The organism is Janthinobacterium foliorum (assembly GCF_978021625.1).
In genome coordinates, this window is the sequence record NZ_CDXDQE010000012.1 from 167,014 (window position 1) to 220,707 (window position 53,694).

Consider the following 53,694-nt stretch of genomic DNA (forward strand, 5'->3'; position numbering starts at 1 on the left):
AGCGCCAGAAACTCGACATGTACGAAGAGGTGGCCGAGCGCTGCGAGCGCCAGCAGATCGAGCAGCCCGATAATCCGGCCGGCTATTACTGGCATGCCTACAGCCTGGGCCGGTATGCGCTGGGTACTTCCGTCGTCAAGGCCCTGGCGCAGGGCATGGGCGCGCGCGTGCGTAACAGCCTGGACCGCACGATGACGGTGGCGCCCATGCATGCGGAAGCGCATATCGCGTTTGGGATTTATCATACGGAAATTATCGACAAGGTCGGCGCCATGATCGGCAGCCTGACATACGGCGCCAACAAGGAAGACGGCTATCAGCACTTCAAGACGGCCTTGGCCCTGACGCCGTATTCGGCGCTGGCGCATAGCGAGTATGCGCGGGCCTTGAATATGCTCGATGGAAAGAAAAAACTGGCGGAAGCGCTGGCCCTGTATGAACTGGCGGCCGAATGCGTGGCGCTGGACGCGAAGGAGCGCCTTGAAGTCGAGGCAGCGATTGATGAACTGAAAGAATAGGGAATATTGTGATCAAGGCTTTATGTGTGTACTGTGGCGCCAACGCGGGCGTGTCGCCCGACTATGCGGTGGCGGCGCGTGAACTGGCGCGGGTGCTGGTGTCGGAAAATATTTCGCTGGTGTATGGCGGTGGCAAGGTAGGCTTGATGGGCGTGATCGCCGATGAAGTGCTGCGCCTGGGCGGCGAGGTAACGGGCGTGATCCCGACCCAGCTGGTCGAGCGCGAAGTGGGACACACGGGCTTGACGCGCCAGTTCATCGTCAAGGACATGCATGAGCGCAAGGCGATGATGGCCAGCCTGTCCGACGCCTTCATCGCCATGCCCGGCGGTTATGGCACCCTGGAAGAGTTGTTCGAGATGCTGACCTGGGCCCAGCTGGGTCTGCACGCCAAGCCGATCGGCCTGCTCAACGTCGACCGCTTCTATGATGGCTTGATTGCCTTCGTGCAAAACGGCAAGGAACAGGGCTTCATCCGTCCGCAGCATGCGGCCTTCCTGAATGCGGATGCCGATCCGGCGGCACTGGTGCAGCGCCTGAAGGACTGCGCGCCGTAGGTCTGCTTTACAAAAGTTATCTGGAGCCATGCACTGCGAAGTGCATGGCTTTTTTATTTCCGCACGGGAAAATTGATCAAGCTCAATGAATTAATTAATAAAAATATGATCATAATGTTTCTCTGTTTGCATGTTTTTTTGAAAATGAAGATGCTTTTTATGCATGAGTGTGGTCTACTGGTGCTGTTCAAAGTCAGGACTGCCGGACACCTGTGAGCGCCACATGACTCCCAAAAAATGGTGCCGACAAGTTTCAAGTTGCCACAGCCACGCTACTTCATCATCTCGAAAGGATGCTATTTTGAAACCTATGACACTCTTGCGCGCGACCGCCGTCGCCGCCATTCTCGCTGCCGCCGGCGGCGCCCAGGCGCAAACCACCGTGATCGGCTTCGACTCGCTGGAACAGCCTGGCCTCTTCGGTTCCGTGTTCAACTCCTACTCGGAAGGCGGCTACAATTTCGACAGCAGCTTCCTGGGCCTGTTGAGTTCGCCACATCAGAGCAATTTCGCCTATGCCGGCTCGGCCGGCCTGGGCGCGACGGCCCTGTCGACGACGACCCTGAGCCGTGCCGATGGCGCCGCTTTCTCGCTGAACTCGATCAGCCTGGCCGATTTCGTCAGCCTGCCCGGTTCCTTCGACGTGACCTTCGTCGGCCACCAGGTGGGCGGCGGCACGGTAACGCAGACGTTCACCCTGGGTGGCGGCCACACTTTCGCCGATTACACGTTTACGGGCTTCAGCAACCTGCTGTCGGCATCGTGGCGCGAAGGCGCTTTCCATACTTTCCAGGTTGACAATATTGCCGCCACTGTCAGCGCCGTGCCGGAACCGGCTACGTATGGCATGTTGCTGGGTGGACTGGGCCTGCTGGCCTTCCTGGGCCGCCGCAAGAAAGCCGCCTGAGTGTGACTGCCGCGCCGGCCGCGCCGGCGCGCAAGAAAAAAGCCGCCCCGTGCATCTGCATGCACGGGGCGGCTTTCTTGATGCGTGCTATGCGCCTCTCGCACTTCTTGCCCCCTATCTCTTGCGCCTCCTGCGCTTCCTGCGCATCGGGCGCGTCAAGGGTATCAGGTACATCGCGCGTGTCAGGCGCATCATCCCCAATACCAATGCCGCACATACAGCACCATGCAGCGTATGCTGCACTGCACTGCACTGCGCATGTCGCACCTCATTCCCGCTGCCAGTCGCGCGCCAGGCGTGGCGTGCGCCCGCTAGATCCTGCTGCCCTGCAAAACCTTACAACCTTACAACCTTACAACCTTACAACCTTACAACCTTGAAGTCTTGTGACTTTACGACCAGAGGCGCTGGCCGGACAGGTCAAGCTGGGTCAGGTATAGCCGCACGTCGAATTCGTACTGGTGGTATTGCGGTTCCATATACGTGCACAGCTTGTAGAACGCCTTGTCATGCTGCTTTTCCTTCACGTGCGCCAACTCGTGCACGGCGATCATGCGCAGGAATTCCAGCGGTACTTCCTTGAACATGGTGGCCACGCGGATTTCATGCTTGGCCTTAAGCTTGCCGCCCTGTACGCGCGAGATGGACGTGTGCAAACCCAGCGCATGCTGGATCACATGGATCTTGCTGTCGAACGCCACTTTGTTGATGGGTTCGGCATTGCGCAGGAATTCATTCTTCAAATCCTGCACATACTGGTACAGCGCCTTGTCGTTGCGCACGTCATGCGCGTTCGGATAGCGTTTCAGCAGGACGTCACCCAGCTTGTCTTGCGCGATCAGTTGCTGTACTTGCGCTTGCGTCTGCTCGGAATAGGCGCTCAGGTATTTCAGGGATGGCTGCATGGGGGAAGGGCGGGGCGGATCGCGGGCGTGTCGGAGAGGCGAGAATGTACCATATCGCCCAAGCCGGCACCCAGACGGCGCGCAAACCGGCATATTGCGCGGCGCCGTCCGCCCGCTTTCCCTCCTGGTCCGCCCCGTCATCCTTCCGCGCAGACGGGGCCGGCGCGTTCAGCCCTTGTCCTCCTCGTCTTTCTCACCTTGCCGGCTGGTTTTCGACTGTTGCTCGGTGCTGCCGCCGCGCGCCGCCGCGCTGCTGCGGCTTTCATTGGCGCGCTGGGCCGATTGCCGGCTTTCGCCGCCCTTGCGGCCGATTTCCGCCATGTGTTCGCGGTTGCGGCTCACGGCTTCGCCGCCTTTCTGCCCGGCCCGGCGCGCTTCTTCCGAGTCGAATTCGTGCGCCGTGCCTTTCTGGTGGGCGGCCTGCCCGCCCTTGCTGGCGATTTCGCGCTGCTGTTCCTCGTTCATGGCGGCGAAGCCGCGTTTGCTCGTGCCCTTGGTGCTGCCGGGATCGCCGGCTTTCTGGCTGCTGCCAGCGCCTTTGCCTTGTTCGTTACCTTGATTGCTAGCCATGGTGTTCTCCTTGCGGTCGAGTGGGGGATCTGGTTGTCAATGCGCCTGATCGGCTTGCGTACCCGTATCGCGGCTGCGGCCGGCGCCGTCGCGGTGGGCACCGGCGTGCATTTTTTCGATCAGTTCGCGCTGGCGCTGCGTGGCTTTTTCCGTTTCTTCGGCGGTCTTGCGCACCACTTCGTCGGCGAAGGCGGCAGCCGTGCGGCTCGCTTCGGGAATATGTGTTTCCGCTGTGCGGTTCATTTCGACGTTGGCATTGGCGACGAGATTGCCCAGCTGCTGCTGGTACTGGCGCAGCTTGTCGCTGCCCGGCTGCAGCTGGCCCGCTGCCAGCGACATGAATTCCCCCGTGTCGCGCGCGCACAGCAGCTGCTGGCCGGCGCTGCTCCATTCCTGGAACAGGTCTTGCGCCAGCTGCAGGTGAAGCGCGCTCATTTGCTGTGCCGTATCGAACATCTTGCGCGACAGTTCGGTGGCGAAGTTGAGCTGAGCTTCCAGATGGGACTTCAGGGCGGGGCTGAGACTGGAATTGAAACTGTTTGTGAACATGTTCTACCTCGATGAAAATCTGGTCCGAGAAACACCCGGTGCACCGGGTGCGACGTGTGTTGAAACAAGCAAAGGGATAGACGCCGGACAGCGCGCCAGGTTCCGCGCCACAGGGCTGTTTAGGGGGGGATTGGCCCTTCGCCGTTTGAAAAATGCGAGGGCTTTGCGCCAGATCAAAAGATGCTTGAATCGCATGCGGAAGGGGCCTGGTCGTTGCTGCGGCATGGAAAATGCGGTTTTACGGCCCCAGCCGTGCGACAATAGCCGGCTCGCGGCAGCGCAGCCGATAGCCGGCGCGCGTGGCTGAGCCGAGCGTAGACTTACTTTTTGACCTTATTCCGCGACCATGACGCATCCCGAATACATCCTGACCCTGTCCTGCCTGGACCAGCGCGGCATCGTGCACCGCGTGTCCGGCTTCCTGGCCGAACGCGGCTGCAATATCCTCGATTCCGCCCAGTTTGGCGACCAGGAGTCCCAGCTGTTCTTCATGCGCGTGCATTTCGCGCTGGAAGACGGCGCCGTCAGCGACACCCAGCTGCGCAGCGACTTCGCCGCCCTGTCGCAAGCCATGCAATTGAATGGCCCGTTCCACGGCCAGCTGCACGATGCGCGCGTCAAGCCGCGCGTGATGCTGATGGTGTCGAAGATCGGCCACTGCCTGAACGACTTGCTGTTCCGCTACAAGAGTGGTTTGCTGAACGTGGAAATTCCCGCCATCGTTTCGAACCACATGGAGTTTTACCAGCTGGCGGCCAGCTACAATATTCCGTTCCACCACCTGCCATTGGCGGCCGGCGCGCCGGAAGCGGCCAAGCTGGCGCAGGAAGCGAAGATCCTCGACCTGATGGACACGCACAAGATCGACCTGGTGGTGCTGGCGCGCTACATGCAGATCCTGTCGCCCGGCCTGTGCCAGGCGCTCGACGGCCGCGCCATCAATATCCACCACTCCTTCCTGCCCAGCTTCAAGGGCGCCAAGCCGTATGCGCAGGCGCACCACCGCGGCGTCAAGCTGATCGGCGCGACGGCGCATTTCGTCACGGGCGACCTGGACGAAGGCCCGATCATCGAGCAGGACGTCGAGCGCGTCGACCATGCGATGGATGCGGACACCCTGACGGCCATCGGCCGCGACGTCGAGTGCGTGGTGCTGGCGCGCGCCGTGAAATGGTTCGTCGAGCACCGCATCCTGAAAAACGGCGACAAGACGGTGGTTTTCCGCTGATACCGACTTCACTATCACTTTACCGAGACAGAAACACGATGGCCCTCAAAGCAACAATTTTCAAAGCCGATCTGCAGATCGCCGACATGGACCGCAATTACTACCAGGATCACGCGCTGACCCTGGCGCGCCACCCGTCCGAAACGGACGAGCGCATGATGGTGCGCCTGCTGGCGTTCGCCATTCACGCCAACGAGGCGCTGACCTTCACCAAGGGCCTGTTCGATACGGAAGAGCCGGACCTGTGGCAGAAAGACCTGACCGGCGCGATCCAGCTGTGGATCGAAGTGGGCCAGCCGGACGAAAAACGCATCCTGAAGGCCTGCGGCCGTTCGGAGCAGGTGATCGTCTACAGCTATGGCGCTACCAGCCACATCTGGTGGAAGCAGATCGCCAACAAGCTGGAACGGGCGAAGAACCTGACCGTCATCAACTTGCCGTCGGAAGCGGCGCAAGACATGAGCAAGCTGGCGCAGCGCACCATGCAGCTGCAATGCACCATCCAGGATGGCCAGATCTGGCTGACCGACAGCGTCAACACGGTCCTGATCGACCGCGAACCGGTGAAGCCGGCCCGCTGAGTTGGATTGTCTGAAATGCCAAAAGCCCGGATCATTCCGGGCTTTGTTTTTTTTAACTACGGCGCCACCTGGCAACACCGTAGCGCGCGGATGTCAGTTGCGCTTGCAAAGCGCAGCTGTGCGACTGTACGGGGCCGCCGAGGCAGTGAGCATCGCAGGCCGCAATCGCCACGCGCAGTCGGTGTGGACCGACGTCCTCAGTTAGGTGCCGCGCCCAGTCGCTTGATGCTGCTCGAGCGCTGCATGCTGCGGCTGATGCGCGGGTCGCCGTAGTAATTCACCTCGCCCGAGCCGCCGATGCTGATGGTCAGCTCATCCTTGGCCCAGACGGTGGCCTCGCCAGAACCGCCGATGCTGACCTGCACGTCGTTGGCGGCCAGCTTGCCCGCCTGGATGTTGCCCGAGCCGCCTATCGAGGCCGTCAATTGCTCCGTCTTGCCGCTGGCCTTGAAGTTGCCGCTGCCGCCGATGGCGACCGACACCATGCGGCTGTCGAGGTCGCGCGCGCTGATGGAGCCGGAGCCGCCCACGTCAAAGCGCAGCTTTTCCGCGCGCAGGCCGGTGGCGACTATGCTGCCCGAGCCGCCCACGCTGATGCGTTCCACCTGGCGCGCCTGGATGACGATGGTCAGACTGGTCTGGCGGAAACTGGCGTTGCGCTTGGCGGGGCGGATGCGCAAGGTGCCGTTTTCCACGGCCGTGTCGATCAGGGGCAGGATGTTGTCATCCGTTTCGATGGTGATGCTGTCCGTGTTGCCGATGCGCAGTTCGACATTGCCGGGCACGTTCAGCGCCACGCCATGGAAACTGCCCACTTCGCGCGTCTGTTTTTGCAGCTTGCCGCTGCCCTGGATGCCGCTGCCGGAAATCCAGTCCAGCGGCGAGGCCAGCGCCGGCGCGGCGGGGACGGCCAGGACGCAGGCGGCCAGCAGCAGGGCGCGCGCGGCGCGGATGTGGCGGGGGTGGAAAATTGCATGTGTCATTCTTGCTCCCTGATTGGATTTGGTCTGACTGCATGGTATGCCAGCCGGCCCCCGCCGCGCAGGGCGCTGCGACAGACTGCAATGCCGGCGGCACAGAATGCAGCAAGATGCGACAGGATGGCATGAGGTATCATGCCGGTATTGGACATACGACGACCGGCACGCGCCGGTCCCACTACTGGAATTACATGCTGATCATCACCATCAAACAGGGCAAGGAAAAGAGCTTGCTGGGCCAATCGTGGATTTACGCCTCCGCGATTGAAAAAGTCGACGGCAAGCCGCAGGAGAAAATGAAGCCCGGCTCGACGGCCATCGTGCAAAGCTCGTCGAAGCAGTTCATTGCCCGCGCCGCCTACAATTCGAAGTCGCAGATCCGCGCGCGCATCTGGAGCTTCAAGGAAGACGAGCCCGTCGACCACGCGCTGATCAAGCGCCGGGTCAAGGCCGCCATCGAGAAAAAGCTGCCAGCCATCAGGAAGGCGGGCGAGAACCAGCTGCTGACCCTGATCAAGGGCGAGGACGAGGGCTTGCCGGGCCTGGTGGTGCAGCTGTTCGGCGGCGTGCCAGGCTATCTGATCTGCGAATTCAATGCGGGCGGCGTCGATGCGTGGAAAGTGGCCATCGTGCAATCGCTGATGGCGTCGACGGGCTGCGCCAATGTGTACGAACGCTGTAACGACCTGATGCGCAAAGGCGAAGGCTTGCCGCTGATCGACGGCGCCCTGGCCGGCGAGGAACCGCCCGATGAAGTCATGCTGACGGACAACGGCGTGCGGTTTGCGCTGGACCTGAAGACGGGTCATAAAAGCAAGTTCCGCTGAAAACGGCGGCTTGACGTGAAAAAACCGGCGCTGGCCGGTTTTTTTATTTTCATATGCGCCTATTCCAGCGGCACGCTGCGGTATTTGTTCACTTCCAGCGCGCTCACGGCCGGCGCATCATTGCCCCACGACGCCCGCAGATACGTCACCACGGCCGCCACTTCCGTATCGTCCATGACGGGACCGAAAGGCGGCATGCCGTACGGGCGCGGGTTGCCCCTGGTGCCGGGGGCGAAGCCGCCGTTGAGCACCAGGCGGATGGCATTCACGGCGGACGCGGTGGTCAGCGCGCGGTTGCCGGCCAGCGGCGGGTAGCCGGGCGGCACGCCCTTGCCATCGTCCTGGTGGCAGCTGGCGCATTGCGCCGCATACAGTTTCGCCCCCAGCGCCAGTTGCCGCTTGGCCGGCTCCGACGCGCCGCGCGGCACGCGCGGTGCGGGCTGTGCCGGGCCGGGCAGGCTCTTCAGGTAGACGGCCATGGCTTGCACGTCGGCCGTGCTCATATGCTGCAGGCTTTGCCGCACCACCTCGGCCATGGGGCCGAAGACGGTGGCGCGCGGCGAGACGCCCGTTTGCAGCAGTTCCACGATATGCGCCGTGTCCCAGTCGCCCAGGCCCGCTTCCGCATCCGACGTCAGCGACGGGGCATACCAGCCCAGCACGGGGATCAGGCCGCCCGACAGGCCGCCGTCGCTGCCGCCCAGGGTGCTGCGGCTGCTATGACAGGCGCTGCAGTGGCCCAGGCCCTGCACCAGGTAGGCGCCGCGGTTCCATTCCATGCCTTGCGCCGTGACGGGCTGATACACGCCCGGCTTGAAATACAGGGCGCGCCAGGCGGCCAGCGCGAGCTGCTGGTTGTAGGGGAAGCGCAACTCGTGCGGCCGGTTCGCCTGCCGGTGCGGCGGCACGCTCTGGAAGTAGGCGTACAGGGCGTCGCTGTCTTCGCGCCGCACCTTGGTGTAGTTGGTGTACGGGAAGGCAGGGTACAGCAGCCGGCCATCCTTCGATTTGCCGTTGTGGATGGCGCGCCAGAAATCGTCGGCCGTCCAGCTGCCGATGCCCGTTTCCCTGTCGGCCGTGATGTTGGGCGAGAGCACCTTGCCGAACGGCGTCTGCAAGGCGCGTCCGCCCGCGTAGGCCACGCCGCCGCGCACCGTGTGGCAAGCCATGCAGTCGCCCGCCCTGGCCAGGTAGGCGCCGCGTTCGATCAACTGCTGCGGGTTCAAGGTGCTGGCGGCCGCCGGCGGCCCCAGATCGTCTTTCGGGTACAGCAGGAAGGCGGCGCTGGCGCCCGCGATCAGTGCCAGGCCCGCCGCGATGATCCCTTTTTTCATGGCGCCACCTGCGCGCTGGAACCGGGGACGCCGCCGCAGTGCAGCGGCAGCGGCAAGGTGACGCTGCTGGCCGGACGCGCGTCGGCGCTGGCCACCTGCGTGCCCAGCCAGGCCGAGACGGCGCCCACGTCCGCATCCGACAGGCGCTGCGCCACCTGCGCCATGCAGTCGGGCGCGTGGGCGCGGCGGATGCCATTCTTCCAGGCGCCCAGCTGGGCGTTGATATAGTCGCGCGGCAAGCCCAGCAGGCCGGGAATGGCGGGCGCCACGCCGGCCAGCTGCTGGCCATGGCAGGCGATGCAGGCGGGAATCTTCCTGCCGCCATCGCCTTGCAGCACCAGCTGCTTGCCGCGCGCCAGGGCCGCCGCGCCGGCGCCGCTGGGCTGGGCCGGCGGCGGGGCCGGGTGCTGCGCCGCAAAGTACTCGGCGATCTCGCGCAGGTAGGCGTCCGGCAGGTGCTCCACCATGTAGTTCATCAGCGGATACTGGCGCCGGCCTTCGCGGAAGTTCAGCAGCTGGTTGTACAGGTAGCCAGCCGGCTTGCCGGCGATGCGGGGAAAGAAGGCGTCATGCTTTTCCTGCTGTGCATGGCATGCCGTGCACGCCTTGATGCGCTGTTCCAGGCTGTCCGGCACGGTGGCCGGGGCCGCCATGGCCAAGCCGGGCAGCAGGGCTGCCATGCCGGCAAGCAAGAAAGGAAGCCTGGAAATGGAAAATCGCATGTAAGTGTCACCTGTCTGGGCTGGCCGGGGCTGCTGGCATCATTGCCAAGGATATACTGTGGGTGGATATTGGAACAGGATCAGTTGTGCGGAAAAACTACGGATCAGTTTTAGGGGATGCTGGGGTGAGCTTGAAGCGATATGAAGTGCTGGCGGACGAGATGGCCGCGATGATAGCCACGCAGCTGCTGCTGCCCGGCGACAAGCTGCCGTCCGTGCGCCAGCAGCATGCGCGGCGCGGCGTCAGTCCGTCCACGGTGTTCCAGGCGTATTACCTGCTCGAAGCGCGCGGCATGATCGTCTCGCGTCCCCGCTCCGGCTATTACGTGGCGCCGCAGCGCGCCGCGCTGGCGCCCGAGCCGGACAGTTCCCGCCCCGTCGACGCCAGCACCACCGTCGATGTCAGCGACCTGGTGTTCGAGGTACTGGGCGCCGTGGGCGCGCGCGACATCGTGCCCTTCGGCTCGGCCTTTCCCAGCCCGGATTTATTTCCAATGGCAAAGCTGGCGCGGGCCGTCTCGGCCAGCATGCGCCGCCTCGACCCGTGGAGCACGGTCACGGACCTGTCGCTGGGCAATGCGGAGCTGCGCCGCCAGATCGCCCTGCGCTACCAGCAGGGCGGCGTGCTGGTATCCAGCGACGATATCGTCATCACGAATGGGGCGCTGGAAGCGCTGAACCTGTGCCTGCAAGCCGTCACGCGGCCCGGCGACACGGTGCTGATCGAGTCGCCCAGCTTCTATGCCTGCCTGCAGGCACTGGAGCGGCTGGAACTCAAGGCCGTCGAGATCGCCACCAGCCCGCGCGACGGCGTCGACCTGGCGGCGCTGGAAGAGTCGCTGCTGCGCCACCGGCCCAAGGCGTGCTGGCTGATGACGACCTTCCAGAATCCCCTGGGCAGCCTGATGCCGCCGGAAAAGAAGCGCGCACTGGTCGCATTGCTGGCGCGGCATGGCGTGCCGCTGATCGAGGATGACGTGTATGGCGAGCTGTACTTTGGCAAGCAGCGCCCCGGGCTGACGAAAAGCCATGACAGCGCGGGCCTCGTCATGCACTGCAGCTCGTTTTCCAAGACATTGGCGCCCGGCTTCCGGCTGGGCTGGGCCGTGGCGGGGCGCTACGCGCGCCAGGTCGAGCGCCTGAAGCTGACCACCAGCCTGTCCGCGCCCATCCCGCTGCAGATGGCGCTGGCCGATTACCTGGCGCAGGGCGGCTATGAGCGCCACTTGCGCCAGCTGCGCCTGACCCTGGCGGCGCAGCAACACAGCATGCTGCAAGCCATCGCCGTGCACTTTCCGCCCGGCACGCGGGTCACGCGCCCGCAGGGCGGCTATTTCGTCTGGGTCGAGATGCCGGCAGGCATCGACGCGCTGGCCTTGCACCGCAGCGCGCTGGCGGCCGGCATCAGCATCGCGCCCGGCCCCATCTTTTCCGCCACGCGGGCGTTTCGCCACTGCATCCGCCTCAATTACGGCCACCCGTGGAACGGGCAGATGGAAGCGGCCATCGCCACCCTGGGGCGGCTGGCGCTGGCGGCGGCGTCTTAGGCGAGAAAAAAGTCCCTGCTGCAAACAAGTGTTTCATTCCAAAAAGAAATATTACTGTTATATTGGTGTATCTATAACTAATGATGGGAATGATAATGGAAAACTCGCAGCCGGAAGTGGGTCGTACGCAGGACACGACGATCGCCATTCTGTCCCATATTGGCGGGCTGTTCACCAGCTGGGTAGCGCCGCTGATCATTTATTTGATCAAGAAGGATGATGCGGATACATTCTCGGCCGAGAATGCCCGTGAAGCGCTCAATTTCCAGATCACCCTGATCCTCTGGTACATCGCGTGCTTCATCCTGACCTTCGTCATCATCGGCATTTTCCTGTTCTGGGTCGTGGCGCTGGCCAATCTGGTGTGCTCGATCGTCGCGGCGGTGAAAGCCAGCAATGGCGTCACGTACCGCTACCCGCTGACCTGGCGCATCGTCAAATAAGGCGGCGCCGGCCGTCCCGCTTCAGCCGGGACGGCCGGGCATGGCGAGGAATGCCGTGAAGTCGGGCGCCACCGTGCTGGTGGCGCCCGTTTCGTGCGACCACAGCACGACCACCGGTTCGCCGGACAGTCCCGTTTGCGCATAGTCAAAGCAATAGTAGTCGCCCGTGCCGAACTGGGCGAAGGGCAGCAGGGCGCTGCCATCATGCTCCGCATCACCTGCATTTTCCAGCCATGCCTGCCAGTCTTGCCGGTAGTGGCGGACTATCGATTCCCACGTCTTGCGCGCATGGTCCGCGTCGTAGACGGGAAATATGACCAGGGCGCCCAGGGCGCGGCCATTGTTGGCCAGCAGCCAATGCGCGTAGGACGCAGGCAGCGGCCGTCCCAGCGCCTGTTCGGCGGCGGCGATCGCCGCGGGGCTGGTGCCGACGGATGTGTTTTTAGCCATGAAAAAACTGGGCGGTGCCTGGCTGGTGTGGCTGGCTCAGGCCGCTACTGGCGGCGCCGGCGGCGTGCTGGCGCGGGGCGCTTTTTGCGGCGCCACCTTGCCGCCGTCGGCGATCCAGCGGCGGTACACGCGCAAGGCGACTTGCGCATCGTCGGCCGCGTACAGGATCTGCTTTTCCGTCAGGCGCGACGTGGCCCAGTTGGTGGTGGAGATCTTTTTCGATTTTTGCAGGTGCAGGCCGAAGAACTTGGCCACGGCCGTTTTCGCGCCCAGGTCGTTGCGCTGGCCGCCGCGCAGGGCGACGGACAGGTCGAGCACCTGGGCCGGGGCGATGCCCAGCTTGGCGCGCAGGCGCTTGACGTCGTCGGACAGGCCAAAGCCCACCTTCAGGGTGGTAGTCGATTCGAGGATGGCCTTGAGTTCGGCCAGGGCAGGTGCCGGCGTGGCGCCCACCTGGAACAGGTAGGCGATGTCGTCGGTGGCCAGCTGGATCAGGTGCGGCCCCGTGGAGGACTCGCCCTTGACGAAAGTCGGCTTCGATTCCGTATCGAAGCCGATGGCGTCCGCTGCCAGCAAGGCAGCCATGGCGGCCTTGGCATCGTCACTGGTGCGTACCAGCTTGACATGGTCGAGTGCTATGCCCTGGTAGGGCGGCAGGGGCGGCGCGGCGGCTGTCTCCATGAAACCGGATCAGCCTTTGCGCGAGAATTTCGCGGTCAGCTGATTCAGTTTTTCCAGGCGCAAGCGGTTCGCTTCCTCGGCCGCTGCGGCATCGCGTTCGGCTTTCTTGCGCTCGGCTTCTTTCTTGAAACGCTGCTGCAGCACTTGCGTGGCGTGGTCGCGGTGGGTTTGCGTCACTTCCGCGCCGGCTGTGCCGTCGAGGTCGTAGCGTACCTTGGCTTTTTCCATCACGCGCAGGTAGCGCAGCGAACCCGTGTGGATGCCCAGCGCCGTGCGCATCAGCTTGCGGTCCAGCTCTGGCAGACGCGCCAGGATCTGCTTGTCGATACCGATCGACAAGGGCAGGCAATCGCGGAAAGGCGTGAATTGCTCCTGGAACTGCTTCAACAGGGCGCGCGCGGTCAATCCGGCGGGTGCCGGTGTGGCCGTCGCGGCCGGTGCCGCCGCTGGGGCTGCATCTGCTGGCGTGACAGGAGTGGTGGCTTGCTGGTCTGGCGTGGAGCTGGTCATCGACATCATTGGTTGGGCTATAAAAGGGGAGCATAGCACGCGCCACAGGCAAGTGCATTGTCTTTTTTGGCAACTTGACCTGCGATAAGTGGCTTCGCGCTACAGCGGACACAGCGCGAAATACGGGAAATGTGTATAATGTCGGCTTGCGCTGATGACCGGGCCCGGTTTTTGATGGTCTGGCTCAGGTGTGCAGGGGATAGGAGCAGTGCGGTGCAGGGCGACAATTATTGGTATTTTTGATATCGGACATTCCGTTTATCAATTATCCAGATAACTGGCCTTCGTGCATACTCTTGCTCTCCGCTGTGTCTTCAATGAACAACAATAGATTCAAGCCCGTTCTGGTACGGGCTTTTTTTCATTCCGCAATGTACATCGCTTATTTATCTGACCCGGCTTCGGCCCCGCCGCTCCGCATGCCGGAGGCGCGGGCTTTGAACGTTCCGATAAACAGGCGCCGCTGCCGTTGACGGCAGCCGCAACAACACGCTCCATCGAGTCCGGTTTCGCAGGCTTAGGTGGAATCATTCACTTCGCGCCGACACCATCTGGTCTCGCATTAAGAGATATCTCATGAAGAATACGCCAAAAACTTTAACGTTGTCCGCCAAGGCGCCACGCCCAGCCGCGGCGCCGCTTGCCGTACCAAAAACGACTTTATCTTACTTCATCGATAATGCGCAAGCGAATCCGGAAGCCACCGTCACGACGGCGCCGACTGTCGTCACCGTGGTGAAGAAAAGCCGCTCGCGCCTGGCCGCCGTGCCGCCAGCCGAAACGGCAGTGGAAGCGCCTGTTGCCGCCGTGGCAGCCGAGCCGGTTGCCGAGCCTGTCGAAGCGGCGCCGGCCAAGGTGCCAAGCGTGAAAATCGCCCCGGCCGCCAAGGTGGCCGTGGCGCCGCGCAAGGTCAGCGAAAGCGCCGCCACGAATAAAGTGGTGACGGCGGCCCGCTCGAAAGTCGTGCGCGCCAAGCCGGAAGCGGCACCCGTGACCATCATCACGGGCGCGCAAGTGGTCAGCAAGACCACGGACGCCGACGCCCTGGCCGCCATCGATACGTCGAACTACTTCCTGCCGACCGTCAAGGTGCCAGGCCGCCGTGGCCGCAAGCCAAGCGAATTCACGCCGGAAAACGATGAAGTGGCCGCACTGAACGCCGTCGAACGCGCCGAACTGAAGGCCGTGTCGAAAGCGCGCGACCGCAAGGCCAAGGGCGGCCTGGCCGACGCGCTCGGTGATCCGGAGGCATCGGCAGCGGACCTGGAACGCCGCCGCAAGCAGATCACGGGCCTGATCAACATGGGCAAGGAACGCGGCTTCCTGACCTATGCCGAGATCAATGACCAATTGCCGGAAAACATCATCGATCCGGAAGCGATCGAAGGCATCATCGCCACCTTCAACGACATGGGCATCGCCGTCTACGAGCGCGCCCCTGACGCGGAAAGCCTGTTGTTGACAGACAACGTCGCCACCGTTACCAGCGACGATGAAGTGGAAGCGGCTGCCGCGACCGCGTTGTCGACGGTCGACTCCGACTTCGGCCGCACCACCGATCCCGTGCGCATGTACATGCGTGAAATGGGCGCCGTGGCGCTGCTGACGCGCGAAGGCGAGATCGAGATCGCCAAGCGCATCGAAGGCGGCCTGAAAGACATGATCCAGGCCATTTCCGCCTGCCCGACCACCATCGGCGAAATTGTCGCGCTGTCGCAAAAAATCGCGCGCGATGAAATCAAGGTCGATGAAGTGGTCGACGGCTTCGTCGACCTGAACGAAAGCAATGCCCCGGCGCCCGCCGTTGCCGCCGCGCCCGCCGCTGCCGGCGACGAGGATGAAGAGGAAGAGGAAGCCGAGGAAGAAGACGGCGACGCCAATGGCGGCGCGGCCGGTTTCTCCAGCGAACAGCTGGCGCAGCTGAAAAAGAATGCGTTGGAGAAATTCAACGTCATTTCGACGCAGTATGACAAGATGCGCAAGGCGCCCGAGGGCTATAACTCGAAAGCCTACATCAAGGCGCAGGAAGCCATTTCGCAGGAATTGCTGGGCATCCGCTTCACGGCCAAGGTCGTGGAAAAGCTGTGCGACACCCTGCGCGGCCAGATGGAAGAAGTGCGCCACATCGAACGCGCCGTGCTGGAACTGTGCGTGAACAAATGCGGCATGCCGCGCGCCCACTTCATCAAGGTCTTCCCGGGCAATGAATGCGACCTGGAATGGGTCGACCGCGAAGTCGATTGCAAGTATCCGTACAGCGCCATCCTCAGCCGCAATGTGCCTGCCGTCAAGGAACTGCAAAAGAAGATGATCGACCTGCAAGCCCGCGTGGCCCTGCCGCTGGCTGACTTGCGCAAGATCAACAAGCAGATGGCTGCCGGCGAAAAGCGCGCCCGTCACGCGAAACGCGAAATGACGGTGGCCAACTTGCGCCTGGTCATTTCGATCGCCAAGAAATACATCAACCGCGGCCTGCAATTCCTTGACCTGATCCAGGAAGGCAACATCGGTCTGCTGAAGGCCGTGGACAAGTTCGAATACCGCCGCGGCTACAAGTTCTCGACCTACGCCACCTGGTGGATCCGCCAGGCCATCACGCGTTCCATCGCCGACATGGCCCGCACCATCCGCGTGCCGGTGCACATGATCGAAACGATCAACAAGATGAACCGCATCTCGCGCCAGATCATGCAGGAAACGGGCAGCGAGCCGGACCTGGCAACGTTGGCCGTCAAGATGGAAATGCCGGAAAACAAGGTGCGCGAGATCATGAAGATCGCGAAAGAGCCGATTTCCATGGAAACGCCGATGGGCGAAGATGGCGATTCGCAGCTGGGCGACTTCATCGAAGACAACACGACCCTGGCGCCGCTGGACGCCGCGCTGCACGCGTCGATGCGCAACGTGATCAAGGAAGTGCTCGATTCCTTGACCCCGCGCGAAGCGAAAGTGCTGCGTATGCGTTACGGCGTGGAAATGTCGAACGACCACACGCTGGAAGAAGTGGGCAAGCAGTTCGACGTGACGCGCGAGCGCATCCGCCAGATCGAAGCGAAAGCCATGAGCAAGCTGCGCCAGCCTTCGCGTTCGGACAAGCTGAAGACCTTCCTGACGCAGAACTAGAGACACCTGTCAGAACCTGCTGCGCGTCGTGACTTGCGGCCTGCGATGCTCACTGTACTAAAGTACAGTTCCGCGTCTCGGCCACAATTCACTTCCGCTCGCGACGGTCCTGTCAGGCGTCGTGGTCGTTGTTGAGTATATTTAGAAGGAGGCGCGAGCCTCCTTTTTTTTACGCCCGTGCCGCGCGCGTCCTTACAGGAAATGCATGCGCTGGCCCGCCAGGCCGGCGCGGTGGCGGCGCTGCAGCTTGTACAGCAGCACGCCGCTGGCGGAGATTAGGAAGGTGATGACCAGCCAGTCCAGCGGGTTGCTGCGGCGCGGCGCCGGCGATGCCTGCGACGGCACGGCGAAGGCCTGGAATTTATGTCCCGTGTAGACGGCGCCCACCACCAGGCCCGCATCCGTGATCTTGTTGGTCAGGTACAGGCCGTCGTCGCGGCGGCGTACCGTCATCACGCCGTCCTTGTAGACAAAGGTCATCGGTTCATAGCCGTTGATGCTGACGCTGCCGACGACGTGACCGGCCGCATTGACGGCCGTGGCGTAGCTGTCGCCCTGGCCGATCATGGCGCCCAGGTCGAGCATGCGCTTGCCATCCCACGCGAACGCATGCCAGCGGCGTTTTTCCGTTTCCGACGCGCCCACGACCAGGCCCGCATCATTGACGGCGGTGGCTGAACTGATGCGTCCGCCTGGCAGGGTGCCGATTTCCTGCATGCCCTCGCCGGGGCGGTAGACGAAGGCGCGGCGGTAGCCGTCGCTTCGCTGGGCCGTGCCCACCACCACGCCATGCGCATTCAGGCCGCTGGCATAGCTGCTGGCGCCGCCCAGGGTGCCCAGGTCTTGCAGGCTGTGGTCGGCCTGCGTGACAAATGCATGGAAATCGCCGCCGCTCGTATCGGCATAGCCGGCGACGCGGCCGTCGCGCGTGATGGCGGTGGCATAGCTGCTGTTGCCGCCCAGGGTGCCCAGGTCGCGCATGCCGGCCGCTTCCTCGTAGCGGAAGGCGTGCCAGGCACCGCTGGCCGTCTGCGCGGAACCGACCACCACGCCGTGGGCATTGATGGCCTTGGTGAAACCTTCATTGCCGCCGAGGGTGCCCAGTTCGCGGATGCGGCCGTGCTGGTAGACCACGGCGCGGCGCCGGCCTTCCTCTTCCGTGATGATGCCGGCCACCAGGCCCGCCGGGTTCAGGTCGGACGCGATGCTGCCATCGCCGCCTTTTTCGCCGAAGCCATGTTCGGCATAGATGCTGGCGCCGGCAAGGGGCGTTATGGACAGCAACAGCAGCAGGGCCAGGCGTGGCAGCGGCGTGGCGGGAAAGCAGGAGGACCGTGGCGGCATGGTAGTTTCCTCAAAGAAAAAACTCACTATACGTTTTTATGCTGTCGACGCATACCTAATTTGCTACTATTTTTGGTAACTTTTCGGCTTTCATGCCCTGGCTGTGGCCGCAGTGCGCCTGTGGCAGGCGGATCGCCAGCGCCGTGCCCTGGCCCGCCTGGCTGTCGATGCGCAATTCGCCGCCCAGCGCGTGCACGCGCTCGCGGATGCTTTTCAGGCCGAAGGCGGCTTGCTTGCCATCGTCGCCCGGCTGCATGCCGATGCCGTTGTCGCTGATGCGCAGCACGATGGCGTCTTCATCCTGTGCCAGCGCCACGTCCACCTCGCTGGCCTGGGCGTGGCGCACGATGTTCGACAGCGATTCCTGCAGGACGCGGAAGATGGCCGATGTCTGGCGCTGGTCGAGGCCCAGATGCGGCGCGTCGCTGGCGATGCGCAGGCGGTAGCGGATGGCGCCGCGGCTCTCCATCTGGCGTATCAGCCATTCGGCGGCCGGCCCCAGCCCCAGTTCCAGGGTACTGGGATGCAAGTCGTTGATGATGGTGCGCACGGAACGGATGGTGGCGTCGATGGTGTCGAGCACGCGCTGCGCATGGCGGTGCAGGCGCGGATGCGTGATGGCGGTGCGCGCGTGCAGCAGCGAGACATCGATGCGCAGCACCATCAGGTTTTGTCCCAGGTCATCGTGGATGTCGAGGGCGATGCGCCGCCGCTCCTCTTCCTTGATGGTCTGCTGGTGGTCGGTCAGCTCGCGCAGCTGGGCCAGCGTGCGCTGCAGGTTTTCCTCGTTGCGCTTGCTTTCCGTGATGTCGATGCCCATGGCGATGATCATCTGCGGCTTGCCGTCCGCATCGAAGACGGGTTTTTTATGCGTCTGCACCAGGCGGTTTTCCTGCAGCTGGGCGTTCCATACCAGCTCTTCGCGGATGACGACCTTGCGGCTGGCAAACGCCTGCTGGTCGGCCGAGTGGAAGCCCACGTTTTGCTCGGCGGGAAAGTGCCGCAAGTCGCGGCCCTCGGCGATGTCCTGGAACTGCACGCCCCATTGCTGTTCGCAGGCCTGGTTCATCAGCAGCAGGCGCGAATCGGCATCCTTGAGGAACAGCGACAGGGGCATCATCGAGATGATGTCCTGCAGCCGCTCTTCGCTGCGGGCCAGTGCCGCTTCCGTCTGCGCGCGCATGGCGATTTCGGCGGACAGCTGGGTATTGACATCGAGCAGCTGCGCCGTGCGCAGGGCCACGCGGTTTTCCAGTTCCGCATGGGCCAGGCTCAATGCCTGTTCCGCGCGCTTGTGTTCCGTGATGTCGTTGATCAGCACGAGCGCGCCCGTCAGGCGGCCCTGGCGGTCGTACAGGCGCCGGCCGCTGAGCATGGCCCAGCGCTGCGTGCCGTCGCCGTGCAGGTACTGCAGTTCTCCCATGCAGCTTTGCTCGGCGGCGCGGCGCAGCGGGCACAGGCGCTGCAGGGTGGCTTCGTCGTGGTACTCGCTCATCTTGTGGCCCAGCAGGCTGTCCGCGCCGACGCCCAGCATGTCGCACAGGCGCTGGTTGATATGCACGATGGTGCCTTGCGCATCCGTTTGCCACATGCCGTCCTGCGCCGTCTCGGCCAGGTCGCGGTAGCGCATGGCACTGGCGTCAAGCTGCTGGCGCGTGCTGGCCAGGTGGGCGCGCAGCCTGCGCATCAGCCACATGGCCATGCCCGTGGCCGCCAGCAACAGCAAGGCCAGGCCGACATGTTCCCAGAACTCGAGTTCCTGCCAGGCGATGCCGGCCAGCCAGCCCAGCAAGATCAGGACGAGGGCGGCACATGCCGTACTCAGCGTTTCGATCGACCATTTGCTCATGCGCGCCCCTGGCGTCTTGGTTGGCCGCTGCCGGACGCCAGGCGCCGGAGTGGGAAAGTATCCGACGCTAGTGTAATGCTTTTGTTGTTTTATTGAGAATATTTTTCCAACGGGAAATCAAAAAAAGCCGGCGTTGCGGGCGCCGGCCTGGTTTTCACCCGTGCGCCTGCCTTAGCCCGTATTGCGCAGGCCGGCCGCCACGCCGTTGATCGACAGCTGGATGCCACGGTGGACCCTTTCGTCGATCTTGCTTTCGCTGGACAGGGCGCGGTTGCGCTTGATCAATTCCACCTGCAAGTGGTTCAGCGGATCGAGATAGGCGAAGCGGTTCTGGATCGAGCGGGCCAGCAGCGGATTGCCGGCCAGCCGTTCCGTATTGCCGGTGATCAGCTCCAGGCATTGCAGGGTATTGCCATGCTCGTCCGTGATGCGCTTGTAGATACGCTCGCGCAAGCCCTGGTCGGCCACCAGTTCCGCGTAGCGCGAGGCGATGGCCAGGTCCGTCTTGGCCAGCACCATGTCCATGTTCGACAGCAGGGTGGCGAAAAATGGCCAATCGGCATGCATGGCGCGCAGGGTGGCGATCTTGTCATCCTTCGATGCGCCGTCCGGCCCGTTGATCCAGGCGTGGATGGCGCTGCCGAAGCCGAACCAGCCCGGCAGCAGCAAGCGGCACTGGCCCCAGGAAAAGCCCCAGGGAATGGCGCGCAAGTCTTCGATGCGCTGGTTGGCCTTGCGCGAGGCGGGGCGCGAACCGAGGTTCAGTTCGGCAATCTCGGCGATCGGCGTGGCGGAGAAGAAATACTCCGTGAAGCCCGGGGTTTCATACACGAGGTCACGGTAGGCATGGTAGGCCAGGTCCGACAGCTGCGCCATGACGGCTTCGAACTGCGCCAGCTGGCTGGTGCGGGCCGGATTGGCTTCCTGCGGCGCCAGGCTCGCTTCCAGCGTGGCCGCCACCAGCAATTCCAGGTTGCGGCGGCCGATTTCCGCATTGGAAAACTTCGAGGCGATGATCTCGCCCTGTTCCGTCAGGCGGATCTGGCCGTTGACGGTGCCCGGCGGCTGGGCCAGGATGGCTTCGTAGCTGGGTCCGCCGCCCCGGCCCACCGTGCCGCCACGGCCATGGAACAGGCGCAGCTTGACGCCGGCCTTCTGGAAGTCGGCGACCAGCGCCAGTTCCGCCTTGTACAGCTCCCAGTTGGACGTGAGGAAGCCGCCATCCTTGTTCGAGTCGGAATAGCCGAGCATGACTTCCTGCAACTGACCCTGCCTGGCGATCAGCTGCTGGACCAGCGGCAGCGCCATCACCTGGCTCATGATGCCGGCCGCGCGCTGCAGGTCGGGAATGGTTTCAAACAGGGGGATGACCATCAGCTCGCAGCTGCTGTCGCCAGTCTGCCAGTCGGTGCGCAGCAAGCCCGTTTCCTTTTGCAGCAGCAATACTTCCAGCAGGTCGGAGACGGTTTCCGTGTGCGAGATGATGTAGTTGCGGATGGCGCGCGCGCCGTAGCGCTGGCGGATGTCGCGCGCCGCGCGCAAAATCGCCAGTTCGGCATCCGTTTCCGTGGCGTAGGCGATGTAGGGCGAATACAGCAGGCGCGGCTGCGCCAGTTCGTTCAGCAGCAGCGCTTGCTTGTCTTCCTCGGCCATGCCCGCGTAGTCGTCCGCCACGCCGCTCTTGGCGAACAGGTCGGCCAGCACGCGCTCGTGCACGTCGGAAGTTTGCCGCATGTCCAGCGAAGCCAGGTGGAAACCGAAGATGTCGGCCGCGCGCGCCAGGGTGGCCAGGCGCGGGCGCACGAGGGCGGCGCCGTGGTGCGCTTCCAGCGACGCGACGATGGTGCGCAAGTCCAGCACGAAGGCGGCCGCGTCGGGGTAGGCCGCCGCCGCGCCCACTTCCTTGCGCAGGATGTTGGTGGCGCCCAGGGCGCGGGCGGTGGCGGCCAGGCGCGCATAGATGCCGATCAGGGCGCGGCGGTACGGTTCGTCGCTGCGGTGCGGCGAGGCGTCGGGCGACTGGTCGGCCAGCGCCTGCAGGTCGGCGCTGACGCCCACCATCAGGGTCGAGACGGACAGTTCTGCGCCCAGGGCGTGCACTTCGTCGAGGTAAAAGTCGAGGATGGTGGTGGCGTGGCGTGCCAGCGCATGCTGCATGGTGCCCGCGTTGACGTTCGGATTGCCGTCGCGGTCGCCGCCGATCCAGCTGCCCATCTGCACGTAGGCGGCATTGATCGGTTCGACCGTGCCGTCGCCGTTCGGGTATTCGGCGGCGATATCGTCCTCGATGTCGTCATACAGGCCCGGCAGTTCGCGCAGGAAGGTGATGCGGTAGTAGGACAGGGCGTTTTCGATTTCGTCGGCCACCGTCAGCTTCGAATAGCGCAGCATGCGCGTCTGCCACAGGGTGGACACGCGCGAACGCAGCAGCTGCATGTTGGCGTGGCGTTCCTTCGGCGTCAGCGGCAGGTCGCGCTCGGCCAGCAGGCGGGCGATGTCGTGCTCGGCGTCGAGAATGCTCTTGCGCTGCACTTCCGTCGGGTGCGCCGTCAGCACGGGGGCGATCAGCGCATCCTGGAAGAAAGTATCGACCGTCTTGCGGGACACGCCGGCGGCGCGCAGCTTTTTCAGCGCGAAGCTGACGCTGCCCTTTTGCGCGGGCGAACCGGCCAGCAAGTGGGCGCGGCGGCGGCGGATGTGGTGCTGGTCTTCCGCGATATTGGCCAGGTGCGAGAAATAGGAAAAGGCGCGCACCACGGAAATGGTCTGTTCGCGGCTCAGTTCCTTGAGCATGGCGTCCAGTTCCAGCGCCGCGTCCGCATCGGCTTCGCGGCGGAAGCGCACGGACGTCTGGCGGATGGTTTCCACCACGTTGAAGACGGCGTCGCCTTCCTGCTCGCGCAGCACGTCGCCCAGCAGGCGGCCCAGCAGGCGGATATCTTCTTTCAGGGGCGCATCCTTGTCGGCGCCGGCCGGTGGAACTGTTTCTGGTGCTACTGCGTCATTGAGCATAATAAAGAACCAAAGTAAGTGTAAAAGCAAGGGAATGAAGATCGCACCGGGCGTTTGGCCGCAGGGGGGAGGGGGCGCATGATAAAATTTGTGGTCTTCAACATGGACGCTAGCCTGACTTGGCCGTGTAGGCAAAGGGATAACGATTATAGCGAGGCCGGACGCCATTCAGGTACAAATGAATATCCGGCCACGCCAATCATAATGACAACGATAGCGACAGCGAAAGAACTTGTTTTGAAAGCATCCGAATTGACCCCGAATATTCCTTCCCGACTGGTGATCGCCACGCGCGAAAGCCGTCTTGCCATGTGGCAAGCTGAACATGTGCGTGCGCGCCTGGCCGCATTGTATCCACAGTGTAGCGTTGAAATTCTCGGCATGACCACACGCGGCGACCAGATTCTCGACCGCGCGTTGTCCAAGGTAGGCGGCAAGGGCCTGTTCGTCAAGGAACTGGAAGTGGCGATGGAGGAAGGGCGTGCCGACCTGGCCGTGCATTCGCTGAAGGACGTGCCGATGGAGTTGCCGCAAGGCTTTGCCCTGGCCGCCATCCTCGAGCGCGAAGATCCGCGCGACGCCTTTGTCTCGAACGACTACGCCAGCCTCGATGCGCTGCCGCACGGCGCCGTGGTGGGCACGAGCAGCCTGCGCCGCCAGTCGCTGATCGCCGCGCGCTACCCGCACCTGACGATTTTGCCCCTGCGCGGCAACCTCGACACGCGCTTGGGCAAGCTGGACCGTGGCGACTATGCCGCCATCATCCTGGCCGCCGCCGGCCTGAAACGCCTGGGCCTGGCGTCGCGCATCCGCGCCGTGCTGGCGCCGGAAAACAGCCTGCCGGCCGCCGGCCAGGGCGCCATGGCGATCGAGATCCGCAGCGCCCGGGCGGACAGCGCCGATCTGCTGCGCCTGCTGGCGCCGCTGAACCACGCGGACACGGCGCAGGCCGTCACGGCCGAGCGCAAGGTGTCGAAGATTTTCGGCGGCAGCTGCCAGATTCCGCTGGCCGCATTTGCCACGGTCGATGGCGAACAGATGCGCCTGCGCGCCATGGTTGCCACGCCCGATGGCGCGCGCATGGCCAGCGCCGATGTCAGCGGCCCCGCCAGCGGGCCGGAATTGCTGGGCGAACAAGTGGCCGAATTGCTGCGCGGGCAGGATGCCGCCGGCATCCTCGCCTCGTGCGCCGTCACGCCAGACAACCATGAAGGCCTGGCGCCGCATGCCTGACACCGTGGTGATCACGCGGCCCGCGGCGCAAGCGGGGCCGCTGGCCGCCAAGGTCGCCGCGCTGGGCTTGCCCGTGCAACTGCTGCCGCTGCTGGAAATCCACGCCCTCGATGGCGGGCAGGAGCGCGCGCAGCTGCAAGCCGTGCTGGCGCGCCTGCCCGAGTACGACCTGGTGGTGTTCGTCTCGCCGAACGCCATCGACTGCGTCTTCGCGCATCTGTCCGCCTGGCCGGCCGGCGTGCCGCTGGCCGTGGTGGGCGAGGGCAGCCGTCTGGCCCTGGCCGCGCACGGCGTCACGGACGCCAACGCCAGCATCACCAGCCCGCTGGACACGGCGCGCAGCGATTCCGAACATTTGCTGCTGGCGCTGGACTTGCCGGCCCTGCGCGGCAAGCGCGCGCTGATCGTGCGCGGCGATGGCGGACGCGACTTCCTGGCCGACGGCTTGCGCGCGGCGGGCGCAACTGTCGAGTTCGTCACCGCCTACCGCCGCCAGGTGCCGGCCTTGACGCCAGCGTTGCGGGCGACCCTGGAAAACTTGTTGCAGCATAATAACGACTGGATCATCACCAGCTCGGAAGCGCTGCGCGGTTTGCTGGAATTGCTGGCTGCGCTCGATGAAAGCGGCAGTGAAAAAGGGGTTGTTGTGAAAATGCAACAACAGCATCTGATCGTGCCACACGCCCGCATTGCACAAACGGCGGCCGCCCTGGGCTTTGCCCGGGTCACCTTGACAGGATCAGGCGACGCAGGAGTGCTCGCCGCGTTACAATCACGACCATGAACGAAATGCCTACCATCTCCGAAACGAATGCATCGCCTGGCAGCGCCGTGAAGACGGCGCCGCAGGCGGCCGACCAATCCGCTGGCCGCGCGCCGAGCTTGCTCGAGCAGTTGCAAAAGCCCATGAGTATCGCCGTCATCGTGCTGGCGGTGCTGCTGGCCGCGCAAAGCTGGTCGACCAGCAAGCAGATCCGCAGCCTGCGCGAAGAAGTGGCCAAGCGCCTGCAAAAAGGCGATGTCAGCAATGCCGAAACGGGCGTGCTGGCGCGCACCGTGCAAGAAGGCACGAAAGAGCTGCAAATCAAGGTGGGGGCGCTGGAAAACCGCCAGAGCGAAACCCAGAGCCAGCAGCTGGCGCTTGAACAACTGTATAACGACCTGTCGAAGAACCGCGACGAGTGGGCGCTGACGGAAATCGAGCAAGTGCTGTCGACCGCCAGCCAGCAGCTGCAACTGGCCGGCAACGTGCCGGGCGCGCTGATCGCCCTGCAAAACGCCGACCGCAGCCTGTCGCGCTCGGACAAGCCGCAATTCATCACCATCCGCCGCGCCATCGGCCGCGACATGGAAAAACTCAAGGCCCTGCCCAGCGTCGATTCGACGGGCGTGGCCCTGCGCCTCGACGCCGTGATCGCCCAGATCGATGCCTTGCCGATGCTGTCCGACGAAACGCCGGCCTTGCCGGCCGCGCCGGAAAAGCCGGGCAAGGCCAAGCCGGCGCGCGATGCCGCCGGCAAGCTGGTGGGGCCGCCGGCGCCGGAACCGCTGCTGCAGAAAGTGCGCGATGGCTGGGACACATGGAGCAGCGACATGTGGAGCGACGTGCGCCAGTTGATCCGCATCCGCCGCGTCGACACGCCGGAAGCGCTGATGCTGTCGCCGACGCAATCGTATTTCCTGCGTGAAAACGTCAAGCTGCGCCTGCTGAATGCCCGCATGGCCCTGCTGTCGCGCAATGAAACGGCGTTCCGCAACGACTTGATCGCCGCCCAGGATGCGCTGGCGAAGTATTTCGATACGCGCGCCCGCAGCACGCAGACGGCGCAAGCCCTGCTGCGCCAGGTGCAGGCCAGCAACCTGGCCATCGAAATGCCGACCTTGTCCGACAGCCTGACGGCTGTGCGCAACTACAAAGCGAAGTCCTGAGCCCATGCGTCTATTTCTCTGGTTACTCGCCCTGATGGCCGCGGCGATCGGTATCGCCGTGACGGCCCGTTTTAATCCTGGCAACGTGGTGCTGTTCTATCCGCCGTACCGCATCGACTTGTCGCTCAATCTGTTCCTGCTGCTGCAGGTGCTGCTGTTCGCGCTGCTGTATTTCCTGCTGCGCGCCGTGCGCGCCACCGTGCGGATGCCGGCGCAAGTGGCCGCCTATCGCCAGCGCAAGCGTGAGCGCGATGGCAACAAGGGCTTGCGCGAAGCCTTGAAAGCCCTGTTTGAAGGCCGTTTCGGCCATGCCGAGAAGGCCGCCCTGCGCGCCGCCGAACTGGAAGAAAACGCCGGCCTGGCCGCGCTGATCGGCGCGCGCGCCGCGCACCGCATGCGCCAGTCGGAACGCCGCGACAGCTGGCTGGCCCGCGTCGAAGGCGATGCGAGCCTGAAAACGGCGCGCCTGATGACGGTGACGGAATTGCTGGTCGACGACCATCAGCCGGAAGCGGCGCTGGCCGCCGTGCGCGAGCTCAACGCCAGCGGCACGCGCCATATCCACGCGCTGCAATGGTCGCTGAAAGCGGAGCAGCAGGCGAAGAACTGGCCGGAAGTGCTGCGCCTCGTGCGTTCGCTCGACAAGCACCGGGCCCTGCATCCGGCCCTGTCGTCGCGCCTGCGCGAGCTGGCGTACGACCATTTGCTGTCCGATCCCACGCACGACGCCGAGTCCCTGATGCGCGTCTGGTCCACCGTGCCGAGCAGCGACCGGGTCAAGCCCTACATCGCCTGCCGCGCCGCCACGGCCCTGAACGCGCGCGGCCTGCACGACGAAGCGCGCCTGGTGTGCGAAGAATCGCTGGCCGCCGACTGGGACGACCGCGTGGTGCGCGCCTACCGCGAAGCGGCGGCGCCGGCCGGCACGCCGGCCCTGCTGCTGCAGATCGAGCATTGCGAACAGTGGCTGAAGCAGCGTCCGCTGGATGCGGAGCTGGCGCTGACCCTGGGTTCGCTGTGCCTGAAGCAAAAACTCTGGGGCAAGGCGCAGCGCCACCTGGAGCAGGCCTTGTCGGATGCGAACGAGCCGCAGATGGTGCGCGAGGCGCACCTGAAGCTGGCGCAGATGCACGATGCCTTGCAGCAAACCGAGCAAGCGGCCGCGCATTACCGGCAGTGCGCCTTGGCAACAATTCTGTAAGCCAGTCGTCAGATAAGTGCCAGAGTCAGCGAAAGAGCCCGTTTCCCAAAAGAAAACGGGCTCTTTTTTATGTGCTGCGGCGCACAAGCCCAGCCGACTTCTCTATAATTACGCCGTTAAAACACAATCCGCATAATGAGGAAAATCCATGAGTTTGAATAACGTCTCTTCCGGCCGCGACCTGCCGAACGATTTCAACGTCGTCATCGAAATCCCGATGAACGCCGATCCGATCAAGTACGAAGTCGACAAGGAAAGCGGCGCGATCTTCGTCGATCGCTTCATGGGTACCGCCATGCATTACCCGTGCAACTATGGCTACGTGCCAAACACCCTGTCGCCGGACGGCGACCCGGTCGACGTGCTGGTCATTACCCCATTCCCGCTGATCCCTGGCGTGGTGGTGCGCTGCCGCCCTATCGGCGTGCTGAAAATGACCGACGAGTCGGGCGAAGACGCAAAAGTGCTGGCCGTGCCAGTCGACAAGGTCCTGTCGATCTACAGCCACTGGCAAAAGCCGGAAGACTTGAATGAGCTGCGCCTGCGCCAGATCCAGCATTTCTTCGAGCACTACAAAGACCTGGAAAAAGGCAAATGGGTCAAGATCGACGGCTGGTATGGTCCTGACGTGGCCAAGGAAGAAATCCTGGGCGGTGTTGCCGCCTACAAGGCGGAAGCCGAAAAGGCAGCTTCCTGAGCCAGTGATTCCCCGCAGCGCCGGCGGCTAGCCGCCGGTAGTCTGTCGTGTGCGAGTAAAAAGCGCACCCTGCTATGATGGCCGGGTGCGCTTTTTTATTGCCACAACATAACTCTTTCCGATGGATTGGACGGCATGCACACGCCTGAAATATTATCGAAAAGTTAACTTTGCAATGCTTTGAACGGGAGGTGGTATGTATACTGAGCACTTATTGATGCGCTCGTGGTGGGTGCTGGCCCTGCGTGGCCTGGCGGCAGTCGCCTTTGGCGTCATCACCCTGGCCTTGCCGGGCGTGACGGTGTTGTCGCTGCTGACCGTGTTTGCCGTGTATGCGCTGCTGGGCGGCGGCGCCTCCATCGTCGGCGCCTTCAGCAACCGCAAGCATGGCGGCGACTGGTGGGCCTTGCTGCTGCTGGGCATCTGCGGCCTGGCCGTGGGCATTTTGACCATCATCTATCCGCTGCTGACGACCTTTGCCTTGATCGTCATGATGGGCGTCAACGCCCTGATCTCGGGCGTGTTCGATATCGTGCTGGCGATCCGCCTGCGCAAGGCCATCCGGGGTGAATGGCTGCTGGTGCTCAACGCCATTATTTCCATCGCCTTCGGCATCCTGATCCTCGTCTTCCCCGCCGCCGGCACCTTCGCGCTGGTATGGATGATCGGCGTGTACGCCTTGCTGACGGGTATCTTGCTGCTGAGCCTGGCATGGCGCGCCTACAAGCTGAAAAAGGACGGCACCTTCGGTTCCGGCGCGGGGCGCTCGGCCGCCTGATTCCCGTTCCTCGGCCGTGACCATAAGCGCTCCCCGCCACCTGGCCGGGAGCGCTTGTGCGTTACAGGGGCGGTGCGGCGCGAAACGGGCTGTGCTCGGTCAATTCATCGAGATAGGCATCGATGCCGCCCCGTTCGCGTTCCAGGAAGCGCTGCACGGCGTCGGCGAAGGCGGGATGCGCCAGCCAGTGGGCGGACCAGGTCTTTTGCGGCAGGAAGCCCCGTGCCATCTTGTGCTCGCCCTGCGCGCCGCCCTCGAAGGTGGCGATGCCGCTGGCGATGCAAAACTCCAGCGGCTGGTAGTACGCCGTTTCGAAATGCAGGCAGGGCACGTGTTCCAGCGCACCCCAGTAGCGGCCATACAGGGTGTCGCCCGTGTGGATCACCAGCGAGGCGGCAATGGCCCGGCCGTCGCGCTCGGCGATCACGAGTAAGATGTTTTCCGGCATGCTGGCGCCGATGCGCCGGAAGAAGTCCAGCGACAAATAAGGCGAGGAGCGGTGTTCCGCATAGGTATTGCTGTAGCAGCGGTGGAACAGCTGCCAGTCGGCATCCGTCGCCGCCACCCCGCGCACCTGGCGCATGGCCACGCCGGCTTCCTGCACCTTGCGCCGCTCGGCGCGGATATTCTTGCGCTTCTTGGGTTCCAGGGTGGCGAGGAATTGCTCGAAATCCCTGTAGCCGGGATTGAGCCAGTGAAACTGCACGCCGCTGCGCAGCAGGTAGCCGGCTTGCGCCAGCTGGCGCGCTTCGGATTCCGGCGGGAACAGGATATGCGTGGATGACACCCCGGCCGCTTGCTGCTGCGCTTGCAAAAAGGCCAGCAGGGCGGCGCGCGCTTCGCCATCGCGGGCCAGCAGGCGCGTGCCGCTGACGGGCGTGAACGGAATTGCCGACAGCAGTTTCGGGTAATACTCCAGGCCATGCTGCTGATAAGCATCGGCCCAGGCCCAGTCGAACACGTATTCGCCATACGAGTGCAGCTTCACATACAGGGGCAGGGCGGCGGCCAGGGTCTCGCCTTCCCACAGCACCAGGTAATTCGGCTGCCAGCCCGTGTCCGCGCTGGCGCAGCCCGATTCGTGCAGCGCATGCAGGAAAGCGTAGGAAAGGAAGGGATTGGCGTCTGGCTGGCGCGCCAGCAGGTCTGTCCAGGCCGCTTCGCCAATTTCAGCCAGGGTCGAGACGATAGCCGTGCGATAATTCATTGTTGTAGTGTGCATTCATCACTCTCGGGGCGCCACCACCGGCCTGTGCGCCACCGTCTTGTTTAATAAAACGAAATTTCCATCATCATGACAGTCAAAGTCGCAATTGCTCAAATGAATAGTACGGTCGGCGATCTGGCCGGCAACCGTGCCAAGATCTTCGACCTTTCCCGCCGCGCCTTTGCAGCGGGCGCCGATATCGTGCTCACGCCGGAACTGTCGCTGGTCGGCTATCCACCCGAGGACCTGTTGCTGCGCAATGCATTCTACGCAAAAACGCAGGAAGCGTTTGCGGGGCTGGCCGCCGACCTGGCCCAGTTCAAGGATTTGCACGTGGTGGTGGGCCTGCCCCTGCAGGATGAGAAGGGCGTGCGCCACAACGCCGCCTCCGTGCTGCTGAACGGCGAAGTGCTGGGCACCTACCGCAAGCACGACTTGCCGAACACGACAGTGTTCGATGAAAAGCGCTATTTCACGTCGTCCGACCAGGCTTTCGTGTTTGGCGTGAAAGGCGTGCGTTTCGGCATCAATATCTGCGAAGACACGTGGTTCGAGCACGCGCCCATGCGCGCCCGCGCGGCTGGCGCGCAAGTGCTGCTGGTGCCGAACGGTTCGCCATACCACATGAACAAGCAGCACCTGCGCTATGACACCATGCGCCGCAACGTCAGCGCGCAAGGCATGGCCCTCGTGTATGCCAATCTGGTGGGCGGCCAGGATGAACTGATTTTCGATGGCGACTCCTTCGTCATGGATGCGGCCGGCACCATCTGCGCCCAGCTGCGCCATTTCGAGGAAGACTTGCAGCTCGTCGAGTTCGACGGCGCCGCGCCCGTGCCGCAAGCCCTGGCCGCGCCGCTGACGACGGAAGCGCAGGTGTACCAGGCGCTGGTGCTGGGCGTGCGCGACTACATCGGCAAGAACGGTTTCCCCGGCGTGCTGATCGGCATGTCGGGCGGCGTCGATTCCGCCCTGACCCTGGCCATTGCCGTCGATGCGCTGGGCGCCGACAAGGTGCGCGCCGTCATGATGCCGTCGCAATTTACGGCCGATATCTCGTGGATCGATTCGCGCGACATGGTAAAACGCCTGAATGTGCGCTACGATGAAATTCCGATCAAGCAAACCTTCGACGCCTTCCGCGCCACCCTGGCTGACGAGTTCGCCGGACTGGCGGAAGATGCGACGGAAGAGAACATCCAGGCGCGCATCCGCGGCACCTTGCTGATGGCCTTGTCGAACAAGCATGGCAGCATCGTGCTGACGACCGGCAACAAGAGCGAGATGGCCGTCGGTTATTGCACCCTGTACGGCGACATGGCGGGCGGCTTTGCCGTCATCAAGGATATCGCCAAGACCTTGGTGTACCGTTTGTGTGCATACCGCAACAGTGTGTCGGAGGTGATTCCCGAGCGCATCCTGACGCGCGGACCGTCGGCTGAACTGCGCGCCGACCAGCTGGACCAGGATTCCTTGCCGCCGTATGACATACTCGACGGCATCATGCAGCTGTACATGGAAGAAAACCGGCCGATCGCCGACATTATCGAGGCTGGCTACCCGCCGGACGACGTGGCGAAAATCACGCGCCTGATCAAGATCAATGAGTACAAGCGTCGCCAGTCGCCGGTGGGCATCCGCGTCACGCACAGGGGCTTTGGCCGCGACTGGCGCTACCCGATTACCTCCAAGTTTTACGAATAAGGCGGGAGGCCCGTCCAAGCTGCAGCGCAGCGCACTGCCGGTCCTCCCTTGCGCACCGTACCAAAGGTCGGCTGCGCTACGCAAGCCGGTAGTGCACTTGCTCGCTACGCTTGTGCGGGGTCCCGTTAAGCCAGTGGGTGAAGAATTGACGATTATCAATAAGGAGAAAGCCATGAAGCAGATTACAGCCATCATCAAACCATTCAAGCTCGACGAAGTGCGCGAAGCCTTGGCCGATGTGAACGTTACGGGCTTGACCGTGACGGAAGTGAAGGGCTTTGGCCGCCAGAAGGGCCATACCGAGCTGTACCGTGGTGCCGAGTACGTGGTCGATTTCCTGCCGAAAGTCAAAGTCGAAGTGGTGGTGGACGACAGCGTATCGGAGCTGGTGGTCGACGCCATCATCAAGGCGGCCCGCACGGGCAAGATCGGCGACGGCAAGATCTTCGTGCGCGACGTGGAGCAGGTCATCCGCATCCGCACGGGCGAGACCGGCCCGGACGCCGTTTAAGCTTTCTTGCCGGGTCTATGCCAATGATGCTGTCGGATTACGGCTCTTCGAGCCTAATCCGACCTACTGCCTGATATCCGTCGATACGCGTAGGTCGGGTTAGCGCCTGCGCGTAATCCGACGTGAGCCGCCCGGCATCTTGCTGGATCTCCTCCTGGCGAGGTTCAGCGCCCCAGCCGCATGTCGAATTTCCAGCAAATCAGGCGCAAAATGGTGATGCCGCTGGCGCTGGTCCACAGCGCAAAGTCGTGCTCGGCGCCGAAGTGCATCTGCAATAGATAAGCCCAGCAGCCGAAGAAGGCGCAGATGGCATACGGTTTGCCGTCGCGAAAGACCATCGGCACTTCATTGCAGACGATGTCGCGCATCACGCCGCCGAAAATTCCCGTAATCACGCCCATCATCGAGGCGATAAAAATCGGCATGCCGGCGCGCATGGCTTCAGCCACGCCGGCGATGGCGAACATGCCCAGGCCGATGGCGTCGGCCACGACGATCAGGCGTTCCGAGACGATCTGGCGCAGGTGCTGGATCAGCGGCGCGGCCGTCAGGGCCAGCACGAAGATCAAAATCGCGTATTCCTGGTGCGACACCCAGAACAAAGGCCGCTTGTCGAGCAGGATGTCGCGCAGGGTGCCGCCGCCGAACGCCGTGATGAAGGCCACGACGAAGACGCCGACCAGGTCCATGCGCTTGCGGCGTGCCTCGATGAAACCGGAAAACGCGCCCACCAGGATGGCGATGACCTCGATGATCTTGATCAGCGAGCCAGGCGGCAATTGGGGTGGCATCATGGGCGGAGCGCGAGGACAGGAAATAATTGTCACAGGTTAACATGACACGGCCCCGAATGGTGACAAACGGGGCCGTGTGCAGTGTGGTACGTGTGACGGAATGGTAATTGCTTGCTGTCAGGCTTAGCGGATGGGCTGCAAGGCTGCCGAAAGCAAGACGACCAGCGCGCCATCGCCCCCTTCGGAACGGCGCGCCTGGCAAAAGGCGATGACTTCATCCTTCTGCACGAGCCAGCTGTGCACCATGGATTTGAGCACCGGTTCCTGGCCTTTCGAGCCAAAACCCTTGCCGTGAATCACGCGCACGCAGCGCAGCTTGCGCCGCGTGGCCTGGTTCAGGAAGGCGCCGATGCCGTCGCGCGCCTCGTCGCGGCGCAAACCGTGCAAGTCCAGTTCATCCTGGATGGGCCAGTGGCCCTTGCGCATCTTCTTTACCACGTCCGGTCCCACGCCGGGGCGGGCGTAATTCAGGGCCGGATCGTTTTCCAGGTAATGGTCGACTTCGAACAAGTCCGACAGCGATTCGCGCAGCACGGCCGCATCGTCCTCTTCCGGCGTGAGCTTGCGTGCCGGCTGTGCCGCAGCCATGGCGCCCGTCTTGGGCAGGCTGGGCACATAGCGGTCCGACTCGGGCAGGCGCTTGACGCCGCCGATGCTGGCCTTGAAGAGATTGCTCTCCACGGCCCGCACCTGCACCTGCTTGGCGCGCTCGGCTTCAGCCTGGGCGCGCGCATCGGCCTGTTCCTTGAGCTGCTTGCTGACCGCTTTCAGGTCGGCAAAGTCTTTCATCGACGCCATGCGGCGATTACTCCTGGCCTTCCAGGTAGCGCTGGGCGTCCAGTGCTGCCATGCAACCCGTACCGGCGCTGGTGATGGCCTGGCGGTAGATATGGTCCTGCACGTCGCCGGCGGCGAACACGCCCGGCGCGCTGGTGGCCGTGGCCATGCCTTCCAGGCCCGTCCTGGTCTTGATGTAGCCGTTGTGCATCTCCAGCTGGCCTTCGAAGATGCCCGTGTTCGGCTTGTGGCCGATGGCGATGAAGACGCCGTGCACGGACAGCGCTTCGACCTTGCCGTCGATGGTCGACTTGATGTTCAGGCCCGTGACGCCGCCTTCGTTGCCCGTCACTTCGTCGAGGGTGTGGTTATATTTCAACACGATCTTGCCTTCGGCAACCTTGGCGTTCAGGCGGTCGATCAAGATCGCTTCCGCGCGGAACTTGTCGCGGCGATGGATCAGGGTGACTTTATTGGCGATGTTCGACAGGTACAGCGCTTCCTCGACGGCCGTATTGCCGCCGCCGACGACGGCCACTTCCTGGTTGCGGTAGAAGAAGCCATCGCAGGTGGCGCAGGCGGACACGCCCTTGCCCATGAATTCCGCTTCCGATGGCAGGCCCAGGTATTGCGCGGACGCGCCCGTGGCGATGATCAGGGTGTCGCAGGTGTAGTCATGGCTGTCGCCCTTCAGGCGGATCGGCTTTTCATTCAGGAAAGTGGTGTGGATGTGGTCAAACACGATTTCCGTATTGAAACGCTCGGCGTGCTGCAGCAGGCGCTGCATCAAGTCCGGGCCTTGCACGCCCATCGGGTCGCCTGGCCAGTTTTCCACGTCGGTGGTGGTCATCAGCTGGCCGCCTTGTTCCACGCCGGTCACCAGCATCGGGTTCAGGTTGGCGCGCGCGGCGTAGACGGCGGCGCTATAGCCGGCGGGGCCGGAACCGAGAATCAAGACGCGGGCGTGTTTGGTAGTAGTCATGGGAGCTTCTCTATGAGTGTGGTCTATCCGAATTGGGGGCGTACGCGCGAAGAACAAGGACGTATTGCGCTTGCGCAAGCAATCCCAGATTATAGACCAAGCCGCCTGAGGCGACGAATCGTGGGGCCATCCATGACATATATGGCTTAGAATACATCCTTATTATGGGAAATTCCCTTCCAGAAACATTTATCACCTTGCAGCGCTTCCCAGAATGACTAAACCAGCCCAGGCCAATCAAAATAGCTACACCCGTAAACCGGTCGAACGCCGGCCTTTGCCGAACCGGCTGGTAAGGCTGCTGTCGGAGGCGCGCTGGTTCGCGCTGGCCGCGTTTGCCCTGTACTTCGTGCTGATTCTGGCCAGCTTCAACAAGCTCGATCCGGGCTGGTCGCACGCCACCAACGTCGACAAGGTCGCCAACCTGGGCGGCAAGCTGGGCGCGACCTTCTCCGATCTGCTGCTGTATATCTTCGGCTTTTCCGCCTGGTGGTGGTGCGTGTGGCTGCTGCGCACCGTATGGAATGGCTATCGCCGCCTGAGTAAGCGCTTCCTGCTGGAAGAAGAGGAAGTCGAGCGCGAGCACCACGTCGAGATGCTGATCCGCATTGTCGGCTTCTCCATCATGCTGATCGGCAGCATGGGCCTGGAATACCTGCGCATGGCGAAAAGCCTGCACGTGCAGCTGCCGCGCGACCCCGGCGGCGTGCTGGGCCAGCTGGTGGGGCATTCCGCCCACGTGGCCTTCGGCTTCACCGGCGCTACCTTATTACTGTTGCTGCTGTTCGGCCTGGGCTTTTCCCTGTTCTTCCACGTATCCTGGTTGCAAGTGGCCGAGCGCATCGGCGGCGCCATCGAAGACGCCTTCAACTGGTTCGTGCTGCGCTACCAGGACCGCGAAGACCGCCGCCAGGGCGAAGTGGCTGCCGTGCGCCGCGACGAGGTGGTGGTCATCGAGCGGGCCAAGCACGTGGAAAAGCACGTGGCCGCGCCGCCCGTGAAGATCGAGCCGCAGGTCGTCACGGTGGTGAAATCGGAACGCGTGGAAAAGGAGCGCCAGGCCCACCTGTTCGAGAACCTGGGCGATGGCAAGCTGCCGCCGCTGTCCCTGCTCGACGAGGCGCCGCCCGTGGTGGAAACCGTGTCCGTGGAAACCCTGGAATTCACGAGCCGCCTGATCGAAAAGAAACTCTCCGACTTTGGCGTGGATGCCAAGGTAGTGGCCGCTTATCCCGGTCCCGTCGTGACGCGCTACGAAATCGAGCCGGCCACGGGCGTGAAGGGCAGCCAGATCGTCGGCCTGGCGCGCGACCTGGCCCGTTCGCTGTCGCTCACGTCCATCCGGGTAGTGGAAACCATTCCAGGCAAGAACTACATGGCCTTGGAATTGCCGAATAGCAAGCGCCAGATCGTGCGCCTGACGGAAATTCTCGGCTCCAAGGTCTACAACGATGGCGTGTCCAGCCTGACGATTGCGCTGGGCAAGGATATCGCCGGCAAGCCCGTCGTGGCCGATCTGGCGAAGATGCCCCACTTGCTGGTGGCCGGCACCACCGGTTCCGGCAAGTCCGTGGGCATCAATGCGACCATTCTGTCGCTGCTGTACAAGTCCGACCCGCTCGACGTGCGTTTGATTCTGATCGATCCGAAGATGCTGGAAATGTCCGTCTACGAAGGCATTCCGCACTTGCTGGCGCCCGTGGTGACGGACATGCGCCAGGCCGGCCACGCGCTGAACTGGGCCGTGAACGAGATGGAACGCCGCTACAAGCTGATGAGCAAGATGGGCGTGCGTAACCTGGCCGGCTACAACGCCAAGATAGCCGACGCGAAGAAGCGCGAAGAACATATCCCGAATCCGTTCAGCCTGACGCCCGATGCGCCGGAACCGCTGGAAAAACTGCCGACCATCGTCATCATCATCGACGAGCTGGCCGACCTGATGATGGTGGTGGGTAAAAAAGTCGAGGAATTGATCGCGCGCATCGCGCAAAAGGCGCGTGCCGCCGGTCTGCACTTGATTCTGGCCACGCAGCGCCCATCTGTCGACGTGATCACGGGTCTCATCAAGGCAAACATTCCCACGCGTATCGCGTTCCAGGTATCGTCGAAGATCGACTCGCGCACGATTCTGGACCAGATGGGCGCGGAAACCCTGCTGGGCATGGGCGACATGCTGTACATGCCGCCCGGCACCGGTTTGCCGATGCGCGTGCACGGCGCGTTCGTGTCCGATGAGGAAGTACACCGGGTCGTCAGCCATTTGAAGCTGCAGGGCGAACCGAATTACATCGAGGGCATCCTCGAAGGCGGCACCCTGGAAGGCGACGGCGCCGAAGGCGGCGCGCCGGGCGAGGGCGGCGGCGAGGCCGATGCCCTGTACGACCAGGCGGTGGCGGTGGTGCTGAAAAACCGCCGCGCCTCAATTTCGCTGGTCCAGCGCCATCTGCGCATCGGCTACAACCGCGCCGCCCGTCTGCTCGAGCAGATGGAGCAGAGCGGGGTGGTCTCAACCATGCAATCCAATGGCAACCGGGACATCCTGGTGCCGGCGGCCAGTGCAGAACAAGGATAGAGAATGAAGAGCAATACTTTCGCAGCAAAAATCGTCATCGGCGCGGCCGGCATCGCCTGCAGCCTGCTGTTCGCGGCCAGCGCCTCGGCCAGCGCCCTGGAGCAATTCAAGAGCTTTGCCGCCGGCACCAAGTCGGCCAAGGGCGAGTTCGTGCAGCGCCAGGTCAAGAAAGCGGATGCGGGCGGCAAGGCGAAAGTGTCGACCCCGGCCAGCGGCACCTTCGAGTTCGCCCGCCCGGGCAAGTTCATCTGGACGTATCTGAAGCCGTACGAGCAGCTGCTGCAAGCGGACGGCGACAAGCTGTATATCTATGACAAGGACTTGAGCCAGGTGACGGTGAAGAAGCTGGGCGACGCGCTGGGTTCCTCGCCGGCCGCGATCTTGTTTGGCAGCAACGACCTGGAAAAGAATTTCACCCTGGCGGAAGCGGGCACGCGCGATGGCCTGGAGTGGCTGAAAGCGACGCCGAAGGCCAAGGACACGACGTTCGACGAAATCAGCATCGGCCTGCGCAATGGCGTGCCCGAAGCGATGGAATTGCGCGATTCTTTCGGCCAGACGTCGGTGCTGGCGTTCAAGAACTTCCAGAAAAATCCGGCCTTATCCGCCGATCACTTTAAATTTGTCATGCCCAAGGGCGCGGATGTGATTAATAATTAATTTTTCGCAGACTGTCATTGACCGGCCTCGCAGCATGCGGGGCCTTTGCATTCTTACCCGGTAAATATTATGGCGGATCTCTTTTCCACCGCGCCGCGCCAGCCGCTGGCCGAAGCGCTGCGGCCTGCTACCCTCAACGAAGTCATCGGCCAGACGCACCTGCTGGGCGTGGGCAAGCCGCTGCGCCTCGCGTTCGAGGCGGGCAAGGCCCATTCGATGATTTTGTGGGGGCCGCCCGGCGTGGGCAAGACCACCCTGGCGCGCCTGATGGCGAACGCCTTCGACAGCGAATTCATCGCCCTGTCGGCCGTGTTTGCCGGCGTGAAAGATATTCGCGCGGCCATGGACCAGGCGCGCCACAGCCTGGACCAGTTCGGCAAGCACACCTTGCTGTTCGTCGACGAAATCCACAGGTTCAACAAGTCGCAGCAGGACGCCTTGCTGCCGTTCGTCGAATCGGGCCTGGTGACGTTCATCGGCGCGACGACGGAAAACCCCAGCTTTGAAGTGAACTCCGCGCTGCTGTCGCGCGCGCAAGTGTATGTGCTCAAATCGCTCAACGAAGACGAGATGAGGCAGCTGCTGGCCAAGGCGCAAAGTTCCGCCCTGACGCACCTGACCTTCGACGAGGCGGCCGCCGATACCCTGATCGGCTACGCGGACGGCGATGCGCGGCGCTTTTTGAATTTGCTGGAGCAGGCCGAGACGGCTGCCAGCTCGACGGGCACGACCACCATCGACGCGGCCTTCGTCGACAATGCGCTCACCTTGAATTCGCGCCGTTTCGACAAGGGCGGCGACAATTTCTATGACCAGATTTCCGCCCTGCACAAGTCCGTGCGCGGCTCGAATCCGGACGCGGCCCTGTACTGGTTTTGCCGCATGATCGATGGCGGCGCCGACCCGCGCTATTTGTCGCGGCGCATCGTGCGCATGGCCTGGGAAGACATCGGCCTGGCCGATCCCCGGGCGCTGACCATGGTCAATGACGCGGCGGAAACGTACGAACGCCTTGGTTCGCCCGAAGGCGAGCTGGCCCTGGGCCAGGCCGTGATCTACCTGGCGATCGCCGCGAAGAGCAATGCCGGCTACAACGCCTTCAACACGGCCATGGCTTTCGTCAAGAAAGACAAGTCGAAGGAAGTGCCCGTGCACTTGCGCAATGCGCCGACCAAGCTGATGAAGGAACTGGGCTACGGCCACGCCTACCGCTATGCGCACGACGAGCCCGACGCCTATGCGGCCGGCGAAACCTATTTTCCGGACGGCATGGCGGAGCCGGGCTGGTACCAGCCCGTGCCGCGCGGCCTGGAAAGCAAGATCGCCGATAAGCTGGCCTGGCTGCGCGAGCTGGACAGGAAAGCTGGCAAGGGCTGAGCCTTACAGGCCCAGCAGCGCAAAACCGTCATCCTGCGGCGCGTAGCCCACCAGCTTGCGCGTTGCTTCGATGGACAGCCGTTTGTAGCGGTTGTCCGACACGCCATGCACGACGTGGTAGCCGGGCGGCACGTCGGCGCTGATGCAGCGGGCCAGCAGCTGCACCACGTCGCGCTCGCTGATGAAGGCGGCGATGTCGCGCGCGCTGTGCTGCTGGCCATGCGCAAACCGCGCCACGTTGGCGATGCGCACGGCGATCGCCGTCATGCCGTGCTGGTGGGCAAACGCGGAGGCCACGCCTTCGCCGAAGGCCTTGCTGGCGCCATACATGTTGGCGGGCCGGGCCGGCATGTGCTCGTGCACCTGGACGTCCAGCGGATAGCCTTCGATGGCTTGCGCGCTGCTGGCAAACACCACCCGTTTTACTCCCTGTGCCTGCGCCGCGCGAAAGATGTTGTGCGTGCCGACGATGTTCGGCTGAAGCAATTGCGTGTCGAAATCGGCGCTGGCGTGGGGCACGCCGGCCAGGTGCAGCACCACGTCGATATTCGCGCAGGCGGCCAGGCAGGCGGCGTGGTCGGCCACGTCGAGCTGAATGGACGGGCAGGGCGCTTCGGCCAGCTTGCCTGTGTGCAGGTCGGCCAGGCGCAGAGAGAATTCCCCGTGCCGGCGCTGCCAGAAAACGGTGCCGATGACGCCGGCGGCGCCCGTGACGAGGACGCGCAAAGGCGGGGCTGCTGGAGTCGGTGTTGCCTGATTCATGTATTCCTTGTGGTCATTAATGTGGGAAAGGTTCCCGCCAGCAGACGTTGCCAGACGGAATGCTGCGCGGCGGGGCCATGCACGCGGATGCGTCCGCTGCCCACGGCTTCCACCAGCACCAGGCCCCCGTTCGGTATCGTATAGCGTTCGCCGCCGCGCAGCACGCAGTCGTCGAACTGGGCGTAGGCCGTGATCCAGGCCGTGCCGTGCAGGCATTCGATCACGGCGCTGTCCGCCTTTTCCAGGCGCAGGGGATGTTGCGGGCGCAGTTCATGGTCGGTGTGCATGGCGAAACTCCTGGTGGGCGGACAGGAACAGCTTAGGCCCTGGGGCACAACGAGAACAGATGCAGGAAAACGAAATTGTCATGAACACAGTGTCCGGCGGCGTACACTGTGCTTGTCAAAAAAATCGGCAACTGTATCTGTGCCGGTGCAGCGCGGGGGCCGCATACTGAAGGGATGAACATGAGTACGCATATCAATCTGTACGAGCACTTGGCCAACGAGCTGGGCGCGCTGATCGACGCGCGCGTGTTCGCGCCCGGCGAGCGCCTGCCGTCCATCCGCCACCTGGCGCAGCAAAAGCGCATTTCCATCAGCACGGTGATGCAAGCCTTGCGCCTGATGGAGGACCGGGGGCAGGTCGATGCGCGGCCCCAGTCCGGCTATTTCGTGCGCCACCGGGCGCCGCGCCGCCCGTGCAGCGCCGATGCGCCGCACCTGAAAGAGCCGGCCTTCGTCGGCATCAACAACCTGCTGATGCGCGTGCTGAAGGAGAACGAAACGCGCGACGTGGTGCAGCTGGGCACGGCCTGGCCGCCCGACGAGATCCTGCCGATCAAGCGCATGCAGCGCACCATCAGCGCGGTGGCGCGGCGCGATCCCGTCTTGCTGAGCAAGGTCAGCTGCTATGACATCAGCGAGGGCAACTTCCTGCGCCAGGTGACGCGCCGCGCCCTGGACTGGGGCAAGCTCGACCCGGACGAGATCGTCGTGACGAATTCCTGCACGGAAGCGATCAGCCTGTGCCTGCGCGCCGTGGCCCGGCCGGGCGACACCATCGCCATCGAGTCGGCCACGTATTTCGTGCTGCTGCAGATGATCGAAAGCCTGGGCATGAAGGCGCTGGAAATTCCCACCGACCCGAAGACGGGGCCGTCGCTCGATGCGCTGGAACTGGCCCTGCGCGCCGGTCTCGTGCAAGCATGCCTGTTCGTGCCGAACGCGAACAACCCGCTCGGTTGCGTCATGCCGGAAGAAAACAAGAAGCGCCTGGCGGGACTGCTGTCGGAATTCAATGTGCCGCTGGTGGAAGACGACGTGTACGGCGACCTGTGCTTTGCCCCGCAGCGGCCCTGGCCCGTGAAGGCCTACGACACGAGCGGCAACGTCTTGCTGTGCTCCTCGTTTTCCAAGGCCATCACGCCCGCCTCGCGCGTGGGCTACGTGCTGGCCGGGCGCTACGCGCAGGAAGTGGCGCTGCTGAAAACCGTGTCCAGCGGCGCCACCAGCCATTTCTTCCAGGCCGTGCTGGCCGATTTCCTGGAAGGCAGCAGCTACGACCAGCAGCTGCGCAAGATGCGGCGCACCCTGGTGCAGCGCATCGCGCGCATGTCCGACGCCGTGGCCGCCCACTTTCCCGCGGACTGCATGCTGTCCGAACCGCAGGGCGGTTTCGTGCTGTGGGTGCAGATGCCGCCGCAGGTCGACGCGCTGGCCCTGCACGGGCAGGCGATCGCCGAAGGCGTGGCCTTCATGCCGGGCCAGCTGTTCTCCGCTTCGGGCAAGTTCGGCAATTATCTGCGGCTCAACTGCGGCAACGCGTGGACGCCGCGCATCGAGCAGGCCATCGGCCGCCTGGGGCGTCTGGTCAAGGACGCCTTGTAGAACGCCTGTCAAAACCTACTGCGCGGCGCGCTTTGCGGCCTGCGATGCTCACTGTGCTACAGCACAGTTGCGCTTCTTAGCCACAAATCACTGCCGCTCGCTACGGTTTTGTCAGGCGTTGTTCATTCCCTTGTTTTCCCTTCAGTCCCCGTTTTTCACCGTTCGCTCCTTGTTTTTCGCCGCTGGTCGCAAGCCGGTGGCGTCTTGCCGGCGCGTTGGCTAAAGTACCACCATACCAACCGCAGTCAAACGAATAAACCAACCAGGAGTTACATCATGAACGCACTGAAAAACATGGAAATCGCCTTCGTCGCCGCCGCCGTCATCGCCGTTGGCGCCAGCTTCGCCACGGCCGGCGCGAATACGGTCGAAGTGAGCGCCAGTACCACCGTGATCGCCCAGGCCGCCGACAGCAAGATGCCTGTCGTTACCGTCAGCGCCCGCCGCCTGACGGCCGCCGAAAAAGCCGCCTTTATCTGAAGCAAACTGTAAAGCGGGCGCGAGTGCCCAGCCAGGCTGCCATGACGATGGCGGGCCGTGTGCAAAACTCATAAGGAAGTGAACGGGTCTTGGTACAATGGATGCTTTCGATACATCGGCACCGCCATCCACCCATGATAGATATCCAACTTCTCCGTAAAGACATCGCTAGCGTCGCAGAACGCCTGGCGACGCGCAAATTCCAGCTCGACGTGGCCGGTTTTACCGCCCTCGAAGCCGAACGCAAGGCGATCCAGACGCGCACCGAAGAACTGCAGGGCAAGCGCAACGCGCTGTCCAAGCAAATCGGCATGTTGAAAGGCAAGGGGGAAGACACCTCGGCCGTGATGGCGCAAGTGGCGGGCCTGGGCGACGAACTGAAAGCCGATGAAGCGGCACTGACCCTCGTGCAAGCCAAGCTGAGCGATTTCATCATGGCCGTGCCGAACCTGCCGCACGAGTCGGCCCCCGTGGGTACGGACGAGTCGGGCAACGTGGAAGTGCGCAAGGTCGGCACGCCGCGCACGTTTGACTTTGAAGTCAAGGATCACGTCGACGTGGGCGGCCCGCTGGGCCTCGATTTCGAAGTGGCCACCAAGCTGACTGGCTCGCGCTTCTCCGTCATGAAGGGCGGCATCGCCCGCCTGCACCGCGCGCTGGCGCAATGCATGCTCAACACGCACGTGGACGAGCATGGCTACACGGAATGTTATACCCCGTACATGGTCAACGCCGATTCCCTGCGCGGCACGGGCCAGCTGCCGAAATTCGAAGCCGATCTGTTCTCGGTGAAAAAAGGCGGCGTGGAAGGCGAGGGCGAGACCTTCTACCTGATTCCGACGTCGGAAGTGTCGCTGACGAATATCGCCCGCGACGAGATCCTGGCGCTCGATCAGCTGCCCCTGAAAATGACGGCCCATACGCCATGCTTCCGCTCGGAAGCGGGCAGCTATGGCCGCGACACGCGCGGCATGATCCGCCAGCACCAGTTCGACAAGGTGGAAATGGTGCAAGTGGTGCACCCTGACACTTCCTATCAAGTGCTGGAAGAAATGGTCGGCCATGCGGAAACGATTCTGCAACGCCTGGGCCTGCCATACCGCGTGATGTCGCTGTGCACGGGCGACATGGGCTTTACGGCCACCAAGACCTTCGACCTGGAAGTGTGGCTGCCGGCGCAAAACACCTACCGCGAAATCTCGTCCCTGTCGAACTGCGAAGCCTTCCAGGCCCGCCGCATGCAGGCGCGTTTCCGCAACGCGGCCGGCAAGCCGGAACTGGCGCACACCCTCAACGGCTCCGGCCTGGCCGTGGGCCGCACCCTGGTCGCCGTGCTGGAAAACTACCAGCAGGCGGACGGCAGCATCGAGATTCCCGCAGTGCTGCGTCCGTACATGGGCGGCCTGACGCATCTGAAGGCCTAAGCAAGAGCACGCAGCCGGGTGGAATGAAAGGCGAAAAATAGTCCTTCCATTTTCTCAAGCGGCTGCTATAATCTTGCCTTCTCGCAGCAATGCGGGAAAAGACCGCAGCAAATGGAGAGGTGGCAGAGTGGTCGAATGTACTTGACTCGAAATCAAGCGTACGTTAAATCGTACCGTGGGTTCGAATCCCACCCTCTCCGCCAGAACAAATAAAGAAAGCTCCCGCAAGGGAGCTTTTTTTATTTGTGGCGGCGAAGAGGAGCAAGGCGCCTGCGCGCCTTGCGCGTGGGATGCGAAGACGAGCGCGTACTCGCGCGAGGCTCTCCGAATCGTCCAATTGGTTTTACGCGCGCGCCAAGGCGGCGTCTACAAAAATGAACCGCGTCTCGCGCCAGGCTTTCCGAATCGTCCAATTGGTTTTACGCGCGCGCCAAGGCGGCGTCCACAAAAACGAACCGCGTCTCGCGCCAGGCTCCCCGAATCGTCCATATTTTTTCAAAGCAGGATTAGCAACAAACCCCTACCCAACTGAACAATCCCCATGCTAAAATAGCGCCTCGTTCAAACGGACACGTCAGTTTGAATGAAAAGACCGCAGTAAACGGAGAGGTGGCAGAGTGGTCGAATGTACTTGACTCGAAATCAAGCGTACGTTAAATCGTACCGTGGGTTCGAATCCCACCCTCTCCGCCAGAATACATAAGAGAAGCTCCCGCAAGGGAGCTTTTTTTATGCCCGCAAGGTCACAAAACCACCAGCGCAAAGTCCAGGTAGAAAAACCGCCCAAAGCGCGCAGCGCAAGGCGTTTTTTCCTCCATTCAGGGTTGAAAGGCCAGCCGACCACTACCGCAAGCTAGTGCACCAGCCTCACCACCGCAAACGCGACGCCCGCCACGTCTTCTGCAGTCCGGGCCCGATGCCGGCGCTGTCCACGCTACCGCTTGCCGATGGCGCCCGCCTTGACCCCGCTCAGCCTATGGTAATCTACCCGATCCCCCATCCCGCGAACCCAAGCAATGAGCCGATTCTGGAGCACCATCGTCAGCGAGCTGACCCCCTACATTCCCGGCGAGCAGCCCAAGCTGCCCGGCCTGGTCAAGCTGAATACCAATGAAAACCCGTACGGCCCGTCGCCGCAGGTGCTGGCCGCGCTGCGCGAAGCTGCCACCGACAGCCTGCGCCTGTATCCGGATCCTTCCGCCAGCGAACTGAAGCAAACCCTGGCCGGCTACCATGGCTTGAACAGCGCGCAAGTGTTTGTCGGCAACGGCTCCGACGAAGTGCTGGCGCTGGCCTTCATGGCCTTGCTCAAGCACGACGCGCCGCTGCTGTTCCCGGACATCAGCTACAGTTTTTATCCCGTGTATTGCAAGCTGTATGGCATCGATTACCGCACCGTGCCCCTCGACGAGGCCATGCGCATCCGCCCGGAAGATTACCAGGGGCCATGCGGCGCCATCATCTTCCCGAACCCCAATGCGCCAACGGGCGTGGACTTGCCGCTGGCCGGCGTGGAAGCGCTGCTGCGCGCCCATCCCGATGCGGTGGTGGTGGTCGATGAAGCGTATGTGGATTTCGGTGGCGAGAGCGCCGTGGCCTTGCTGGAGCGTTATCCGAACTTGCTGGTGGTGCAGACGTTCTCGAAGTCGCGTTCGCTGGCCGGCTTGCGCGTGGGCTGCGCATTCGGGCATGCGGACTTGATCGAGGCGCTGGAGCGCGTGAAGAACAGTTTCAACTCGTATCCGCTGGACCGCCTGGCGCTGGCTGGCGCCATTGCTTCCCTACATGATGAAACATATTTCCAGCACACGCGCCAGGCCGTGATGGCCAGCCGCGAACAGCTGACGGCGGATTTGAGGGCGCTGGGTTTCGAGGTGCTGCCATCGGTGGCCAATTTCGTCTTTGCCCGCCACCCGCAACATGACGCGGCACAACTGGCGGCCGGACTGCGCGCCAAAGCTGTGATCGTGCGCCATTTCAATGCGCCCCGCATCAGCCAGTATCTGCGCATCAGCATCGGCAATGTGGGGGAATGCGCGGCCCTGATGACGGCCTTGCGAGAATTGCTGGCGTGACTTGCTGGCGTGAGCAAAGGCCTGGTACGGCTGCCGGCAGCCGTACCAGGCGCCAGTTTATTGCGGGCCGGCCCGGCGGCGGCGCGTCATGAAGCCCAGCAAGCCCAGGCCGCCCAGCAGCATGCCGTAGGTGGCTGGTTCCGGTACGGCCGATACGGACAGGTTATTGATGGTCGGCCAGATGCCGATCTGTCCCGCCGTGCTGACGGACAGGTCGGAGAAGGCGCCCGTCGACAGGAAGCCGACAAACGAAGCCTGCGTCGGCAAGGCCAGTTCGTAGGTGAGCAGTTCACCCAGCGCGTTGCGCGCGGTCAGCGTGATGCTCTGGCTGCTTGCATACTCGCCGGAAAAGTCTGAACCGAAGAAGAATCCCCCCACCCCGCGTACGGCGCTGGAAAAGTTGGAGAACACCACGCTGTCGTTGCGGTTGTTCGTGCTGAGCCAGCTATCGCTGCCCGTACCCGCGCCATACAGGATGGGCGAAGCGCCCACGCTGCCTACCGTGTAGGCATAGCTGCCGGCGCTGCGGTTCAGCGGGCCGTCGAGCGCGTCGATGGGCAGATCATCAAAGGTATCGACACCAGTATTGCCAACGGCTGCCAGATAGGCGGACTGGCTGGTAAACACCGTGATGTCCGCGTGGGCGGCGCTGGCGGCAAGCAGCAGGGCGGCGGCGCTGATGATTTTCAGGCGGGAAGTAGTAGTTTGCAAGATCGACTCCTTAACAGGGATGGGGGAAAGGATGTGACACTGTGCATCCGAGATTTCCAAATGCCAATTCAATATAATATTGGATAGAAATAAATGCAACATAAAGTTTCTTTATGATAATTTTCATCTTGCATAGTTGGAATGCGGATGTCCCCAGCTGCCGTGGCCGATGTGCCCATGGAACCATATGCCACCGCGATGCTGCCAGGGCGGGGCATTTGTGCAACAATAATCGGATTCATTCATCGACAGGACGGACAATATGGCAAAAGTGGCATTCATCGGTTTGGGCGTCATGGGTTTCCCCATGGCAGGCCATCTGGCGGCGGGCGGGCACGACGTCACCGTGTACAACCGCAACCCGGCGCGCGCGGCCGCCTGGCTGGAGCAGCACAAGGGCAAGAGCGCCGCCACGCCGGCCGCCGCCGCTGCCGGTGCCGAGTTCGTGTTCACCTGCATCGGCAACGATAACGATCTGTATCAAGTGATCCTGGAAGAGGGCGGCCTGCTGTCCGCCATGGCGCCGGGCAGCATCCTGATCGACCATACGACGGCGTCCGCCGAAGCGGCGCGCACCATCCACGCGGCGGCGAAAGAGAAGGGCGTGTTCTTCCTTGACGCGCCCGTGTCCGGCGGCCAGGCGGGGGCGGAAAACGGCAAGCTGACGGTGATGGTGGGCGGCGACGCGGAAGCGTACGCGCGCGCCGAACCCGTCATCGCCCTGTTTGCCCGCGCCGTCACCTACATGGGTGCCTCCGGTTCCGGCCAGCTCACAAAAATGGTCAACCAAATCTGTATCGCCGGCCTCGTGCAAGCCTTGAGCGAGGGCATCGCCTTTGCGGAAAATGCGGGCCTGGACGCGGCCCTGGTGGTGGACGTGATTTCCAAGGGCGCGGCGCAGTCGTGGCAGCTGGAAAACCGGGGCAAGACCATGATAGAGCGCAAGTTCGATTTCGGCTTCGCTGTCGACCTGATGCGCAAGGACCTGGGCATCTGCCTGGCCGAAGCCAAGCGCAACGGCAGCGACCTGCCTGTGACGGCATTGACGGACCAGTTCTATGGCGAAGTGCAGCAGGCAGGCGGCAACCGTTACGATACGTCCAGCCTGATTACCCGCCTGAACAAAAAGTAATCTTTTTAACCTCAGCAACAGCGGCGCGACCCTGCAAAGGGCCGCGCCGCTTGTCGTTTACGCCTGCTTTTAAATTAAAACGTCAGTTTCCGGAACATCTGGTTTCGATTTTCATGGGAAAGCATGGACTTCGCTAGCTCATCGTGTATTATTAAAAAACGAGATGAAATGTCCCAATTTTTAAAACATTATGAGCGGACCCGCATGAAAACCAACTCCTCAGCGATAACACGCGTTGTCGACAAGAACATTCCCTACCTGTCTTCCGCCGTCGCCATCTGGCGTCCCCGCGCCGTGCTGCGCAGCTGGCCCGGCGTCGCCATCGCCCTGGTGATCGCCCTGTCGGCTACTTTTATTTCCAGCAATTACGGCGGCCCGCAGCTGCTGTATGCCTTGTTCTTTGGCCTCGCCTTTCACTTTCTCGCGTCCGACCCCACGTGCAAGCCCGGCATCGAATTTTGCAGCAAGGTGCTGCTGCGCACGGGCGTGGCCTTGCTGGGCGCGCGCATCACCTTCAACCAGATCGCCTCGGTCGGCGTGACGCCCTTGCTGATCGTCGTCGGCGGCCTGGTGGCGACCCTGGGCTTCGGCTACCTGCTGGCCAGGTGGCTGAAACGCCCCCTCACGGAAGGCATCCTGTCGGGCGGCTCCGTGGCCATCTGCGGCGCATCGGCCGCGCTGGCCATCTCGGCCGTGCTGCCGCAAACCAAGGAAAACGAAAAGTTCACCCTGCTGACGGTGGTGGGCGTGACCACCCTGTCGACCCTGGCCATGATCGTCTACCCGCTGCTGGTCAAGCTGCTGGGCTTTGATCCGACGGAAGCGGGCGTGTTCATCGGCGGCACCATCCATGACGTGGCGCAGGTGGTGGGCGCCGGCTACCTGGTCAGCAACCACACGGGCGACGTTGCCACCTTCGTCAAGCTGACGCGCGTGGCTTGCCTGGTGCCCGTCGTGCTGGGCCTGTCGATCATGTTCAAGCGCAAGGACGGCAAGAGCGAGGTGGATGCACCGCCGCTCGTGCCCTTCTTCCTGATCGGCTTTGTGTGGCTGGTCATCACCAACAGCCTGGGCCTGATTCCGCAGGAGGTGAATGGCTGGATCAACAATGCCTCGCGCGCCTGCCTCGTCATCGCCATTGCCGCCCTAGGCGTGAAAACGTCGTTCCAGTCGCTGGCCTCGCTGGGCTGGCGTCCCGTGATCATGCTGGTGATGGAAACGGTGTGGATCGCCGCCTTCGTCGCCATCGCCGTGCTGCTGACGCGCTGAACGCACCGGGCCTGCCATGAAAGTCCTTGTCCTCGGCGCCGGCGTGGTCGGCACGGCCACGGCCTGGTATCTGCGCCAGGCGGGCCACGACGTGCGCGTGCTGGAACGCCAGGCGGGCGCGGCGCAGGAAACCAGCTTCGGCAATGGCGGCCAGATTTCCGTCTCACATGCCGAGCCGTGGGCCAATCCGGCCACCCTGCGCAAGGTCGTGCGCTGGCTGGGCAAGGACGATGCGCCGCTGCTGTTCCGTCCCCGCCTCGATTCGCTGCAATGGCGGTGGGCCGTGCACTACCTGCGCGAATGCCTGCCCTCGCGTGTGGCGCGCAACATGCGCCAGATCGTCGCCCTGGCCGAGTACAGCCGGCAGAGCCTGCAAGCCTTGCGGCGCGAGACGGGCATCGAATACGACCACCTGGAGCGAGGCATTTTGCATTTCTATACGGACCGGCAGGAGTTCGATAAATCGCAGTCCGGCGCCGCGCTGCTGCGCGAACTGGGTTGCCCGCGCAACACCGTCAGCGCCGACGAGGTGATCCGCATCGAGCCGGCCCTGGCGCATGCGCGCAAGCAGATCGTCGGCGGCGACTTCACGGCCAGCGACGAGTCCGGCGACGTGCATCTGTTTACCACGGCGCTGGCGGCCCGCGCGGCGGCGGCCGGCGTGGATTTTCGCTTCGGCGCCACCGTGACGCGCTTGCTGCTGGATGGCGAGAGAGTCACGGGCGCGGAATGCATCGACGCGCAGGGGCGCCACCGCCTGGAGCACGCGGACGCCGTGGTGGTGGCCATGGGCAGCTTTTCCGCGCCCCTGCTGCAGCCGCTGGGCCTGCGCCTGATGTTATATCCGGGCAAGGGATACTCGGCCACGTATCCGATTCTCGATCCCGCCAGCGCACCGACCGTGTCGCTGACGGACGATGGCCATAAATTGGTGTTTTCGCGCCTGGGCTTGCGCCTGCGCGTGGCGGGCACGTGCGAGCTGAACGGCTACACGCGCGAACTCAATCCCGTGCGCTGCGCCGCCATCACGCGCCGCGTGCAGGCCCTGTTTCCCCATGCCTGCGATTACGGCGACCCCATCTACTGGGCCGGCCTGCGCCCGCTGACCCCCTCGAACGTGCCCTACATCGGCGCCACGCGCTACCGCCAGCTATTCCTCAACACGGGCCACGGCACCCTGGGCTGGACCATGGGCTGCGGCGCGGGCAGGGCGCTGGCCGACCTCGTGTCGGGACGGCGGCCGGACGTGGATTTTGCGTTTTGCGGGGAGCCGCCCCGGCAAGAGACCGCTTTGGTTCAACTTAGGAGAGCACCACGATGAGAGACGCCACCACCCCCGCACAAAACGGCCTGACCCTGGCCGGCACCACCTACCAGTCGCGCCTGCTGGTGGGCACGGGCAAGTACAGGGATTTCGAGGAAACGCGCCTGGCCATCGAGGAAAGCGGCGCCGAGATCGTCACCGTCACCATCCGCCGCGTGAATATCGGCCAGGAAAAGGGCGAACCGAATCTGCTCGACTTCATACCGCCGTCGAAATACACGATCCTGCCCAACACGGGCGGCTGCTACAACGCGCGCGACGCCGTCTACACGCTGCAACTGGCGCGCGAACTGCTGGGCGGCCACCCGCTGTGCAAGCTGGAAGTGCTGGGCGACGACAAGACGCTGTTCCCGAACATGCCGGAAACGTTGAAGGCGGCGCAGGAGCTGGTGCGCGACGGTTTCCAGGTGATGGTGTATTGCAGCGACGATCCGATCCAGGCGCGCATGCTGGAAGACATCGGCTGCATCGCCGTCATGCCGCTGGCGTCGCTGATCGGCTCGGGCATGGGCATTTTGAATCCGTGGAATTTGTCGCTGATCATCGAGCAAGCCACCGTTCCCGTGCTGGTCGACGCGGGCGTCGGCACGGCGTCGGACGCGGCCATTGCCATGGAACTGGGCTGCGACGGCATTTTGATGAATACCGCCATCGCGGCTGCGCGCGAACCCATCCGCATGGCGCGCGCCATGAAACTGGCAGTACAGGGCGGACGCGAGGCTTACCTGGCCGGACGCATGCCCCGCAGAGCAGGCGCCATGCGCGCCTCGCCCTCGTCGCCGATGGCCGGGCTGATCGCCTGAGCCGAGTTTGCAGCACCGTAGTTGAGTATCGTTTCAAGCGTTTATAAAAATCACAATACCTGGAGATGACATGAAACACACACTCGTAGCGGCGGCCATCCTGGCCTCCTTCTTTGCCGGCAGTGCCAGCGCCCAGTCGTCCGTCACCGTGTACGGCTTGCTCGACGCGGGCCTGACGTCCGAGCATGGCGGCGCGGAAGGCAGCGTCACCAAGCTGGCCACCGGCGTGCAGTCGGGCAGCCGCATCGGCTTCAAAGGCACGGAAGACCTGGGTAACAACCTGAAAGCCAACTTCCTGCTGGAAAACGGTCTCGACCTCGACACGGGCGCCTACCGCCAGGGCGCCTTGTTCGGGCGCAAGGCCTACGTGGGCCTGTCGGGCGGCTTCGGCGCCGTGAATATCGGCCTGCAGCACAATCCGCTGTTTACCGCGCTGGACAACATCGACCCGTTCGAGACGGGCATGACGGGCGCCTCGATCAACCTGATGAGCGTGGCCAGCCTGCGCACGAAAAATTCCATCATGTACGAGACGCCGAAGGTGAACGGCTTGTCGGCTGCCGTGATGTACGGCCTGGGCGAAAAGCCGGACAGCAACACCCTGGGCCGCACCATCGACTTTTCCATCGATTACGCCAACGGCCCGCTGGTGCTGACCCTGGCCCACGACAACCGCAAGGACACGCCCTTGAACACGGCGAAAGTGACCTTGCTGGGCGGCACATACGACTTCGGTCCCGCCAAGCTGCACGCCGCGTATGAAACGGACAAGGACGACCTGGGCACGGATTTCCGCGACGTCATGCTGGGCGTATCCGCGCCCGTGGGGGCGGCCGGCAGCGTGATGGCTTCGTACATCAAGAAGGATGACCGCACGGATGCGCGCCGCGGCGGGCGCCAGCTGGCCATCGGCTACACGTATGCCTTGTCCAAGCGCACGAACCTGTACACCTCGTATGGCCGCATCAACAACGATGGCGCGGGCACCAACTTCGTTGGCGACGCCTCCAGCGGCGGCAGCGCGCCCTTGCCGGGCCATCACTCAAGCGCCTTCACGGCGGGCATGCGACTGAAGTTCTAAGGCGCACGGCGGGCAACACCCATGGCGGCTTATCTGTTGCGGATCAGCCGCCATTGTTGTTTCAGGAGCGGCGCAGAGGCGCGGATTTCAGATTCAGGAATGAAACAGTCCGATTTTTCACGAAATCTCATTGACAGCCCATTTCGCAACCGTTAAATTGAACACGTATTTCAAATATCGGAACAAAACATACCGATTTTTTATAAAACTGTAAGGAGACTGAGCCATGACCGATTTGTCCGACCAAAAAGCCGCCGCCGCAGCGGCCACCGCAGTGACCCCGACTGGCCCGCAAAAGATGACGCCTTCCGAAGCGTTCGTGGAAACCCTGGCCGCCAACGGCGTGACCGACATGTTCGGCATCATGGGCTCGGCTTTCATGGACCCGATGGATATCTTCGCCCCCGCCGGCATCCGCCTGATTCCCGTCGTGCACGAGCAGGGCGCCGGCCACATGGCCGACGGCTATGCCCGCGTCTCGGGCCGCCATGGCGTGGTCATCGGCCAGAACGGTCCCGGCATCAGCAATTGCGTCACGGCGATTGCCGCCGCCTACTGGGCGCATACCCCGGTGGTCATCATCACGCCCGAGACGGGCACCATGAGCATGGGCCTGGGCGGCTTCCAGGAAGCGAACCAGCTGCCGATGTTCGAGGAATTCACCAAATACCAGGGCCACGTGACGAATCCCGCCCGCATGGCCGAATTCACGGGCCGCTGCTTTGACCGCGCCATGTCGGAAATGGGCCCGACCCAGCTGAACATTCCGCGTGACTATTTCTATGGCGAAATCAAGGCCGAGATCCCTCAGCCGAACCGCCTGGACCGCGGCGCCGGCGGCGAGCAAAGCCTCGACGATGCGGCCGAACTGCTGGCCAAGGCCAAGTTCCCCGTGATTATTTCCGGTGGCGGCGTCGTCATGGGCGACGCCATCGAGGAGTGCAAGGCGCTGGCCGAGCGCCTGGGCGCGCCCGTCGTCAACAGCTACCTGCACAACGACTCGTTTCCGGCCAGCCATCCGCTGTGGTGCGGTCCGCTGGGCTACCAGGGTTCCAAGGCGGCCATGAAACTGATTGCCCAGGCCGACGTCGTCGTGGCCCTCGGTTCGCGCCTGGGACCGTTCGGCACCTTGCCGCAGCACGGCATGGATTACTGGCCGAAGAATGCCAAGATCATCCAGATCGACGCCGACAACAAGATGCTGGGCCTGGTGAAAAAGATTTCGGTGGGCATCTGCGGCGACGCCAAGGCGGCCGCGAAAGCGATTCTTGCCCGTCTGGACGGCAAGGCCCTCGATTGCGATACGACGCGCGACGCGCGCTATGCCACCGTGCAAGCGGAAAAGGCGGCGTGGGAAGAGGAATTGACGAACTGGACGCATGAAAAAGATGCGTACAGCCTGGACATGATCGAAGAGCAGAAGAAAGAGCCGGGCAACTACCTGCACCCGCGCCAGGTCTTGCGCGAGCTGGAAAAAGCCATGCCGGAAGACGTGATGGTGTCCACCGACATCGGCAACATCAACTCGGTGGCCAACAGCTATTTGCGCTTCGAGAAGCCGCGCAGCTTCTTTGCGGCGATGAGCTTTGGCAACTGCGGCTATGCGTTTCCGACCATCATCGGCGCCAAGGTGGCCGCGCCGCACCGTCCGGCCGTGTCGTATGCGGGCGACGGCGCCTGGG

Annotated in this window: 49 protein-coding genes and 2 tRNA genes (1 of these 51 only partly in view); 32 read left to right on the forward strand and 19 right to left on the reverse strand. The window is 63.3% G+C overall.

Annotation, left to right across the window (positions count from 1 at the left end; all coding sequences use genetic code 11):
- The 3 genes from ACZ92H_RS22445 to ACZ92H_RS22455 all read left to right on the forward strand — a co-directional run.
- Positions 1 to 518, forward strand: partial view of a tetratricopeptide repeat protein gene (locus ACZ92H_RS22445; RefSeq protein WP_131377669.1) — the 3' portion only. Its footprint begins 256 nt before the window's first position; the window shows 518 of its 774 coding nt (coding positions 257-774); the start codon falls outside the window, past its left edge; its stop codon occupies positions 516 to 518.
- An 11-nt stretch (positions 519 to 529) separates the two neighbouring features.
- Complete coding sequence (locus ACZ92H_RS22450; protein WP_465051110.1) at positions 530 to 1,075, forward strand: LOG family protein; 546 nt, start codon at positions 530 to 532, stop codon at positions 1,073 to 1,075.
- A gap of 310 nt (positions 1,076 to 1,385) precedes the next feature.
- Complete coding sequence (locus ACZ92H_RS22455) at positions 1,386 to 1,982, forward strand: PEP-CTERM sorting domain-containing protein (protein WP_465051074.1); 597 nt, start codon at positions 1,386 to 1,388, stop codon at positions 1,980 to 1,982.
- Positions 1,983 to 2,374: 392 nt separating this feature from the next.
- Here the strand turns inward: ACZ92H_RS22455 and ACZ92H_RS22460 are convergent, their stop codons facing one another.
- The 3 genes from ACZ92H_RS22460 to ACZ92H_RS22470 form a co-directional block, all read right to left on the reverse strand.
- Positions 2,375 to 2,887 carry a YgjP-like metallopeptidase domain-containing protein gene (locus tag ACZ92H_RS22460; RefSeq protein ID WP_034758768.1) on the reverse strand — a complete coding sequence of 171 codons (513 nt, stop codon included), beginning with the start codon at positions 2,885 to 2,887 and terminating at the stop codon, positions 2,375 to 2,377.
- A gap of 168 nt (positions 2,888 to 3,055) precedes the next feature.
- Positions 3,056 to 3,457, reverse strand: a complete 402-nt coding sequence (locus tag ACZ92H_RS22465) for a KGG domain-containing protein (RefSeq protein WP_131377659.1) — start codon at positions 3,455 to 3,457, stop codon at positions 3,056 to 3,058.
- Between the two features lie 36 nt (positions 3,458 to 3,493).
- Entirely contained in the window at positions 3,494 to 4,006 is a 513-nt protein-coding gene (locus tag ACZ92H_RS22470) for a phasin family protein (RefSeq protein ID WP_465051075.1), read from the reverse strand.
- A 346-nt stretch (positions 4,007 to 4,352) separates the two neighbouring features.
- On the opposite strand from ACZ92H_RS22470, the gene purU reads away from it, so the two are divergent.
- Positions 4,353 to 5,234, forward strand: a complete 882-nt coding sequence (purU, locus tag ACZ92H_RS22475; protein WP_131377655.1) for a formyltetrahydrofolate deformylase — start codon at positions 4,353 to 4,355, stop codon at positions 5,232 to 5,234.
- A 38-nt stretch (positions 5,235 to 5,272) separates the two neighbouring features.
- Positions 5,273 to 5,815 carry a YaeQ family protein gene (locus ACZ92H_RS22480; protein ID WP_131377653.1) on the forward strand — a complete coding sequence of 181 codons (543 nt, stop codon included), beginning with the start codon at positions 5,273 to 5,275 and terminating at the stop codon, positions 5,813 to 5,815.
- A 197-nt stretch (positions 5,816 to 6,012) separates the two neighbouring features.
- Here the strand turns inward: ACZ92H_RS22480 and ACZ92H_RS22485 are convergent, their stop codons facing one another.
- A complete protein-coding gene (locus tag ACZ92H_RS22485) occupies positions 6,013 to 6,798 on the reverse strand; it encodes a head GIN domain-containing protein (RefSeq protein WP_465051076.1) in 786 nt (261 codons plus the stop codon).
- Positions 6,799 to 6,986: 188 nt separating this feature from the next.
- Here ACZ92H_RS22485 and ACZ92H_RS22490 point away from each other — a divergent pair, with 188 nt between their 5' ends.
- On the forward strand, positions 6,987 to 7,622 hold the full coding sequence (locus ACZ92H_RS22490) for a class I SAM-dependent rRNA methyltransferase (RefSeq protein ID WP_131377644.1): 636 nt from the start codon (positions 6,987 to 6,989) through the stop codon (positions 7,620 to 7,622).
- A gap of 59 nt (positions 7,623 to 7,681) precedes the next feature.
- Here the strand turns inward: ACZ92H_RS22490 and ACZ92H_RS22495 are convergent, their stop codons facing one another.
- Both ACZ92H_RS22495 and ACZ92H_RS22500 read right to left on the reverse strand, forming a co-directional pair.
- Positions 7,682 to 8,956 carry a c-type cytochrome gene (locus ACZ92H_RS22495; protein ID WP_465051077.1) on the reverse strand — a complete coding sequence of 425 codons (1,275 nt, stop codon included), beginning with the start codon at positions 8,954 to 8,956 and terminating at the stop codon, positions 7,682 to 7,684.
- The gene (locus ACZ92H_RS22500; RefSeq protein WP_465051078.1) at positions 8,953 to 9,636 is read right to left on the reverse strand and encodes a c-type cytochrome; all 684 of its coding nucleotides are present in this window, start codon (positions 9,634 to 9,636) and stop codon (positions 8,953 to 8,955) included. Before ACZ92H_RS22500 ends, ACZ92H_RS22495 begins: the two co-directional genes overlap by 4 nt.
- A gap of 173 nt (positions 9,637 to 9,809) precedes the next feature.
- Between ACZ92H_RS22500 and ACZ92H_RS22505 the strand changes: the two genes are divergently transcribed.
- Together ACZ92H_RS22505 and ACZ92H_RS22510 are read left to right on the forward strand one after the other, a co-directional pair.
- Positions 9,810 to 11,225 (forward strand): aminotransferase-like domain-containing protein, encoded by a 1,416-nt coding sequence (locus ACZ92H_RS22505; RefSeq protein WP_465051111.1) that lies wholly within the window; start codon positions 9,810 to 9,812, stop codon positions 11,223 to 11,225.
- Between the two features lie 95 nt (positions 11,226 to 11,320).
- Complete coding sequence (locus ACZ92H_RS22510) at positions 11,321 to 11,668, forward strand: DUF4870 domain-containing protein (RefSeq protein ID WP_465051079.1); 348 nt, start codon at positions 11,321 to 11,323, stop codon at positions 11,666 to 11,668.
- Positions 11,669 to 11,689: 21 nt separating this feature from the next.
- Here ACZ92H_RS22510 and ACZ92H_RS22515 read toward each other — a convergent pair whose 3' ends face one another.
- From ACZ92H_RS22515 to ACZ92H_RS22525, 3 genes are read right to left on the reverse strand one after another with little or no spacing between them, the layout of a single operon-like run.
- Positions 11,690 to 12,118: an SMI1/KNR4 family protein gene (locus tag ACZ92H_RS22515; RefSeq protein ID WP_465051080.1), complete on the reverse strand. Its 429-nt coding sequence runs from the start codon at positions 12,116 to 12,118 to the stop codon at positions 11,690 to 11,692.
- A gap of 36 nt (positions 12,119 to 12,154) precedes the next feature.
- Entirely contained in the window at positions 12,155 to 12,799 is a 645-nt protein-coding gene (locus ACZ92H_RS22520) for a 3'-5' exonuclease (protein WP_131377631.1), read from the reverse strand.
- A gap of 9 nt (positions 12,800 to 12,808) precedes the next feature.
- A complete protein-coding gene (locus ACZ92H_RS22525; RefSeq protein ID WP_465051081.1) occupies positions 12,809 to 13,309 on the reverse strand; it encodes a ProQ/FINO family protein in 501 nt (166 codons plus the stop codon).
- A gap of 576 nt (positions 13,310 to 13,885) precedes the next feature.
- Between ACZ92H_RS22525 and rpoD the strand changes: the two genes are divergently transcribed.
- Positions 13,886 to 16,432, forward strand: a complete 2,547-nt coding sequence (gene rpoD, locus ACZ92H_RS22530) for an RNA polymerase sigma factor RpoD (RefSeq protein ID WP_131377625.1) — start codon at positions 13,886 to 13,888, stop codon at positions 16,430 to 16,432.
- A gap of 192 nt (positions 16,433 to 16,624) precedes the next feature.
- Here the strand turns inward: rpoD and ACZ92H_RS22535 are convergent, their stop codons facing one another.
- The 3 genes from ACZ92H_RS22535 to ppc all read right to left on the reverse strand — a co-directional run bounded on the left by ACZ92H_RS22535 (position 16,625) and on the right by ppc (position 22,637).
- Complete coding sequence (locus tag ACZ92H_RS22535) at positions 16,625 to 17,776, reverse strand: HAF repeat-containing protein (protein WP_465051082.1); 1,152 nt, start codon at positions 17,774 to 17,776, stop codon at positions 16,625 to 16,627.
- A gap of 55 nt (positions 17,777 to 17,831) precedes the next feature.
- Complete coding sequence (locus ACZ92H_RS22540) at positions 17,832 to 19,625, reverse strand: PAS domain-containing sensor histidine kinase (RefSeq protein WP_465051084.1); 1,794 nt, start codon at positions 19,623 to 19,625, stop codon at positions 17,832 to 17,834.
- Between the two features lie 171 nt (positions 19,626 to 19,796).
- Positions 19,797 to 22,637: a phosphoenolpyruvate carboxylase gene (ppc, locus tag ACZ92H_RS22545; protein ID WP_465051085.1), complete on the reverse strand. Its 2,841-nt coding sequence runs from the start codon at positions 22,635 to 22,637 to the stop codon at positions 19,797 to 19,799.
- A 204-nt stretch (positions 22,638 to 22,841) separates the two neighbouring features.
- Between ppc and hemC the strand changes: the two genes are divergently transcribed.
- The 6 genes from hemC (at position 22,842) to ACZ92H_RS22575 (ending at position 28,475) form a co-directional block, all read left to right on the forward strand.
- A complete protein-coding gene (gene hemC / locus ACZ92H_RS22550; RefSeq protein ID WP_465051086.1) occupies positions 22,842 to 23,870 on the forward strand; it encodes a hydroxymethylbilane synthase in 1,029 nt (342 codons plus the stop codon).
- Complete coding sequence (locus ACZ92H_RS22555; RefSeq protein WP_131377607.1) at positions 23,863 to 24,654, forward strand: uroporphyrinogen-III synthase; 792 nt, start codon at positions 23,863 to 23,865, stop codon at positions 24,652 to 24,654. Before hemC ends, ACZ92H_RS22555 begins: the two co-directional genes overlap by 8 nt.
- A complete protein-coding gene (locus ACZ92H_RS22560; RefSeq protein ID WP_131377604.1) occupies positions 24,651 to 25,799 on the forward strand; it encodes a uroporphyrinogen-III C-methyltransferase in 1,149 nt (382 codons plus the stop codon). The genes ACZ92H_RS22555 and ACZ92H_RS22560 overlap by 4 nt, the downstream gene beginning before the upstream one ends.
- Before the next feature lie 4 nt (positions 25,800 to 25,803).
- Positions 25,804 to 27,000, forward strand: coding sequence for a heme biosynthesis protein HemY (locus ACZ92H_RS22565; protein WP_131377601.1), 1,197 nt, complete (start codon positions 25,804 to 25,806; stop codon positions 26,998 to 27,000).
- A gap of 148 nt (positions 27,001 to 27,148) precedes the next feature.
- A complete protein-coding gene (gene ppa, locus ACZ92H_RS22570; RefSeq protein ID WP_131377598.1) occupies positions 27,149 to 27,697 on the forward strand; it encodes an inorganic diphosphatase in 549 nt (182 codons plus the stop codon).
- A gap of 196 nt (positions 27,698 to 27,893) precedes the next feature.
- On the forward strand, positions 27,894 to 28,475 hold the full coding sequence (locus ACZ92H_RS22575) for an HdeD family acid-resistance protein (protein ID WP_131377595.1): 582 nt from the start codon (positions 27,894 to 27,896) through the stop codon (positions 28,473 to 28,475).
- Positions 28,476 to 28,536: 61 nt separating this feature from the next.
- Here ACZ92H_RS22575 and ACZ92H_RS22580 read toward each other — a convergent pair whose 3' ends face one another.
- Positions 28,537 to 29,682, reverse strand: a complete 1,146-nt coding sequence (locus tag ACZ92H_RS22580) for a GNAT family N-acetyltransferase (RefSeq protein ID WP_465051112.1) — start codon at positions 29,680 to 29,682, stop codon at positions 28,537 to 28,539.
- A gap of 87 nt (positions 29,683 to 29,769) precedes the next feature.
- Here ACZ92H_RS22580 and ACZ92H_RS22585 point away from each other — a divergent pair, with 87 nt between their 5' ends.
- Positions 29,770 to 31,386 carry an NAD+ synthase gene (locus ACZ92H_RS22585; protein ID WP_465051087.1) on the forward strand — a complete coding sequence of 539 codons (1,617 nt, stop codon included), beginning with the start codon at positions 29,770 to 29,772 and terminating at the stop codon, positions 31,384 to 31,386.
- A gap of 172 nt (positions 31,387 to 31,558) precedes the next feature.
- Complete coding sequence (locus ACZ92H_RS22590; RefSeq protein ID WP_034758685.1) at positions 31,559 to 31,897, forward strand: P-II family nitrogen regulator; 339 nt, start codon at positions 31,559 to 31,561, stop codon at positions 31,895 to 31,897.
- A gap of 164 nt (positions 31,898 to 32,061) precedes the next feature.
- Here the strand turns inward: ACZ92H_RS22590 and ACZ92H_RS22595 are convergent, their stop codons facing one another.
- From ACZ92H_RS22595 to trxB, 3 genes are all read right to left on the reverse strand, one after another.
- On the reverse strand, positions 32,062 to 32,691 hold the full coding sequence (locus tag ACZ92H_RS22595; protein ID WP_071324539.1) for a trimeric intracellular cation channel family protein: 630 nt from the start codon (positions 32,689 to 32,691) through the stop codon (positions 32,062 to 32,064).
- A gap of 123 nt (positions 32,692 to 32,814) precedes the next feature.
- The gene (locus ACZ92H_RS22600; RefSeq protein ID WP_465051088.1) at positions 32,815 to 33,489 is read right to left on the reverse strand and encodes a Smr/MutS family protein; all 675 of its coding nucleotides are present in this window, start codon (positions 33,487 to 33,489) and stop codon (positions 32,815 to 32,817) included.
- A gap of 7 nt (positions 33,490 to 33,496) precedes the next feature.
- Complete coding sequence (gene trxB / locus ACZ92H_RS22605) at positions 33,497 to 34,450, reverse strand: thioredoxin-disulfide reductase (RefSeq protein ID WP_465051089.1); 954 nt, start codon at positions 34,448 to 34,450, stop codon at positions 33,497 to 33,499.
- 214 nt (positions 34,451 to 34,664) lie between these two features.
- Between trxB and ACZ92H_RS22610 the strand changes: the two genes are divergently transcribed.
- From ACZ92H_RS22610 to ACZ92H_RS22620, 3 genes are all read left to right on the forward strand, one after another.
- Complete coding sequence (locus tag ACZ92H_RS22610; RefSeq protein ID WP_465051090.1) at positions 34,665 to 37,025, forward strand: DNA translocase FtsK; 2,361 nt, start codon at positions 34,665 to 34,667, stop codon at positions 37,023 to 37,025.
- Positions 37,026 to 37,028: 3 nt separating this feature from the next.
- Positions 37,029 to 37,685, forward strand: a complete 657-nt coding sequence (gene lolA / locus ACZ92H_RS22615; RefSeq protein ID WP_131377581.1) for an outer membrane lipoprotein chaperone LolA — start codon at positions 37,029 to 37,031, stop codon at positions 37,683 to 37,685.
- 69 nt (positions 37,686 to 37,754) lie between these two features.
- Positions 37,755 to 39,062 carry a replication-associated recombination protein A gene (locus ACZ92H_RS22620; RefSeq protein WP_465051092.1) on the forward strand — a complete coding sequence of 436 codons (1,308 nt, stop codon included), beginning with the start codon at positions 37,755 to 37,757 and terminating at the stop codon, positions 39,060 to 39,062.
- A 3-nt stretch (positions 39,063 to 39,065) separates the two neighbouring features.
- Here the strand turns inward: ACZ92H_RS22620 and ACZ92H_RS22625 are convergent, their stop codons facing one another.
- A complete protein-coding gene (locus tag ACZ92H_RS22625) occupies positions 39,066 to 39,824 on the reverse strand; it encodes an NAD-dependent epimerase/dehydratase family protein (protein ID WP_465051094.1) in 759 nt (252 codons plus the stop codon).
- Positions 39,821 to 40,111 carry a DUF2917 domain-containing protein gene (locus ACZ92H_RS22630; protein ID WP_465051095.1) on the reverse strand — a complete coding sequence of 97 codons (291 nt, stop codon included), beginning with the start codon at positions 40,109 to 40,111 and terminating at the stop codon, positions 39,821 to 39,823. The genes ACZ92H_RS22625 and ACZ92H_RS22630 overlap by 4 nt, the downstream gene beginning before the upstream one ends.
- A gap of 180 nt (positions 40,112 to 40,291) precedes the next feature.
- Between ACZ92H_RS22630 and ACZ92H_RS22635 the strand changes: the two genes are divergently transcribed.
- From ACZ92H_RS22635 to hisC, 6 genes are all read left to right on the forward strand, one after another.
- On the forward strand, positions 40,292 to 41,713 hold the full coding sequence (locus ACZ92H_RS22635; RefSeq protein WP_465051096.1) for an aminotransferase-like domain-containing protein: 1,422 nt from the start codon (positions 40,292 to 40,294) through the stop codon (positions 41,711 to 41,713).
- 276 nt (positions 41,714 to 41,989) lie between these two features.
- Entirely contained in the window at positions 41,990 to 42,193 is a 204-nt protein-coding gene (locus tag ACZ92H_RS22640; RefSeq protein WP_465051098.1) for a hypothetical protein, read from the forward strand.
- Between the two features lie 134 nt (positions 42,194 to 42,327).
- A complete protein-coding gene (gene serS / locus ACZ92H_RS22645) occupies positions 42,328 to 43,617 on the forward strand; it encodes a serine--tRNA ligase (protein ID WP_465051099.1) in 1,290 nt (429 codons plus the stop codon).
- A 113-nt stretch (positions 43,618 to 43,730) separates the two neighbouring features.
- Positions 43,731 to 43,820 (forward strand) — tRNA-Ser (locus ACZ92H_RS22650).
- A gap of 400 nt (positions 43,821 to 44,220) precedes the next feature.
- Positions 44,221 to 44,310: transfer RNA gene (locus tag ACZ92H_RS22655), tRNA-Ser, on the forward strand.
- A gap of 323 nt (positions 44,311 to 44,633) precedes the next feature.
- Positions 44,634 to 45,692 (forward strand): histidinol-phosphate transaminase, encoded by a 1,059-nt coding sequence (gene hisC / locus ACZ92H_RS22660; RefSeq protein WP_465051100.1) that lies wholly within the window; start codon positions 44,634 to 44,636, stop codon positions 45,690 to 45,692.
- Between the two features lie 57 nt (positions 45,693 to 45,749).
- Here hisC and ACZ92H_RS22665 read toward each other — a convergent pair whose 3' ends face one another.
- On the reverse strand, positions 45,750 to 46,403 hold the full coding sequence (locus ACZ92H_RS22665; protein ID WP_465051101.1) for a PEP-CTERM sorting domain-containing protein: 654 nt from the start codon (positions 46,401 to 46,403) through the stop codon (positions 45,750 to 45,752).
- Positions 46,404 to 46,665: 262 nt separating this feature from the next.
- On the opposite strand from ACZ92H_RS22665, the gene ACZ92H_RS22670 reads away from it, so the two are divergent.
- The 6 genes from ACZ92H_RS22670 to xsc form a co-directional block, all read left to right on the forward strand.
- A complete protein-coding gene (locus tag ACZ92H_RS22670) occupies positions 46,666 to 47,535 on the forward strand; it encodes an NAD(P)-dependent oxidoreductase (protein WP_465051102.1) in 870 nt (289 codons plus the stop codon).
- Between the two features lie 204 nt (positions 47,536 to 47,739).
- Positions 47,740 to 48,804, forward strand: a complete 1,065-nt coding sequence (locus tag ACZ92H_RS22675; RefSeq protein ID WP_131377555.1) for a YeiH family protein — start codon at positions 47,740 to 47,742, stop codon at positions 48,802 to 48,804.
- A gap of 16 nt (positions 48,805 to 48,820) precedes the next feature.
- A complete protein-coding gene (locus ACZ92H_RS22680; protein WP_465051103.1) occupies positions 48,821 to 50,125 on the forward strand; it encodes a D-amino acid dehydrogenase in 1,305 nt (434 codons plus the stop codon).
- On the forward strand, positions 50,122 to 50,931 hold the full coding sequence (locus ACZ92H_RS22685; protein ID WP_465051104.1) for a thiazole synthase: 810 nt from the start codon (positions 50,122 to 50,124) through the stop codon (positions 50,929 to 50,931). The genes ACZ92H_RS22680 and ACZ92H_RS22685 overlap by 4 nt, the downstream gene beginning before the upstream one ends.
- A gap of 70 nt (positions 50,932 to 51,001) precedes the next feature.
- A complete protein-coding gene (locus tag ACZ92H_RS22690; RefSeq protein WP_465051105.1) occupies positions 51,002 to 52,012 on the forward strand; it encodes a porin in 1,011 nt (336 codons plus the stop codon).
- A gap of 226 nt (positions 52,013 to 52,238) precedes the next feature.
- Positions 52,239 to 53,694: sulfoacetaldehyde acetyltransferase (gene xsc, locus ACZ92H_RS22695; RefSeq protein ID WP_465051106.1), on the forward strand; the 1,456-nt coding region annotated here is incomplete at its 3' end.

Coding starts and splice junctions, on each gene's coding strand:
- lolA (WP_131377581.1), top strand. CDS start 37,029: ATGAAGAGCAATACTTTCGCAGCAAAAATCGTCATCGGCGCGGCCGGC.
- ACZ92H_RS22590 (WP_034758685.1), top strand. CDS start 31,559: ATGAAGCAGATTACAGCCATCATCAAACCATTCAAGCTCGACGAAGTG.
- rpoD (WP_131377625.1), top strand. CDS start 13,886: ATGAAGAATACGCCAAAAACTTTAACGTTGTCCGCCAAGGCGCCACGC.
- purU (WP_131377655.1), top strand. CDS start 4,353: ATGACGCATCCCGAATACATCCTGACCCTGTCCTGCCTGGACCAGCGC.
- ACZ92H_RS22675 (WP_131377555.1), top strand. CDS start 47,740: ATGAAAACCAACTCCTCAGCGATAACACGCGTTGTCGACAAGAACATT.
- ACZ92H_RS22500 (WP_465051078.1), bottom strand. CDS start 9,636: ATGGCAGCCCTGCTGCCCGGCTTGGCCATGGCGGCCCCGGCCACCGTG.
- ACZ92H_RS22595 (WP_071324539.1), bottom strand. CDS start 32,691: ATGATGCCACCCCAATTGCCGCCTGGCTCGCTGATCAAGATCATCGAG.
- ACZ92H_RS22525 (WP_465051081.1), bottom strand. CDS start 13,309: ATGACCAGCTCCACGCCAGACCAGCAAGCCACCACTCCTGTCACGCCA.
- hisC (WP_465051100.1), top strand. CDS start 44,634: ATGAGCCGATTCTGGAGCACCATCGTCAGCGAGCTGACCCCCTACATT.
- ACZ92H_RS22495 (WP_465051077.1), bottom strand. CDS start 8,956: ATGAAAAAAGGGATCATCGCGGCGGGCCTGGCACTGATCGCGGGCGCC.
- trxB (WP_465051089.1), bottom strand. CDS start 34,450: ATGACTACTACCAAACACGCCCGCGTCTTGATTCTCGGTTCCGGCCCC.
- ACZ92H_RS22670 (WP_465051102.1), top strand. CDS start 46,666: ATGGCAAAAGTGGCATTCATCGGTTTGGGCGTCATGGGTTTCCCCATG.
- ACZ92H_RS22560 (WP_131377604.1), top strand. CDS start 24,651: ATGAACGAAATGCCTACCATCTCCGAAACGAATGCATCGCCTGGCAGC.
- ppc (WP_465051085.1), bottom strand. CDS start 22,637: ATGCTCAATGACGCAGTAGCACCAGAAACAGTTCCACCGGCCGGCGCC.
- ACZ92H_RS22480 (WP_131377653.1), top strand. CDS start 5,273: ATGGCCCTCAAAGCAACAATTTTCAAAGCCGATCTGCAGATCGCCGAC.
- ACZ92H_RS22680 (WP_465051103.1), top strand. CDS start 48,821: ATGAAAGTCCTTGTCCTCGGCGCCGGCGTGGTCGGCACGGCCACGGCC.
- serS (WP_465051099.1), top strand. CDS start 42,328: ATGATAGATATCCAACTTCTCCGTAAAGACATCGCTAGCGTCGCAGAA.
- ACZ92H_RS22585 (WP_465051087.1), top strand. CDS start 29,770: ATGACAGTCAAAGTCGCAATTGCTCAAATGAATAGTACGGTCGGCGAT.
- ACZ92H_RS22580 (WP_465051112.1), bottom strand. CDS start 29,682: ATGAATTATCGCACGGCTATCGTCTCGACCCTGGCTGAAATTGGCGAA.
- ACZ92H_RS22470 (WP_465051075.1), bottom strand. CDS start 4,006: ATGTTCACAAACAGTTTCAATTCCAGTCTCAGCCCCGCCCTGAAGTCC.
- ACZ92H_RS22540 (WP_465051084.1), bottom strand. CDS start 19,625: ATGAGCAAATGGTCGATCGAAACGCTGAGTACGGCATGTGCCGCCCTC.
- ACZ92H_RS22455 (WP_465051074.1), top strand. CDS start 1,386: ATGACACTCTTGCGCGCGACCGCCGTCGCCGCCATTCTCGCTGCCGCC.
- ACZ92H_RS22535 (WP_465051082.1), bottom strand. CDS start 17,776: ATGCCGCCACGGTCCTCCTGCTTTCCCGCCACGCCGCTGCCACGCCTG.
- ACZ92H_RS22610 (WP_465051090.1), top strand. CDS start 34,665: ATGACTAAACCAGCCCAGGCCAATCAAAATAGCTACACCCGTAAACCG.
- ACZ92H_RS22690 (WP_465051105.1), top strand. CDS start 51,002: ATGAAACACACACTCGTAGCGGCGGCCATCCTGGCCTCCTTCTTTGCC.
- ACZ92H_RS22625 (WP_465051094.1), bottom strand. CDS start 39,824: ATGAATCAGGCAACACCGACTCCAGCAGCCCCGCCTTTGCGCGTCCTC.
- ACZ92H_RS22565 (WP_131377601.1), top strand. CDS start 25,804: ATGCGTCTATTTCTCTGGTTACTCGCCCTGATGGCCGCGGCGATCGGT.
- ACZ92H_RS22630 (WP_465051095.1), bottom strand. CDS start 40,111: ATGCACACCGACCATGAACTGCGCCCGCAACATCCCCTGCGCCTGGAA.
- ACZ92H_RS22600 (WP_465051088.1), bottom strand. CDS start 33,489: ATGGCGTCGATGAAAGACTTTGCCGACCTGAAAGCGGTCAGCAAGCAG.
- ppa (WP_131377598.1), top strand. CDS start 27,149: ATGAGTTTGAATAACGTCTCTTCCGGCCGCGACCTGCCGAACGATTTC.
- hemC (WP_465051086.1), top strand. CDS start 22,842: ATGACAACGATAGCGACAGCGAAAGAACTTGTTTTGAAAGCATCCGAA.
- ACZ92H_RS22575 (WP_131377595.1), top strand. CDS start 27,894: ATGTATACTGAGCACTTATTGATGCGCTCGTGGTGGGTGCTGGCCCTG.
- ACZ92H_RS22640 (WP_465051098.1), top strand. CDS start 41,990: ATGAACGCACTGAAAAACATGGAAATCGCCTTCGTCGCCGCCGCCGTC.
- ACZ92H_RS22555 (WP_131377607.1), top strand. CDS start 23,863: ATGCCTGACACCGTGGTGATCACGCGGCCCGCGGCGCAAGCGGGGCCG.
- ACZ92H_RS22685 (WP_465051104.1), top strand. CDS start 50,122: ATGAGAGACGCCACCACCCCCGCACAAAACGGCCTGACCCTGGCCGGC.
- ACZ92H_RS22460 (WP_034758768.1), bottom strand. CDS start 2,887: ATGCAGCCATCCCTGAAATACCTGAGCGCCTATTCCGAGCAGACGCAA.
- ACZ92H_RS22515 (WP_465051080.1), bottom strand. CDS start 12,118: ATGGCTAAAAACACATCCGTCGGCACCAGCCCCGCGGCGATCGCCGCC.
- ACZ92H_RS22620 (WP_465051092.1), top strand. CDS start 37,755: ATGGCGGATCTCTTTTCCACCGCGCCGCGCCAGCCGCTGGCCGAAGCG.
- ACZ92H_RS22520 (WP_131377631.1), bottom strand. CDS start 12,799: ATGGAGACAGCCGCCGCGCCGCCCCTGCCGCCCTACCAGGGCATAGCA.
- ACZ92H_RS22510 (WP_465051079.1), top strand. CDS start 11,321: ATGGAAAACTCGCAGCCGGAAGTGGGTCGTACGCAGGACACGACGATC.
- ACZ92H_RS22490 (WP_131377644.1), top strand. CDS start 6,987: ATGCTGATCATCACCATCAAACAGGGCAAGGAAAAGAGCTTGCTGGGC.
- ACZ92H_RS22485 (WP_465051076.1), bottom strand. CDS start 6,798: ATGACACATGCAATTTTCCACCCCCGCCACATCCGCGCCGCGCGCGCC.
- ACZ92H_RS22635 (WP_465051096.1), top strand. CDS start 40,292: ATGAGTACGCATATCAATCTGTACGAGCACTTGGCCAACGAGCTGGGC.
- ACZ92H_RS22465 (WP_131377659.1), bottom strand. CDS start 3,457: ATGGCTAGCAATCAAGGTAACGAACAAGGCAAAGGCGCTGGCAGCAGC.